The sequence below is a fragment of the Roseibium sp. TrichSKD4 genome (assembly GCF_000148725.1).
GTDB lineage: Bacteria > Pseudomonadota > Alphaproteobacteria > Rhizobiales > Stappiaceae > Roseibium.
Genome location: NZ_GL476319.1, coordinates 398,377 through 453,625 on the forward strand (window position 1 = coordinate 398,377; position 55,249 = coordinate 453,625).

General features: G+C 54.3%; 47 protein-coding genes and 1 pseudogene. 16 read left to right on the plus strand and 32 right to left on the minus strand.

The window, feature by feature from the left end; all coding sequences use genetic code 11:
• Together TRICHSKD4_RS18175 and TRICHSKD4_RS18180 are read right to left on the minus strand one after the other, a co-directional pair.
• A partial coding sequence (locus TRICHSKD4_RS18175; RefSeq protein WP_040617093.1) for a branched-chain amino acid ABC transporter permease occupies positions 1-732 on the minus strand: 732 nt, incomplete at its 3' end.
• A gap of 184 nt (positions 733-916) precedes the next feature.
• Entirely contained in the window at positions 917-1,978 is a 1,062-nt protein-coding gene (locus TRICHSKD4_RS18180; RefSeq protein ID WP_009468372.1) for an ABC transporter substrate-binding protein, read from the minus strand.
• Positions 1,979-2,571: 593 nt separating this feature from the next.
• Between TRICHSKD4_RS18180 and TRICHSKD4_RS18185 the strand changes: the two genes are divergently transcribed.
• The 3 genes from TRICHSKD4_RS18185 (at position 2,572) to TRICHSKD4_RS18195 (ending at position 5,185) form a co-directional block, all read left to right on the plus strand.
• Complete coding sequence (locus TRICHSKD4_RS18185) at positions 2,572-3,426, plus strand: SH3 domain-containing protein (protein ID WP_208993128.1); 855 nt, start codon at positions 2,572-2,574, stop codon at positions 3,424-3,426.
• Between the two features lie 86 nt (positions 3,427-3,512).
• Positions 3,513-3,881 carry a hypothetical protein gene (locus tag TRICHSKD4_RS18190; RefSeq protein WP_009468374.1) on the plus strand — a complete coding sequence of 123 codons (369 nt, stop codon included), beginning with the start codon at positions 3,513-3,515 and terminating at the stop codon, positions 3,879-3,881.
• 119 nt (positions 3,882-4,000) lie between these two features.
• On the plus strand, positions 4,001-5,185 hold the full coding sequence (locus TRICHSKD4_RS18195) for a lytic murein transglycosylase (RefSeq protein WP_009468375.1): 1,185 nt from the start codon (positions 4,001-4,003) through the stop codon (positions 5,183-5,185).
• Between the two features lie 21 nt (positions 5,186-5,206).
• Here the strand turns inward: TRICHSKD4_RS18195 and modC are convergent, their stop codons facing one another.
• The 8 genes from modC to TRICHSKD4_RS18235 all read right to left on the minus strand — a co-directional run bounded on the left by modC (position 5,207) and on the right by TRICHSKD4_RS18235 (position 14,300).
• A complete protein-coding gene (modC, locus tag TRICHSKD4_RS18200) occupies positions 5,207-6,289 on the minus strand; it encodes a molybdenum ABC transporter ATP-binding protein (RefSeq protein WP_009468376.1) in 1,083 nt (360 codons plus the stop codon).
• Positions 6,286-6,975: a molybdate ABC transporter permease subunit gene (gene modB, locus TRICHSKD4_RS18205; protein ID WP_009468377.1), complete on the minus strand. Its 690-nt coding sequence runs from the start codon at positions 6,973-6,975 to the stop codon at positions 6,286-6,288. Before modB ends, modC begins: the two co-directional genes overlap by 4 nt.
• Complete coding sequence (gene modA / locus TRICHSKD4_RS18210) at positions 6,972-7,799, minus strand: molybdate ABC transporter substrate-binding protein (protein ID WP_009468378.1); 828 nt, start codon at positions 7,797-7,799, stop codon at positions 6,972-6,974. The genes modB and modA overlap by 4 nt, the downstream gene beginning before the upstream one ends.
• A gap of 80 nt (positions 7,800-7,879) precedes the next feature.
• Positions 7,880-8,647: an SDR family NAD(P)-dependent oxidoreductase gene (locus TRICHSKD4_RS18215; RefSeq protein WP_009468380.1), complete on the minus strand. Its 768-nt coding sequence runs from the start codon at positions 8,645-8,647 to the stop codon at positions 7,880-7,882.
• Between the two features lie 129 nt (positions 8,648-8,776).
• Positions 8,777-10,129 (minus strand): adenylate/guanylate cyclase domain-containing protein, encoded by a 1,353-nt coding sequence (locus TRICHSKD4_RS18220; RefSeq protein WP_009468381.1) that lies wholly within the window; start codon positions 10,127-10,129, stop codon positions 8,777-8,779.
• 136 nt (positions 10,130-10,265) lie between these two features.
• Complete coding sequence (locus TRICHSKD4_RS18225; RefSeq protein ID WP_009468382.1) at positions 10,266-11,096, minus strand: MBL fold metallo-hydrolase; 831 nt, start codon at positions 11,094-11,096, stop codon at positions 10,266-10,268.
• Positions 11,097-11,174: 78 nt separating this feature from the next.
• Positions 11,175-11,618 carry a cyclic nucleotide-binding domain-containing protein gene (locus TRICHSKD4_RS18230; protein WP_009468383.1) on the minus strand — a complete coding sequence of 148 codons (444 nt, stop codon included), beginning with the start codon at positions 11,616-11,618 and terminating at the stop codon, positions 11,175-11,177.
• A gap of 87 nt (positions 11,619-11,705) precedes the next feature.
• Positions 11,706-14,300 (minus strand): ABC transporter ATP-binding protein, encoded by a 2,595-nt coding sequence (locus TRICHSKD4_RS18235; protein ID WP_009468384.1) that lies wholly within the window; start codon positions 14,298-14,300, stop codon positions 11,706-11,708.
• 231 nt (positions 14,301-14,531) lie between these two features.
• Here TRICHSKD4_RS18235 and TRICHSKD4_RS18240 point away from each other — a divergent pair, with 231 nt between their 5' ends.
• The 6 genes from TRICHSKD4_RS18240 to TRICHSKD4_RS18265 all read left to right on the plus strand — a co-directional run bounded on the left by TRICHSKD4_RS18240 (position 14,532) and on the right by TRICHSKD4_RS18265 (position 20,825).
• Positions 14,532-15,752: a glycosyltransferase family protein gene (locus TRICHSKD4_RS18240; protein ID WP_009468386.1), complete on the plus strand. Its 1,221-nt coding sequence runs from the start codon at positions 14,532-14,534 to the stop codon at positions 15,750-15,752.
• Between the two features lie 48 nt (positions 15,753-15,800).
• Positions 15,801-17,021 (plus strand): glycosyltransferase family 4 protein, encoded by a 1,221-nt coding sequence (locus tag TRICHSKD4_RS18245; protein WP_009468387.1) that lies wholly within the window; start codon positions 15,801-15,803, stop codon positions 17,019-17,021.
• 15 nt (positions 17,022-17,036) lie between these two features.
• Positions 17,037-18,149 (plus strand): glycosyltransferase family 4 protein, encoded by a 1,113-nt coding sequence (locus TRICHSKD4_RS18250; RefSeq protein WP_009468388.1) that lies wholly within the window; start codon positions 17,037-17,039, stop codon positions 18,147-18,149.
• 4 nt (positions 18,150-18,153) lie between these two features.
• The gene (locus tag TRICHSKD4_RS18255; protein WP_009468389.1) at positions 18,154-19,308 is read left to right on the plus strand and encodes a glycosyltransferase family protein; all 1,155 of its coding nucleotides are present in this window, start codon (positions 18,154-18,156) and stop codon (positions 19,306-19,308) included.
• Positions 19,305-20,060, plus strand: coding sequence for a polysaccharide deacetylase family protein (locus TRICHSKD4_RS18260; protein WP_009468390.1), 756 nt, complete (start codon positions 19,305-19,307; stop codon positions 20,058-20,060). Before TRICHSKD4_RS18255 ends, TRICHSKD4_RS18260 begins: the two co-directional genes overlap by 4 nt.
• Before the next feature lie 84 nt (positions 20,061-20,144).
• Positions 20,145-20,825: a hypothetical protein gene (locus tag TRICHSKD4_RS18265; RefSeq protein ID WP_040617094.1), complete on the plus strand. Its 681-nt coding sequence runs from the start codon at positions 20,145-20,147 to the stop codon at positions 20,823-20,825.
• On the opposite strand, the gene TRICHSKD4_RS18270 is transcribed toward TRICHSKD4_RS18265, so the two are convergent.
• From TRICHSKD4_RS18270 to TRICHSKD4_RS18285, 4 genes are all read right to left on the minus strand, one after another.
• The gene (locus TRICHSKD4_RS18270; protein WP_009468392.1) at positions 20,822-21,085 is read right to left on the minus strand and encodes a diguanylate cyclase domain-containing protein; all 264 of its coding nucleotides are present in this window, start codon (positions 21,083-21,085) and stop codon (positions 20,822-20,824) included. The genes TRICHSKD4_RS18265 and TRICHSKD4_RS18270 overlap by 4 nt on opposite strands.
• Positions 21,086-21,088: 3 nt before the next feature.
• Complete coding sequence (locus TRICHSKD4_RS18275) at positions 21,089-22,438, minus strand: IS5 family transposase (protein WP_009465529.1); 1,350 nt, start codon at positions 22,436-22,438, stop codon at positions 21,089-21,091.
• Between the two features lie 86 nt (positions 22,439-22,524).
• Entirely contained in the window at positions 22,525-24,099 is a 1,575-nt protein-coding gene (locus TRICHSKD4_RS18280) for a diguanylate cyclase domain-containing protein (protein WP_009468393.1), read from the minus strand.
• A gap of 247 nt (positions 24,100-24,346) precedes the next feature.
• Positions 24,347-24,847, minus strand: coding sequence for a peptide-methionine (S)-S-oxide reductase (locus TRICHSKD4_RS18285; RefSeq protein ID WP_009468394.1), 501 nt, complete (start codon positions 24,845-24,847; stop codon positions 24,347-24,349).
• Between the two features lie 353 nt (positions 24,848-25,200).
• On the opposite strand from TRICHSKD4_RS18285, the gene nthA reads away from it, so the two are divergent.
• From nthA to TRICHSKD4_RS18300, 3 genes are read left to right on the plus strand one after another with little or no spacing between them, the layout of a single operon-like run.
• Complete coding sequence (gene nthA, locus TRICHSKD4_RS18290) at positions 25,201-25,827, plus strand: nitrile hydratase subunit alpha (RefSeq protein ID WP_040617095.1); 627 nt, start codon at positions 25,201-25,203, stop codon at positions 25,825-25,827.
• Positions 25,824-26,483, plus strand: coding sequence for a nitrile hydratase subunit beta (nthB, locus tag TRICHSKD4_RS18295; RefSeq protein ID WP_040617096.1), 660 nt, complete (start codon positions 25,824-25,826; stop codon positions 26,481-26,483). Before nthA ends, nthB begins: the two co-directional genes overlap by 4 nt.
• Positions 26,470-26,826 carry a nitrile hydratase accessory protein gene (locus TRICHSKD4_RS18300; RefSeq protein WP_009468395.1) on the plus strand — a complete coding sequence of 119 codons (357 nt, stop codon included), beginning with the start codon at positions 26,470-26,472 and terminating at the stop codon, positions 26,824-26,826. Before nthB ends, TRICHSKD4_RS18300 begins: the two co-directional genes overlap by 14 nt.
• Positions 26,827-27,046: 220 nt before the next feature.
• On the opposite strand, the gene TRICHSKD4_RS18305 is transcribed toward TRICHSKD4_RS18300, so the two are convergent.
• The 8 genes and pseudogenes from TRICHSKD4_RS18305 to TRICHSKD4_RS18340 form a co-directional block, all read right to left on the minus strand.
• On the minus strand, positions 27,047-27,640 hold the full coding sequence (locus tag TRICHSKD4_RS18305) for a trans-aconitate 2-methyltransferase (protein WP_009468396.1): 594 nt from the start codon (positions 27,638-27,640) through the stop codon (positions 27,047-27,049).
• A gap of 66 nt (positions 27,641-27,706) precedes the next feature.
• A complete protein-coding gene (locus tag TRICHSKD4_RS18310; protein ID WP_009468397.1) occupies positions 27,707-28,894 on the minus strand; it encodes an ABC transporter permease in 1,188 nt (395 codons plus the stop codon).
• Positions 28,891-29,916, minus strand: a complete 1,026-nt coding sequence (locus TRICHSKD4_RS18315; protein ID WP_009468398.1) for an ABC transporter permease — start codon at positions 29,914-29,916, stop codon at positions 28,891-28,893. The genes TRICHSKD4_RS18310 and TRICHSKD4_RS18315 overlap by 4 nt, the downstream gene beginning before the upstream one ends.
• Before the next feature lie 116 nt (positions 29,917-30,032).
• The gene (locus TRICHSKD4_RS18320; RefSeq protein ID WP_009468399.1) at positions 30,033-31,922 is read right to left on the minus strand and encodes an ABC transporter substrate-binding protein; all 1,890 of its coding nucleotides are present in this window, start codon (positions 31,920-31,922) and stop codon (positions 30,033-30,035) included.
• Positions 31,919-33,805 (minus strand): ABC transporter ATP-binding protein, encoded by a 1,887-nt coding sequence (locus TRICHSKD4_RS18325; protein WP_009468400.1) that lies wholly within the window; start codon positions 33,803-33,805, stop codon positions 31,919-31,921. Before TRICHSKD4_RS18325 ends, TRICHSKD4_RS18320 begins: the two co-directional genes overlap by 4 nt.
• A gap of 168 nt (positions 33,806-33,973) precedes the next feature.
• The gene (locus TRICHSKD4_RS18330) at positions 33,974-35,872 is read right to left on the minus strand and encodes an adenylate/guanylate cyclase domain-containing protein (RefSeq protein ID WP_009468401.1); all 1,899 of its coding nucleotides are present in this window, start codon (positions 35,870-35,872) and stop codon (positions 33,974-33,976) included.
• 178 nt (positions 35,873-36,050) lie between these two features.
• Positions 36,051-37,225, minus strand: a pseudogene (locus TRICHSKD4_RS18335) (CaiB/BaiF CoA transferase family protein).
• The gene (locus TRICHSKD4_RS18340) at positions 37,131-37,745 is read right to left on the minus strand and encodes a class I SAM-dependent methyltransferase (RefSeq protein ID WP_009468404.1); all 615 of its coding nucleotides are present in this window, start codon (positions 37,743-37,745) and stop codon (positions 37,131-37,133) included. Before TRICHSKD4_RS18340 ends, TRICHSKD4_RS18335 begins: the two are co-directional and overlap by 95 nt.
• A 145-nt stretch (positions 37,746-37,890) precedes the next feature.
• Here TRICHSKD4_RS18340 and TRICHSKD4_RS18345 point away from each other — a divergent pair, with 145 nt between their 5' ends.
• Positions 37,891-38,736 (plus strand): alpha/beta hydrolase, encoded by an 846-nt coding sequence (locus tag TRICHSKD4_RS18345; protein ID WP_009468405.1) that lies wholly within the window; start codon positions 37,891-37,893, stop codon positions 38,734-38,736.
• A 9-nt stretch (positions 38,737-38,745) separates the two neighbouring features.
• Here TRICHSKD4_RS18345 and yegS read toward each other — a convergent pair whose 3' ends face one another.
• Complete coding sequence (gene yegS / locus TRICHSKD4_RS18350) at positions 38,746-39,648, minus strand: lipid kinase YegS (protein ID WP_009468406.1); 903 nt, start codon at positions 39,646-39,648, stop codon at positions 38,746-38,748.
• Positions 39,649-39,861: 213 nt separating this feature from the next.
• Here yegS and pepN point away from each other — a divergent pair, with 213 nt between their 5' ends.
• Complete coding sequence (gene pepN / locus TRICHSKD4_RS18355) at positions 39,862-42,504, plus strand: aminopeptidase N (RefSeq protein ID WP_009468407.1); 2,643 nt, start codon at positions 39,862-39,864, stop codon at positions 42,502-42,504.
• A 168-nt stretch (positions 42,505-42,672) separates the two neighbouring features.
• Positions 42,673-45,045: a PAS domain-containing sensor histidine kinase gene (locus tag TRICHSKD4_RS18360; RefSeq protein WP_009468408.1), complete on the plus strand. Its 2,373-nt coding sequence runs from the start codon at positions 42,673-42,675 to the stop codon at positions 45,043-45,045.
• Positions 45,046-45,068: 23 nt separating this feature from the next.
• Here TRICHSKD4_RS18360 and TRICHSKD4_RS18365 read toward each other — a convergent pair whose 3' ends face one another.
• The 6 genes from TRICHSKD4_RS18365 to TRICHSKD4_RS18390 all read right to left on the minus strand — a co-directional run bounded on the left by TRICHSKD4_RS18365 (position 45,069) and on the right by TRICHSKD4_RS18390 (position 52,610).
• Entirely contained in the window at positions 45,069-48,062 is a 2,994-nt protein-coding gene (locus TRICHSKD4_RS18365; RefSeq protein ID WP_009468409.1) for a bifunctional [glutamine synthetase] adenylyltransferase/[glutamine synthetase]-adenylyl-L-tyrosine phosphorylase, read from the minus strand.
• A 5-nt stretch (positions 48,063-48,067) separates the two neighbouring features.
• Positions 48,068-49,471: a HAMP domain-containing sensor histidine kinase gene (locus TRICHSKD4_RS18370; protein WP_139052200.1), complete on the minus strand. Its 1,404-nt coding sequence runs from the start codon at positions 49,469-49,471 to the stop codon at positions 48,068-48,070.
• On the minus strand, positions 49,455-50,141 hold the full coding sequence (locus tag TRICHSKD4_RS18375) for a response regulator transcription factor (protein WP_009468411.1): 687 nt from the start codon (positions 50,139-50,141) through the stop codon (positions 49,455-49,457). The genes TRICHSKD4_RS18370 and TRICHSKD4_RS18375 overlap by 17 nt, the downstream gene beginning before the upstream one ends.
• 144 nt (positions 50,142-50,285) lie before the next feature.
• Positions 50,286-51,428, minus strand: coding sequence for a Do family serine endopeptidase (locus TRICHSKD4_RS18380; RefSeq protein WP_009468412.1), 1,143 nt, complete (start codon positions 51,426-51,428; stop codon positions 50,286-50,288).
• On the minus strand, positions 51,397-51,816 hold the full coding sequence (locus TRICHSKD4_RS31750; RefSeq protein ID WP_040617097.1) for a hypothetical protein: 420 nt from the start codon (positions 51,814-51,816) through the stop codon (positions 51,397-51,399). The genes TRICHSKD4_RS18380 and TRICHSKD4_RS31750 overlap by 32 nt, the downstream gene beginning before the upstream one ends.
• 140 nt (positions 51,817-51,956) lie before the next feature.
• On the minus strand, positions 51,957-52,610 hold the full coding sequence (locus tag TRICHSKD4_RS18390; RefSeq protein ID WP_009468413.1) for a glutathione S-transferase: 654 nt from the start codon (positions 52,608-52,610) through the stop codon (positions 51,957-51,959).
• Between the two features lie 113 nt (positions 52,611-52,723).
• On the opposite strand from TRICHSKD4_RS18390, the gene TRICHSKD4_RS18395 reads away from it, so the two are divergent.
• Positions 52,724-53,107: a GFA family protein gene (locus TRICHSKD4_RS18395; protein WP_009468414.1), complete on the plus strand. Its 384-nt coding sequence runs from the start codon at positions 52,724-52,726 to the stop codon at positions 53,105-53,107.
• Between the two features lie 17 nt (positions 53,108-53,124).
• On the opposite strand, the gene TRICHSKD4_RS18400 is transcribed toward TRICHSKD4_RS18395, so the two are convergent.
• The 3 genes from TRICHSKD4_RS18400 to TRICHSKD4_RS29545 form a co-directional block, all read right to left on the minus strand.
• Entirely contained in the window at positions 53,125-54,366 is a 1,242-nt protein-coding gene (locus TRICHSKD4_RS18400) for a bifunctional alpha/beta hydrolase/OsmC family protein (protein WP_009468415.1), read from the minus strand.
• Between the two features lie 94 nt (positions 54,367-54,460).
• The gene (locus TRICHSKD4_RS18405; RefSeq protein WP_009468416.1) at positions 54,461-54,937 is read right to left on the minus strand and encodes a cytochrome c-type biogenesis protein; all 477 of its coding nucleotides are present in this window, start codon (positions 54,935-54,937) and stop codon (positions 54,461-54,463) included.
• A 4-nt stretch (positions 54,938-54,941) separates the two neighbouring features.
• Positions 54,942-55,249: cytochrome c-type biogenesis CcmF C-terminal domain-containing protein (locus TRICHSKD4_RS29545; protein ID WP_040617098.1), on the minus strand; the 308-nt coding region annotated here is incomplete at its 5' end.

The window sequence follows — 55,249 nt, forward strand, 5'->3', positions numbered from 1 at the left end:
AAAAGCCCCGCGAATAGATCCAATTCCACCGATCACAATCACCACAAAGGCGAGGATCAAGAGATTATCGCCCATGCCCGGTTCAACGGACAGGATTGGAGCGGCCATGATACCGGCAAAACCTGCCAGCATTGTTCCAAATCCAAACACGATCATGAACAAACGGCGGATATTGACGCCCAGCGCTGCGACCATGTCCGGATTTGTTGCCCCTGCCCGCACCAGCATTCCGATGCGTGTGCGTGTTACAAGAACATAGAGAAGCAAGGCAACACCGAGGCCAGAGCCAATCAGGGCGATGCGATATATCGGATACCGCAGATTATCCATGAGCTGGAAAGATCCATCGAATGCAGCCGGGATCGGCAAGGATAAGGGCGCCGCGCCCCATATCACCTTCACCGCTTCATTGAGAAAGATAATGACACCGAAGGTTGCCAACACCTGATCCAGATGGTCTCGATCATAAAGATGCCGGAAGATCAAAAACTCAAGCGCCAGCCCCGCGAGCAAAGAGACTATGAGCGCAAACAGCAACGCCAGCCAGAATGACCCGGTGAGCTGGTACCCGGCAACAGCCAGGTAGGCCCCCAGCATATATTGAACCCCATGGGCCAGGTTGATGAAGTCCATCACCCCAAAAACGAGCGTAAGTCCCGCAGCGATCAGGAACAAAAGCACACCAAGCTGAAGGCCGTTCAGTGTCTGGACAGCAAGAAGAGTTGCGCTCACAGCACAATATCCATTTTGATCATTGAGTTTAAGTTTGGACCACCGGGCAGGTCACGCCCTGCCCGGTTTTAGCCCAAAGCCAAGCAGTTAGCTTACATTCTGCACTTGCCGGCGTAAGCATCGGTCTTATCGTCAAAGACTTCTCCACCGCTCAGTGACAAACGCCCCGTCTTCGAAACTGCTTTCACAAGATAGAAGTCTGAACAGGGAACTGGTTGTTATTGAACTTGAAGTCCCCGCGCACGCTTTCGAACGGAGCAGTTTTCAAAGCTGCCATCAAGGCGTCCTTGCTTTTGTCTCCACCCGTCTTTTCCAGAGCGCCATCGATCAACCGCGCAGCATCATAGCCTTGCGCAGCATAGAGTGACGGTGCGTAGCCATACTCCGCCTTGAAATCAGCCACAAATTTGGCGTTGGCGGGGTTGTCCAGATTGGAAGCCCATTGTGCCCCGGCAAAAAGTCCAACAGCGGTATTCTGCGTTGCCGGCAGGGTTGTTTCATCCACTGTAAACGCAGACAGGAACGGGATTTCACCCTTCAAACCCGCCTGATCATATTGCTTGACCAGATTTACACCCATGCCACCCGGCATGAAGGTGAAAATTGCATCCGGCTTGGCGTCTGCAATGCGCGCCAGTTCAGCTGAGAAGTCGAGCTGGCCAAGTTTGGTGTAAATCTCGTCGGCAACTTCGCCTTCATAGTGGCGTTTGAAGCCCGCAATCGCGTCTTTGCCTGCCTGATAGTTCGGGGCCATGACAACAACTTTGCCGTAGCCTTGTTGTGTCGCATGCTTGCCCATCACCTCGTGGTTCTGGTCATTCTGCCAAGAGGTGGAGAAGAAGTATGGGCTACAGCCCTTGCCCGCAATCGGAGACGGACCGGAATTTGCGCCAACGAAAATCGTCTCCGACTGAATGACTGGCTTATAGACAGCCATCATCACGTTGGAAAACACAACGCCCGCCATCATGTCGACCTTGTCGCGCTCCAGAAGGCCCTGCACCTTTGTCAGCGCCGCATCAGGCTTCAACTCGTCATCAACGACAAGGACTTCGGTTTCCAAACCGCCCAACTTGCCATCATTTTCCTTCACTCCCAGAAGGAAACCATCACGCATATGCTGCCCCAAAACAGCGGGAGGACCGGACAAAGTTGCCAGAAAGCCGATTTTCAAGCTGTCTGCAGATGCAGCAGAAGCACCGCAAAGGATGGTAGATGCGGCTAATGCCGACAGGACTTTTTTCATAGACGTTCTCCCCTCGATGAAAGGGCCGGTTCAGTCCGACCTGAATCATTGATAACTTAACTTATAGTTGGGTCAGGGATGTAAAATCCCGCCAAAAGTATTTTAAGCATAAAATATTGAAGCTGTTAACCCCTCGAGCAACGAAACAATCTTTTAGATTTGAGCCATCAAGCCTCACATCGTTACACCCTCGTATAAATTGACAGGGATAACCCCTTCATGTTTTGACATTTCATGGGGAAGGCACAACTATTGCGCCTGCGTAAATTCGCATGCCGCATTCTTGACCTTTTTTCGGAGCAGGTATGAGAGTTACCTGCAATCGGAAATCGCAAAATGCGGTCCCATAATCGATAATTTGCGCCAAGAAGCACCTGCAAGGTTCAGTCATGTTGCTAATTCGAGAGCCAAACAACAGCCCTGCTTCCCATTTAAAATCATCACAAAACTCTGATTCTGATATTGGTTCTTCCAAAAAATTGACACCGGCCGACACAAAACTTACCCCGACACCACCCCGTAAACCTGCTGTTTTTTCTGCTCCTCCAGCTCCGGCTCGCAAACAAATTCGCTGGGCAGACGAAGCTCATGTTGTGATTGAGCCAGCAGAAAGAGCACCATCAACTAATCCCGTCGCAGCTTCAGACATTGCCAGCGGCAAAGGCCCGTTTTCAACGATCGCTCGTGGCTTGCTGACAGCCTCACTTTGTGTGGTCATCGTTGGGACCGGGATCACACTCTATCTGGCCCGACCAGATAAAAACACTGCTGCAAGCTCGTCCAATGGACCTGTCACGCAGGTGATCCGCACCAGCGCCGATATGGGCGTTCCACTTTCCGCGCAATTGGCCGCAAGCACCATCGAGCAACCAGCTCCCTCAGACCGTTTTGTTGATATCTTCAGCGTGGTGGCGAATAACACGTCCTATCTGGAAGAGCAGCTGAAGCAGGAAGCTCTGGCTCAGCTGAAGCAACTACAAACAACAGCGGCCCTGCCTCAGGCGTCCTCCGAGGTTCTGGCAATTCAAACAGCCCTGACCACCAGCTCAATCTCCGAACCTGATAGGCCCAACACCTCTCTCGGGTATGCGGACGACAACAAGTCAACCACACCAGCACAGGCAGCACTTGATGCCGTTGCGCCCAAAAAAGCTGAACCTGAGGCGATCAATCAATCAGCAGAGCGAACGGCTAAGGTCACTCCCGCAAAAGAACCAGTTCAGACCCAGCCCAAAGCAACCACTTCAACAGCTGCCAACGGCCCCAGCGGACGGATAACGTCCGCCGTTAACATGCGCCGTTCAGCCCAAAACGGCTCTACTGTTCTGGCCGTTGTGCCAACGGGCGCAAATGTAACGGTCAATTCCTGCGACAAGTGGTGGTGCTCGATCACATTTGAGAGCAAGACCGGGTATGTGGCTCGCCGATTTGTAGACCGGGCGGGATAGCCAATGGCGCGCCTGCACCGAACCTTTCCATTTGTGCTGGCGCTGCTTCTGCCAACTTCCTCTGCTCTTGCTGGCGGACGGACTGCGTGATCTACGCACCGATATGCAACAGTTACGCAAACGACAGTCTGCTTGGCGACACTGTCAGTGGCGGCATGGCAGGTGCTGTCACTGGCGGGGAATGGGAAGGCCAAAGTGGAGCCGAACGCGGTGCGCGAGTTGGCGGCGCCCTTGGCGTCCTAAACAATCTTGGTTCGCTACCCGGTGGTTGGCAGGCGCTTTACGACACGGCCTATCAGCTTTGTGTTCAAGGCAACACGACTTCCAATCAACCGATCCCGGGCGCAGGTCACATTCGCAGTCATTGCGGATCTTCAGCACGCTACAACGCCCCACTGAGAGACCCCAGAACCGGCGGCATTTCAGCAGGCTCAGCGCGCCCAGGTTGCCCCTAATCGACTTCGGGAAAGCAATTACACTTGTCCAGATGAGAAACCGATCGGGATCGGTTGACGTTGCGCGTGCAAACAAGTCAACTTGCAGTCACAAGACTGAATTGCCAATAGGGATTCTCATGCCATTGCCTTGCCGTCATTTGCTTCTTCCTGCTCTTGCTCTCACCCTGTCAATTGCCCCGGCTTTCGCTCAGCAATGCGGCGGCGATTTCCGCCAGTTCCTTGCAGGAGTGAAAAAGGAGGCCGTTGCCAAAGGTCTTTCTGCGAAAGCTGCCGACGCAACACTGTCTGGCGCTCAAATTGATCGCAAGGTTCTCGCCCGAGACCGTTCACAGGGCGTCTTCAAAATGCCCTTCATAAATTTCTCCCAGCGCGTGATCTCCGGTCACCGGATGCAGCACGGCGCGAAAAACATGAAGAAGTATTCCGGCATCTTCGCCCGCACCGAAAAGGAATATGGCGTCCCAGCCCCTGTGATCTCCGCCTTCTGGGCGCTGGAAACGGACTACGGTGCTGTCCAAGGCGACTTCAACACGGTCAATGCCTTGGCAACGCTCGCCCATGATTGCCGTCGCCCGGAACTCTTCCGCCCACAGCTGATCGCAGCCATTGAAATGGTGCAACATGGTGATCTTGATCCGCGCCGCACCACCGGCGCTTGGGCCGGGGAAATCGGCATGGTGCAAATGCTACCTGAAGACATCATCAAGTTCGGCAAGGACGGCAATGGTGATGGCCATGTCACTCTCAAAAAGAGTGCGGAAGACGCAATCCTGACTGCAGGCGCTTTCATCCAGAACCTTGGTTGGCGACGTGGTGACCCATGGCTTCAGGAAGTTAAGGTTCCCGGCAATCTTGACTGGAGCAAAACAGGTCTCAAAACATCCATGCCGGTGGCCGATTGGGCCCGCCTTGGCATCACAGCACGTTCCGGCAAACTGCGCACGGATCTGCCTGCATCACTGATCCTGCCGCAGGGACGGAAAGGCCCCGCCTTCCTCGCCTATCCGAATTTCGATATTTACCTCGAATGGAACCAGTCGTTTGTTTACACGACGACGGCGGCCTATTTTGCAACCCGCCTTGGCGGTGCACCGGTTTACAACAAGGGCAATCCGGACAAGGGCCTGAACGACGCGCAAATGAAGCAACTGCAAACCAAGCTGCGCGCCATGGGTTATGACGTTGGCAAGATCGACGGCATTTTGGGTGCTGGCACACGGGGCGCTGTCCAGGACGTTCAGAAAAAGCTCGGCCTCCCGGCAGACGCTTGGCCAACCCCAACACTATTGAACAAACTATAAAACAAACCGGTGGGTTCGCCCTCACCCACCCACATCTTCTGGTGCAATAGCCAATGTCTTGACGATGGCGTGGATAGAGACGCCTTCGGCGAGATCAAGACTATCGGCGGAACGACGGGTCACGCGGGCGAGAACGGAGCCTGCCGGGGTTTTGACCGAGACAAGCGCCCCCGGCCCCTCGCCGCTTCTGATCGTCTCAACGGTTCCCGGCAAAATATTGAGTGCAGACAGGCCCTCAGGTGCCTGACGCGACAAGATCACGTCCTGAGCCGGGATACGGACCCTCAAGCGGTGCCCCGTCGGCACCGGCACCTTGGGCAAAAGCAATCGGATACCGCCAGCATCCAGTTCAGAAAGACCATCTTCGTGGTGTGCAATCACCACAGCTTCAATCAATGCACCGGCAGCCCGCGCACCGGCAGGCAGCACCATCGGATCGCCCAAAACTTCAACCGCCGGACCTTGCTTGGCGACTTTCCCATCCTCCAAGGCCACCACGGTCGTCGCCAATCGGCCGACCTCAGTGGGGGAATGACTGACATAAAGGATTGGCACGGACACTTCGTCCCGAAGACGTTCAAAAAACGGCAAAATTTCCTGTTTGCGCTCTTCATCCAGCGAGGCCAATGGCTCGTCCGCAAGGATCAGTTTCGGGTTGGATAACAGCGCCCGACCGATCCCAACCCGCTGCTTTTCACCACCAGAAAGCTTTTGAGGCCGCCGATCCAGCAAATGGCCAATGCCCAGCATCTCGACAATCCGGTCCAGCTCGGCAGACTGTTGAGATTGGCCAACAAACCAGCGGCCATACAGAAGGTTCTGACGCACATTCAAATGCGGGAACAACCGACCTTCCTGAAAGATGTAACCAAGCCGCCGCTTATGAGGGGGAAGATTTGTACCGGCCTCGCTGTCCAACAGTACCCAATCCTCGACCGAAATCCGCCCAGCCTTTGGGCTGAGGAGTCCAGCTACCGCGTTAATGATGGTTGTCTTGCCCGAGCCAGAGCGGCCATACAGCACCGTGATTCCTGAAGGCGCTTCAAACTCGGCCTTCAAGGAAAAACTACCAAAGTCATGGGAAAGGCGAACCGACAGCGTCATACGCCACCTACCCGCTTCGCGACCCGCCGCGACAGCATCTCGGACAGGAGCAACGCGCCCATGGATACAATGACGGAGACGATCACCAGTCGCAGCGCTGAGTTTTCGCCGCCCGGAACCTGCAGAAATGCATAAATTGCAGTTGGCAGGGTCTGCGTTTGTCCTGGAATATTGGACACAAAGGTGATCGTCGCACCGAATTCACCCATAGCCTTGGCAAACGCCAGAATGCTGCCCGCCAGTACACCGGGCAAGATTAACGGCAGCGTAACGGTCAAAAACACCCAGGGCGGCGAAGCGCCAAGCGTTGCACTCGCCTGCTCCAGTTTGACGTCAACAGCCTCAATAGAAAGGCGAATAGCCCGGACCATAAGCGGAAAGGCCATGATCGCTGCCGCGAGGGCTGCACCCGTCCAGCGAAACGCAAACACGATGCCCAATTCTGCCAAGAAGCCGCCCAAGGGCGCTTTGGGAGCAAAGGTAACGAGAAGCAGATACCCTGTGACCACCGGCGGCAGAATAAGAGGCAGATGCACAATCCCGTTCAAAAGCTGACGACCGGGAAACGACCACCGCGCAAGCGCATAAGCAGTCAATACTCCAAGCGGAAGGCTGACCAGAGTTGCCCAAAAAGACACCTGCACCGACAGGTGAACCGCCTGCCATTCCGCCGGGCTCAGCATCATCCGCCCACTGCCCCAGCAACAGTCAAAAAACCATGAGCCTTGAGCAACGCTTGGGCCTCAAGGCTTTGGAGATAGGACATGAAATCCTTCGCAGCTTTGGAGCCCCGCCCATCCACCACAGCTGCGGGATACAGGATTGGAGGGTGGCTATCCTGCGGAAACCGGCCCAGAACAGTCACGTTGGGCTCAACAGCGGCATCTGTTTCATAAACAATGCCCAGTGATGCTGCTCCTAGCGCCACTAAGGCCATTGCGGATCTCACATTGTTTGATTGCGCGACCTGTCCTTGAACACCCTGCCAGAGACCGAGATGTTCTAAAGCAGCCTTGCCGTAAATCCCCGCAGGTACTGCTTCAACCAGCGCCATGGCCAGTTGTCCGCCGTCAAGCGCACCGGCAAGATCAAACTTGGATGTGATTTCGGCCGGGTTGGTGTCAGACGGTGCGCCTGCACGGATCAACGCCAGTCGATTTCCTGCAAAATTGAACCGACTGTCCGGCTCTAGATACCGACCGCTCTCCAGCTGGTCCATCCAGTCGCGATTGGCCGAGATAAAGATGTCGGCAGGTGCGCCATATTCAATCTGACGGGCGAGAGCGGACGAGCCAGCAAAGGACAAGACTATCTGGTAGCCGGTCCGTTTTTCAAACGTGCCTGCCAGATCCTCCAGAACGTTTTTCAAGCTGGCGGCCGCAAAGACCGTTACACTTTCTACCCTTGCGGTGGCAGCCATTTGCCCCAAGGCGTTGAAGCTCATCAGGAAAGCGCCAAGAAGCAGGATCAACCTGCTCCCGAAACGCCTGCCCTTCCTGATGATTTGCATGCCGATCCCGCTATGCTGACCTGAATTTTGCCAACAATTACAGCACCGACCACGAATGGCAATGGCCTAAACGAAGGGCTTTAGCGCGGTGCCATGCGGATGGCACCATCGAGACGGATGGTTTCGCCGTTAAGCATGTCATTTTCGATAATAGCGCGAACCATCTTGGCATATTCCGTTGCCTTACCAAGACGAGATGGGAACGGCACCTGAGCGCCGAGAGAATCCCGCACCTCTTGAGGCAGGCCCATCAGCATCGGCGTCTCAAAGGTGCCTGGCGCAATTGTCATGACACGAATGCCGGATTTTGAAAGGTCCCGCGCGATTGGCAGGGTCATGCCTGCGACCCCCGCCTTGGATGCAGCATAGGCCACCTGCCCAATTTGGCCGTCAAACGCGGCAACAGATGCCGTGGAGACGATAACGCCGCGACCGCCATCCTCAGTGACAGGCTCTAGCCCCGCCATTCCCGTCGACGCCATGGCAATACAGCGGAATGAACCCACAAGGTTCACATCGATCACCTTCTGAAACATGTCCATCGGATGTGGTTCACCGCGCGATGTGGTTTTGGCAACAGGAGCAATACCAGCGCAGTTCACAAGAATGCGTTCCTGACCATGGGCCTCGCGACCGACCCTGAACCCGGCTTCTACGCTGGACTGATCCGTCACGTCGACTGATACAAACAGACCGCCAATTTCCTTGGCAGTTGCCTCACCCTTTTCCGCATCCCGGTCAAACAATGTGACCTTTACCCCTTCAGCAGCCATCATGCGGGCTGTTGCAGCTCCCAATCCGGAAGCGCCTCCAGTTACAATTGCAGCTGTGTCTTGACCGATTTGCATGAATTCCTCATTGATTTAATTCTATATCATTATAATATAATGATTTTTTTAGATTGATTGACGAAAACGTCACTCCGTAGCCTAAAGGTGACGAAAAACCCTGCTTCGGTCAAGCATTTTGAATGCCGCTCAGGCCAATACCTGCAAATCCAATGGTTCGCGCAATCCCGCGACAGAACGCATTATGCGCCGCTCACCGGGTGTGCCGTCGTATCCCTGTTCAAGAGCCAAATCGAAAGTGCTCGCGTCCGTTAAAACGCAGGAGCATTCGGCTTTGTTGGCATCTTCCAATTTTGCGGCACGGTTCACAGCATCCCCAATAACGGTGAACTCCAATCGTTCACTGGACCCGACCACGCCAACGGTCACAGGCCCGGCAGACACCGCCGTGCCGATCAGGAAGTCTCTCGGCCATCCCAGTTCCCTGAACCGGAGCCCTTCGGCTGCAATTGCAGTTACCAGTTCCTGAGCAGCAGAAAGCGCATCAGAAGCATAACTGGTCGAGGGATGGACGGCACCGAAGGTTGCCAGAATCCCGTCACCAAGGAACTTGTCGATCCGGCCACCATGCCCCTTGATGATGCCAATGGCCGTTTCCTGATACGCAGCCAGAATTGCCATCACTTTATCCGGAGGCAACTGGTCGGCTGTTCGTGTGAAGCCGCGAATGTCGACATAAAGGATCGCCGCCTCTCGAACCGTCCCCTCCCCGGCTTTCAGCGAACTTTCCGCATCCGTAATGGAGGCGGCAACTTCCGGCGCGAAAAAGCGTTTCAAATCGGACGCGGCCGCGTGGTCACGAACGGAAGAGAAAAGCAACTCGCGGCCCCGAAAGAGCGCTGCAGATAATAGAATTGTCACGGTGAGAATGACGACAGTCTTGTCTAACTCGGCCCCGATCAAAACGCTGTTTTCAGTAAGATATTCCACATAGTTTCGCGTGATATGCATGCCGTCCATATCTGACAGAACAGCATAGCCGACAAGGCCCAGCCACCCGGCAACGGCCACAAGCCCAGTGGTCAAGACAAACCGGGGATCGAACCGCAAAGCCCGAAGCCCAATGAAGATGAAAACATACATCAGGGTTGGTGCCTTGAGATAAAAGGTCGGCGGTTGGTTGTATTGAATATGGAAGGAGAAAATCAGCCCAACCAATAACGCCATATCGACGCCAATGGACAGCAGGAGCAGCCATGTTGGCAGTTCAAATCGATATGACAGAACCAGTCGGACGACGGTAAAACCGAAATAAATCGCAAGAGCAACCGGTACAAAATTAAACCCATCTGCTCCTTCAGCACGCGGCGCAAGCAGATAAAGCGTTGAAAACAGGCTGACAATTCCGAGTTGAACCCATGAAATCAGGCGCTCGGACGCATTTTCACGTTCGCGGATTTCGGCGCGCACACGTTGCGGAATACCGGTTTCCGGCGGTCCTCCGCGGAGAATATAGGTAATCCATCCCGACCCATCCGACATACCTTGGCCAATGCTCCTTATCGTCGCTGCGTCCAACGCCCCGATTTTTCGCAGCGTCAAATAAGACCAAAGATCGGTGTTTTGGGTTCGCAAAACAAGGGCACTTGCCGATACGTGATCCGCCGTGATGCCGGGATCACGGTTTGAGGATCAGTCCTTCTTTTGCAACGAGCGTGCCCGGATAAACATCCGCGGCAGCTGTTCCGATTTCGTCGAGTTCATCGTCAACACGGCGCGGATCGTGATGGAAAAGCACAGGCGTTTTCACCTCTGCTTCGCGCGCCAGCTCAACGGCTTTTTGCCAAGTTGAGTGGCCCCAGCCGATATAGGTTTCATATTCCTCGTCGGTGTACATGGCATCATAAATCATGATGTCTGCCCCTTCGACGAAGCCGGGGAGCTTTGCATCTATCTCCACGTTTCCATGCTCATGGTCCGTGATGATGCAAATCACTTTACCTTGAAATTCAATGCGGTAACCACAAGCTCCGCCCGGGTGGTTGAGACGCATTGTACGCACGGTCGCATCGCCACAAACCGGCAACTCGCTACCAACCTGATAATCACAGAACGAGAGCGCTTTCAGCGATTTTGCGGCCAGAGGGAATACAGGCGGGGACATGATGCGATTGACCACGTCTGCCAGTTTCAGCTCAGGTTCTTCAAAGTGCCCCGCCCATGCATTGATCTGGGAATCGGGGTCAAAGGCTGGCCAAAAGAATGGCAACCCGCAAATGTGATCAAGATGCGTGTGGGTGAAGAGAATATCCATGTCAGCGGATTGTTTTTTCTGACACAGCTCCATTCCAAGGTTACGAGCGCCAGAGCCACAATCGACCAGCATGCGCGCATTCCCTGCCCGAATTTCCAGACAGCTGGTTTCTCCACCATAGCGAAGCGTGCCGGTGCCGGGCGTTGGAGTTGATCCACGCACACCCCAGAACCGTAGGGAAAACTCTTCAGACACTCAGGTTCCTCGCTTCCTCGAAATGGAGATACTGCCAACCCAAATCATCCGGAAAAGGCGTTGACACTCTCCAAACTTCTATTGTTGCGCCGCAGCCAAATCCCGTGTTGTTCGCTCCAGTCGAAGCGCAAGTGTTCTCATCACCTCTAGTGATATATCGGGAAACTCGGTAAGCAATTTCAAGAAGTCGTCCTTAGAAACTGTCAAGACATCCATGTCCGAAGCCGCAGTCAGGCTGGCCGTTCGGGGCACATCACAAATAATTGCGATCTCGCCAACAATGTTGTTTTCCGCCACTTGAGCGACAGTTTTTTCGCCATCCGGCGTGTTCACAAGAACGTCTGCCGTACCTTTGAGGATGATGAAGGCAGAATCTCCCGGTTCGCCCTGAATACACAGCCGCTCACCTTGCTGATACTCCGTTCGATCACTAATAAACGCCAGCAACCTCAGTTTTGTCTCGTCGATGCCCCGAAAGAGCGGCACGCGCCGCAAGGCTTCGACTTCTGTTTCCAAACTCATTCCGACCTCCCGCTCAACGCGTCATTTGTGAAACAAACAAAATGCGGTTGGCTTTTTCATCCACAAAAGCACTTTAAAACCAATCACTCAAGCCTTCCGACGAGAGGTTGACGATATGCGCCCCTGATCCATCACGGCATGCGCTTCAAATTCCGCTGCAAGCTCTTCATTGGGAACACCGAACACCAGGGTGCGTCCATCCAACAGCTCTCTCAAAGTGGCGCGAAGCTCACGGTCCTCATCATTGAGACCGGTCGCAATATCATCAAGGATGGTGATCCGGGCGTTTTTCAAAAGGCCGCGCACAAGCGCCAAGCGGCGACGTTGCCCCGCAGACAAGCGCGATCCGGCCACCCCAACATGATACCCGAACCCGGCATACATGATTGGCTCCCGCAGCCCCATTTCTTCCACCAAAGATCGGATCACCTGATCGATCCGCTGGCGGGCATCCCGGCGATCAACGCGCGCACGTCCGAACAGAAGGTTGTCTTCAATCGTAAGCGGCGGAAGATACGTCTCCGGATCAATACCGACAAAATTCTCGCTGTTGCCAACCACGCGTTGCTGGAACTGTTTGCGCGCCTCAATGACCTCAGCTTTCAATTCGTCGGTCATGATGCCCAAGCGGTGTCTGGCTGGAACCAACTTGAACGCAAGCCCGACAAGACGAGATTTATCGTTGTCACTGAGGCCCGGGCGTTGATTGCCGGATTTGGCGACCCGGACGATCCGATCAAACTCCGGCAAATCTTCCTGCGTGATAAACGAATAGGTTCCCAGCAAGCCACTATCGCCAGAGACGTTGGCAAAGAGTTCCACCATGGTTTCAGCAATCTTCAGGCCGATTTCTCGAAGCTTCAGATCAAGACCGGTCTCAGCAAGGAAGGCTTTGACTTCCGGCACATCAGGGATCTGCTCCATACCCATTTCAGGGTCTGTTGGAACGGCAAAAAACAGGTTCTCTGCCAAGGTTGCACTGGCATTGAAACTGTCGAGGTTCCAAAGCTCAACAAGATTGGCAAGGTTCGGATCATCTGCAATCCGTTTGGCCAAAGTGGAGCGCACTGACAAGATACGATCTGCAAAGGCATCATCCATCGATGGATCGAAACGCGACTGCAGGCCAAGGCGGTAGATATCGGCATCCAGCCCCACTGCGGTCAGCAATGACAGGGCTTTCTGATCCAACTCAGCAGCATTCGTGACACCAGCTGCCGGATAATCTTCCCAACTTGCTGCAATGTCGTAAGTTGGGTTTTTGGTTTCCTTGGCTTCGCTCAACCGGCGCTGATAGTCACGCAAGTCTTCACCCTGCCGCTCAATGGTTTCAAGCGGACGGTGGCGCAGGCCATAGTAAAGGTTGTCCCGAATGGTGCCTGTCCAAACGTGGATTGAACCGCCGACAAATGCGACTTCACGCCCAAGGGTTGCCTCACTCAAGCGATCCAGATTTTGCCCGCCGATTTCCACCCGCCCCGAAGATGGGCTAACCAGTCCCGCAACTAGCTGCAGAACCTCTGCCCGTCCGGAGCCGTCTCCGCCAACGACTGCAACGTTGCTGTTCTCCGGGATTTTTAAAGAAGCATCAAAAACCTCCTGCCCCGCAGCTCCGCCGGAGAAGGTGACATTCTGGAAGACAATGTCGCCCTCCAGTTTGACGGTTTCATCACCTGTCAGGCGCTCGACGGGATAGATGTCAGCTGGATCAAAATTCTCAACAACGGTCTGGTACTTGACCGAGACATCAGCTGTCATCTGATAGTAAGCCAGCAGCTCTTTCCATGGGCCGGCCAGATCTTTATAGGCCGCGATCACCGCCAGAAGCGCGCCGATACTCAAATCCCCTTCGATCACCAGGTACCCGCCAATCAGGTAGAAGAAGAACGGCGTCAGCTGGTTCATGAAGTTATTGAGAAACTTAATGAAATACTTCCGGTTAAAGATCTCGTACCGGATCTTGAAGTTCTCATAGAGCCGGTCGGACAGGTCGGCGGAATGCCACGCGGATGCATCATTTGCGTGGATTTCGGGCACGCCCGTAATACTCTCCCCGACCTTGTCCGCAATCAAACGGACATTTTTGACCCGTCGCCGGGACAGCAAGACAACTTTCCGCTGAAGCTTGGGAATAATGTATGCTTGGATTGGGTATGAGCTGATGGCGGCAAGCCCAAGCAACGGGTCTTGCATGAAGATGAAGCCGAGTTGCACAAACAGCATACCGCCCTGATAGGCGGGCAGCGCGAAGGCTTCTCCGATAAATCCGCCAACATCTTCCACTTCCGATGTGATCATCGGAATGATCTCGCCAGAGCTTATTTTGCGGAAATGAGGGAGGCGAAAACGCAACACACGTTGAAAAAGTTCAAACCGCAACCGGCGCAACATGCGCTCGCCTAAACGTCCTTTATAAACGTTGATATAAAGCTTCAGTCCGTTCGAGACGACAACAAGTCCAAGAAATGAAAAGCATAGGAAAATCAAATAGGAGATTTGATCGAATTCGAAAGACAAAATGCTCCTGGGGAAACCCTCCCCCTGCACAGCATCGTTGACGATCAGCTTCGGAAGCTCCAGCAGTATATACGTGACTGGATAGGATAATACAGTGACAAGTAAAATGAATATTTGCTGGCGCGAGCTGAACTTCCAAATAAAACTGAAGAGATTCTTTTCCATTGCGCCATCCGAAATGAATACTGCCCGCCTGACCCTCGAGTCAGATCGGGAATATTACCCATTAAGTTGGAATGTGCCAGTCACGATTCTCCCAGCAGGTTTCATAAGCCATTGACGCACACTCACAGTTTTGAAAGGGTGGGCTTCTCAACAGACACAGAAAGACGTGACAACTTGGCGTTTGGCGGTGCATAAGGCCGCACACGTGCCAGGAAATCCAAAAAGCCAAGTATGCGTTCCAAATCGCCAAAGATCCTTATTTATAGTCATGACTCCTTCGGACTGGGACATCTACGCCGCTGCCGTGCAATCGCGCATTCCCTTGTCAAAGCCTACGGCGAGCTTTCTGTTCTGATCCTCTCGGGTTCGCCGATCATTGGCAGCTTCGAGTTTCGCTCCCGCGTAGATTTCGTCCGCATTCCAGGTGTCATCAAATTGCGGGACGGCGAATACACGCCGCTTTCCTTGCACCTGGACATTGAGCATACGCTGGAAATTCGCTCGTCCATCATCGAGCACACGGCGAAGGTGTTTGAACCGGATATATTTATCGTCGACAAGGAGCCCCTGGGGCTACGCGGCGAGGTTCTTGGCACTCTGGAAGCATTGAAGCACACCAAGACCAAGCTTGTACTCGGACTTCGGGATGTCATGGACGATCCCGAAATTCTGGCACAAGAGTGGGAACGCAAAGCTGTCATGCCTGCGCTCAAGGATCTGTATGACGAGATTTGGGTTTATGGCCCTGAAGGCGTTTGCAATCCGGTTGAAGGCATAGACCTTCCCAATGGTGTTCCGGAGAAACTTCGCTATACCGGGTATTTGCGGCGACACTTGCCTGAAAACGCGGAAGGCGCAGCGTTGCCTGCTCCATTTGGGGAGCAACCCTACATTCTTGTAACACCGGGTGGCGGCGGCGATGGCGTGGAAATGGTGGACTGGGTCATGCGTGCCTACGAAGCGCACAGTCGGCCATTGTTCCCTGCCCTGATCATTCTTGGTCCCTTCATGCCGGCAGCGGCCGTCACGCAGTTTACCGAACGCGCTGAACATCTGCGCGACGTTGAAATTCTGCGCTTTACGCCTCAAATCGAACCCTACCTTGCCAGCGCCACGGCAATTGTCGGAATGGGCGGTTACAACACGTTCTGTGAGATCCTGTCCTTCGACAAGCCCACCTTGATGGTTCCGCGCATCGTTCCACGCCGCGAACAAGCCATACGGGCCGCCCGCGCTGAAGAGCGAGGTCTGTTGAAGGTTCTGCCGATCGACAAATACCCGGACCCACACTTGATGACTGAAGCGTTGGCGGAACTTCCCCATGCTCCATGCCCATCAGCAGCTGGTATCGAGAACCTCATGCTTGGTCTGGACCTCATTGGTGATCGCGTTGGCGAAATCCTTGAAGAAAACCGTGCCGAAGACCTCCCCCGCCAGATTGTCAATTTCTAAGTGAGCCGGATCGCCTGTCGAACCGCTCCTACTTAATCGAGACTTGCCATGTCCCGCATCGCCGTCGTGGTGAAAGGCTATCCTCGCCTTTCCGAAACTTTTATTGCTCAGGAAATTCTCGGGCTGGAACAACGTGGCATTCCGATCCTGATCGTAGCCTTGCGCAAGCCTTATGATCCTTACATCCATGACCTGCATCGGAAAATCTCTGCAGACGTCATGTATCTGCCGGAATATGTGAAAGATGACCCGGCCCGAGTGGCGCGAGCGAAGCGCTGGGCCGAAGAACAGCCCACTTATGAAAAAGCCAAAGCCCTGTTCGACAAGGACTTTGCTCAAGAAAGCAATGCAGGCCGACAACGACGTTGGGCACAGGGTTGCGTCTTTGCTCATGAGCTTCCTGAAGACATTTCGTGGATCCACACCCACTATTTGCACACCCCCTGCTCGGTCTCGCGGTACGCTGCACATCTGGCCGGTAAGAGTTGGTCCTTTTCCGCCCACGCCAAAGACATTTGGACCAGCGAAGAATGGGACCTGCGGACAAAGCTAGATGATGCCGCTTGGGGCGTGACTTGCACCAAAGTCAATGTCGATCATCTGAAGTCCCTCTCCCAAAACCCGGAGAAGGTCGAGCTGGTGTATCATGGCCTCGATTTTTCCGGCTTCCCGGACCCCGCCGACAATCCTCCCCGCCGAGATGGAACAGCAGATCCGGTTCGGCTGGTTTCAGTCGGGCGCGCGGTAGAAAAAAAGGGCTATGATGATCTTCTTGCAGCGCTCAAAAGCCTGCCTGAAACGCTGAACTGGCATTTCACCCATATTGGCGGCGGCGAACTGTCAGACACACTCAAGGCTCAGGCCGATGCGCTTGGGCTTGGTGAGCGGATCACCTGGCGCGGTGCCCAGCCCCGTGAGGAGGTCATCAAGACCTGTCAAATGTCCGACCTCTTCGTCCTACCATCCAAGCTGGCGAAATCCGGCGATCGCGATGGTCTGCCAAACGTTTTGATGGAAGCGCAATCGATGGGCATTTGCTGCTTGTCCACCTCGGTGTCCGCCATCCCGGAACTCATAATCTCCGGAGAAACCGGAATGCTCGTTCCGCCCGCAGACCCAAAAGCACTTGGCGCGGCCCTTCAAAAACTCATTGAAGCCCCAGAGGAACGAAACAAGATGGGCAAGTCTGCCGCGCATCACGTCCGCCATCACTTTGCCAGCGCGCCGGGTCTCGACCAACTGACCGAAAAATTCAAAAAGGTGCTCTGACAGACGGACTAGCCCATGAAAGTAGCCTTCACATCACCGATGAAACCTCTTGATCATCCGGTTCCATCCGGGGATCGGACCATGGGGCGGTTGTTTGTTCAGGCACTGAAAGCAGGTGGGCATGAGGTCGACATCGTCTCAAACTTTCGCAGCTGGACAAAAACCGCAAGTGAAGAGGTTCAGCGCGCCATTCGCGACGACGCATGGCGAGAAGCTGACCGCATTGCCGAGAGCTGGGAGCAATCCGGCAGCAAGCCCGATGTCTTTTTGACCTATCATCTTTATCACAAAGCCCCAGACTGGATTGGGCCACGATTGGCTGAGCGGTTCGACCTTCCTTACGCGATTTTAGAGGCAAGCCGCGCTCCCAAACGCCAGACCGGTGACTGGGCCTTTGGCTTTGCGGAAGCGGACAAGGCATTGCAGCGAGCTGATATGGTCGGGGCACTTCACAATGCTGATGCTGGTTGCCTTAGCCCAGTTTTGAACGACGACCACCTTTCGATCATGTTGCCGTTCATAGACACCACTCCTTTCGAAGCCGCTACAAAAACGCGGTCAGCTGAGACACCCCTCAAGCTGCTCACTGTTGGCATGATGCGGCCCGGGGACAAGACAATATCCTATGAGGTTCTAGCAGCTGCCCTGAACCGCATTGCTGATTTGCCCTGGCAGTTGACCATAATTGGCGACGGCGAAACCAGAGAGCACGTTCTCTCCCTTTTCCCGCAAGATCGGATCACCTGGCTCGGAGCCCTGCCGCCAGAAGACTTGCCCGCGCAGTATGCAGCCCACGACCTTTTCGTCTGGCCTGCCATTCGCGAGGCATTTGGCCTTGTGTTTTTGGAAGCGCAGGCAAGCGGTTTGGGCGTTATCGCAGGTGATACATTTGGGGTGCCCGATATCGTACAGAACGAAAAGTCCGGCCTTTTGTCAAAAGAAGGCGATGTCGAGACTTTCGCCCAAAACTTGAGGCGTGCGATTGAAAACCCGGACCTCTGCCGTGCACTGGGCAAATCAGCTCTTGACCATGTAAACGCCAATCATACGTTGAAAGCTGGCGCAGACAGACTGACCCGCTTTCTAACTGCCGCCATTGCCAACCATTCTCGCCGGACACCTTCCTAAACCCATGCCCTTCAACGTTTTCATTCATGTGCAGCACCTTCTGGGAACCGGGCATGCAGTGCGCGCGGCCAGCATTGGCAAGGCCTTGATGGCAAAGGGCGCAAAAGTGACATTGGCGACCGGCAACACATTACCGCCGACACTCGACACCGGCGATCTGACCATCGTCAATTTGCCGGCAGTGCGCAGCCCGGATGCTAGCTTCAAGCGCCTTGTCACTTTAGACAATGAAGATTTTGACGAAGCTTGGAAAAAGACCCGCGTTGAATCAACACTTGAAGCCTTTCAGAGCGATCGGTTCGACCTCCTCCTGACGGAAACTTATCCATTTGGACGTCGGCACTTCGAGTTTGAATTGAGCGAATTGCTCAAAGCTGCCAAGACCTGCTCCCATCCACCGATGATCGCAACGTCAATCCGCGATATTCTGGTTCGTAAGCAAGAACTCTGGAAAGAGGAATGGATGGCCGATCAGGCCCTTACCTTCTACGACCGCATTCTCATTCATTCCGATCCGGATTTCGTGCAACTGGCAGACAGTTTTCCATTCGCGGACAAGGTGGAGCATTTGGTTCGTTATACCGGCTATGTCGGCGGTGGGGATCGTCCCGAACCGCCGGATGGTGTGGGTGTCGACGAAGTGATTATTTCTTGCGGTGGTGGCGCGGTTGCAGATGCGCTGCTGTCTGCAGCGCTCGAAGCGCGCCCTCTTTCCCGGCGCGCAGAAGACACCCTTTGGCGCATTCTTGTGGGCCACGATGTGTCCGATAACGCCTTTGAAATTCTGAAAAAAAGCGCTTCCAGCGGCGTGATCGTCGAACGCGCACGAAAGGATTTTCCAGGCCTGTTGAAACGTGCGCGATTGTCCGTCAGTCAGGCCGGCTACAACACCGTTCTCGATATTCTGAAAGCGGGGATTCCGGCTGTTTTTGTTCCCTTTGCGCAAATCAACGAAACGGAACAAGCCCAACGAGCTGAAGCGCTCGCCGCCCACGGTCGTGCTGTTGTAACAGCTGAAAAAGACCTGACGCCGGAGCGATTGGCAGCAAGTATTGATGATGCCCTTGCCCTGCCCCGTTCAAACCACCAGGTTCAGCTGGGCGGCGCGAAACAAAGCGCTGAAATCCTGATCAACGACCTGAAAGAGCGCGCAGCATGAATGCGGACCTCACCCGGTTTCGACGAGACTTGACTGACCATCTTGACTGGTTTGCCGAGCGCGGCAAGAAGGTTCGCTTCTGGTGGCGTGATGATGATGCGATTGAGCCGACGGACGACCTCGACCGCCTGCTGTTGATCGCCAACACCCATAAGGTGGACGTGGCTCTTGCCGTCATCCCGAAGAATGCGACAGAAGCATTGGCCACCCACCTTGCAAATGAACCTCACGCTGTGGTGCTGCAACACGGCTGGCAGCACAAGAACTTTCAACGCAAGGATCTTGGCGAAAAGGCAGCCGAACTCGGCACGCGCCGAGACCCGGACGAGCTTTTGGGCCAGCTGGCACAAGGGCGTGATCGTCTAAAATCGCTGTTTGGCGATAAGTTTATCCCTGCAATGGTTCCGCCATGGAACCGGATCGCGCCCGAAATCTCTCGCCGCCTGCCCTCCATTGGCCTCACAGGCCTTTCCACCTTTACATGGCACAATTTTCCTCGGGCTGGACAGGTGCAGTCTCATGTTGACATGATCAAATGGAAAAAAGACAGGCGCTTTATCGGCTGGGAGAGCGCCCGCCTGCGCCTCGAACTCCAATTGTGTCGGCGCCGGACAAATCCATCAGAGCCACTCGGCATCCTGTCCCATCACCTTTCCCATGACGAAGGATGCTTCGAGTTCCTTCAAGAACTCCTCACCATTGCAGCTCATCACGACGGCGCTAAGTGGCCCCGAATAGAAAACCTATTCTAAATTTTAACCACCAAACCACTAATAACGTTAGGTCATTTTAAAATCGCAATTGGACCAAACCAATTGCATTTTGAGGTTAGCCTAATGAAGTTTGACCCATACAAAGCAATAGAAATCAAGGTCTCACCAACCGCACATTTCTTCAGACTAATTATTGAAACCTTTTTTATGTTGTTCTTTATTTTTGCAATTAAAGTTGTAATTGAAAGCCCATTTAGCATACTAACTATACCAGCTGTAATTCTCTCCTTTATCATGTCGTTATATTTCCTATTTCTTTTGCCATTGCGCATTAAGTCTCTCCGCACAAAGGCGCCTGCTATTTTAATCGGCCCGGAAGGGTTTCTGGACACCAGGGTAATCAATAAGCCCATTAGATGGAATGAAATCGAAAGTATCAAAATCTTCAGCTTCGCCAGAGTTTACCTGATTGCTATATCAACTAACGAAAAACGAAATTTGAATCATAATTTCTTGAACTTGTACAAGCCATTCCTGAAATTAAAAGAACCCAATCTCCTATTATACCCGATCGGAGGATTATCTATTAGACTAGAAGAATTCGATGAACATATATCAACTTACGAATACTACTGGAACAATCCTACGATCAAAGAGAATACAGGTTTAGGCAAAACGTTTTTTGAGCTGCATGCTCGGCATACAAGCGAACAGCCCGATACCACTTGGGAGACACACGGCAACTTCGGCCAAAACGATAACAAAGATACAGGCAATCATGAAAAGCGGCGAAAACAGGATTAAACCGCCTCGATTTGCTTCAAGTCTGAAGCATAGGCAAAACGGTTTTTGCCGCCGGACTTGGCAAGATACATAGCCGAATCTGCGCTTTTCAAAAGCGATGAGACCTTCTTGCCGTCGTTCGGATAGCTTGCAATGCCTATGCTCACGCCGAGGCTGACCGGAAGACCGTCACGGCCAAATGGCGTATCCAGCGCGCCGATGATGGCACGGGCTTTGCGGACAACACTGTCATCATCCTTTACATGGTCCGCCCTGAACAACGTCTAAGCCATTGATGTTGCGCGTGGCCGAAGCAATACGCAAATATTCGATTTGACCGGTTTGGGGATGGGGTTTGTGATCCAGAGCAGCAAAATGATCAGTGCATTGAGGATCAGACGCAGGTTATGACCGGCTGCGGCCAGCAGGGCGTTGATGGCATCGCCATTTTTGCCATTGAGGAAGTTCCGGTCAAGTCGTCCATCTGTTTTCATGTGGCCGATGGTGGCCTCGATCGCTGATCGTCGTTTCAGCTCACGCTTCATCTGTGCCGTCAGCCCGCGCTTCTGGCCGGAGATCATGACCTTGGCGTCGCCCTCATAATCATGCCCCCGATAGCCACGGTCCACATAGACACGCTCAGCTTTGGTGCCGCAGACTTTCTCAGCCTGACTGATGGTGTCATTCAAGGTGTGCCCATCATAGGGATTGCCCTCAAAAGCCCTCGCCGCAAGAACCAATCCTTCCCGATTGGTCGTGGCAATGCCAACCTTGGCCCCGAACTCGTAAGGTGTTCGCGCCTTGCCCTTGGCAATACAGGCCACTTCCGGCGCATGCATGGAATAAATCTTGTTTTTGTCCTTGGGGGTCTGGGCCAGAAGCCGCTCCACCAGTCCCAGCAGACGGGAGAACCGGTGCTCAAGACCTTCGTTGCCTGCGATCTTGCGGGAGATGTCGCGATAGACCCGGCCCAGATAGGTCTTCAGCTTTTTGAGTTCCCGGCGCATCCGCTTGAACTGTTTGGCATGGGCATAACGGCCCGCCATCAAGGCCGCCTTTTTGGCAACTCTGGTATGGCTGCGACGCAAGATGATGCCGGCCCTCTTGGCCTGGCGCACCAGAAGCTGCAAGGCCTTGTGATAAAGACGGCTATCGGTGGGATGGGCAATGGCTTTGGGTTGAACGGTCGTATCAACCAAGACCCGCTCAAGGCTGCTCTTCTTGATCGTCCCGCTCTCAATCGCAACACCTACCGTAGCAGAAAGAAGCTTTTCCATTCCCTCAGGACCAATCCGTTTGCGCCAGCGGGTCATGGTTGAGGGATCAATGGGGAATTGGTGCTGGAAAAACTCAAAACCGCAGAAAGACTGCCAGTAGGGGTTTTCAACCCAACGCTCAACCGTCTCTTCATCGGAAAGATCGTACATGTGCTTGAGAAAGTGCAGCCCGGCCATCAGACGCGTTGGTTTGGCCGGTCGTCCCAAGGGGCGATAATGCCTGCCGAACTCCGCATCAAATTCATCCCAAGGCATCAGACCAGACAGCCGCACCAACGAATGGTTCATATCGATGATTGCGGCCAGGCGTTCCTTGAACAGATCGCCACACCGTTTGTTGCGTTTTGAAGGTCTCATGAGAATATGCCAGAAAATGCGTGCTTCGGATCAACTAACCGGCATATTCACACATCCAAAACCCAATGGGTATCCATACTCTTCAATCAGTTAAGGGGTTTTTCAGCGCGAACTACATGATGAAGCACCACAAGAAATTCGTCTCCGCCAAGACGCGCGAGAAAATCCCCTTCATCCAGACAGATACGGAAGCGCTTGGAGATCGTTTTGAGCACCTCGTCGCCAAAATCGTGGCCCAATTGGTCATTCACCGCCTTGAAGCCGTCCAGATCGCAAAAGAGAATGGAAACGGATGTCCGCGGGTTTGATTGCGCGTCCTCGACCAAGGCCTCAAGATGCTCCAGCGCAGCCTTTCGGTTTGGAAGCTCCGTTAGGGCGTCATGATTGGCCATATGAGAGAGCTGTTGTCTCAACAATTCCCGGTCAGTTGCAAATTCCTTAAGGCTAATTAGCGCTGCCGCCATAAGGCCGACCTCATCTTTTCGGTCTGAAACGGAGACATTCGTGTTCAAATCATTTGCAGCCAACCGCTGCATTGTGCCTACCATCGACAGGATGGGTGATGAGAGGTCCGTTGCCAATATATTACCAAGCACCGCGATCAACACGCCAAGAGCAATCCCAATCACGACCAGATACCGACTTAGCTGACTAACCGGCTTCACAACTTCCGCTTCATCGACCTCGGCCAGAACAGCCCAACGCACGCCCATGATATCCAAGGGTTTGTAAGCTGAATAAACCGGGATATTCCGATAATCGTCCGTGACTTGAACGCCCTCTTCCCCAGAAAGGGCAAGCCGGACCGACGCCGTATCGACGGAGCGAGTCAAGATGCTGTTGGCGAAAAAGCGCGAGTCGCTGCGCATGGTCTTGTCAGCACCAACCAGATAGGTCTCCCCTGTCTCTCCCATTCCCGCTGTGACCTGCATGATGGAATTGATCATTTCAATCGAAATTTGAAACGCCAGCACGCCCAGAAGCTCGTGATTATCATCAAACACAGCCTTTGCAATAAAACCGGCAGGCGCGTCATTGCTCGGTGCATAAGGATGGAAATCAGAGAAGACCGGTTGCCGCTTGTTTTTGTTTTGAACCGCCAGTTCGAAAGCGTGAGCAAGTGCGGAAGACTTATTCGAAGTTAAAACATTGGTTGCAAAGTCATTTTCCTTCAGCGCAGTGTAGATGATATTGCCATCAGGATTGATGAAAAAGATGTCGTAGAAATTTGCTGTCACAATCAGTGTATTGAAGGTTGGATGATACTTCTCATGCAACGCACTGTAGTAAGAGCCGTCCGGCGCTACCAGATACTTGAATTTCTGCCCGTCATGATACGGGTTCTTCAGGATGTATTTCTCTTGAAGATAGGCTTCCTTTTCGCCGTCGATCTGCTCCCATGCCGTATTCAGCTCGGCAAACGAGTTACGGATCAAAGGGCTTTGTGTATGAAAAACCAGTTCGTTTTCAATGGTTTCAAAATATCGCGATAACGCATGCTCTCGCGATTCCAACAGCGCATAGAGTTTCGATTTCGCCTCGTCATGGAGCGCAGATGTTGCTTGCAGATAGGCCACGATCCCCGTCACGAGTGCCGCCAGCAAGGCGAAGCAAATCATCACCAACGGAAACTTCAATGTGATCCTGACATCTCTCAGCATCGGCTCAACACACTCCCCCGCGCGCTGTCCAAAGTGACGACAGCGCCAAACAACTGTATTCCAACACGATTGTCGCCCTCACCACGACAAGAGTACGGTAGAAACAATCGAAATACAGCTTTTACGAGTATAAATAACACATATTTTCGAAAATCCAGAATAAAAGGACGCAGAACTCAAGATTTTACTAAAAATGGTAAATATTTAAAATTCTACTCTAGGTTATTTTACGCAAAGAACGCGCTCTTCACTTGCTGCTGCCTTGCAAAAATCCGCGGTAATTTCGCTTTAAAAGAGCAAGCTTCGGATCGATATAGGTCTGACAAAACGGACGCTCTGCGTTCTTCAAATGGTAGTTTTGAAACCGCTCCTCAGAAGCGCGAAAGCCGCGATAGTCCAGAACCTGCGTGACCAACGGCTCGTCAAACTCCGCTTGAAGCCTCAAAAGAATCCGCTGCACCTCAGACGACTGATTCTCATCAAAGACATAGACTGCACTGCGATACTTGCCGCGCATCTTGTGGTTGGACGTGGAGGCATGCGTGCGAAGGTGAATCTCGGTCAGAACCTCCAGCGGAATGATCCCGGGGTCGAACGTCACGCCAACAGCTTCCGACCAACTGTCATGCGGCGGATCGGACATCATGAACCCCTGATCGACCTGGCTCACACCAGTAAGCGCCTGAAACACAGCTTCCGTGCACCAGTGACACCCGCCGCCAAATCCGATTTTCTGAAGGTCTTTCATCGCCTTACCCCATGCGCTGAGGCTCTAGATTTGTGATCAGCACAACAGTTCGACAAGGGCAGCGTGAAACAACTCTTCATCACCAGGAGTTGACAGGTGAAATGGTTCCGAATTGCAACACATGGCAATCATTCTCCTTCCCACAGGTCCGGCATCAAATGCGGGACGGCACCTTACCAAACCATCACACTGCCGCTGTCCCGGCCACCGAGCCGAGACTTTCTCTGCCCGCTTGCCGTCCCGGCCTTCGCGCCGGAACCCCACCTAAGGGATTGATACGAAATTCTATTTGGATCGTCGACAAATCACCTTAAGATCCCACCTCGAGATTTTTTGTCATTTCAGGACCGCCCATGTCCCACGATCATGACCACGATCATTCCGAGCTTTCGGACATCGAATTGCGTGTCCGAGCGCTTGAGACGCTGCTGACAGACAAGGGCTATATCGATCCACCCGCTCTGGACGAACTGATAGAGACCTACGAGACCCGGATTGGACCGAAGAATGGCGCACGCGTGGTGGCCCGTTCGTGGATTAATCCGGAGTATCGCAAGCGCCTCCTGAGTGATGCGACCGCAGCAATTGCCGAATTCGGTTTCACAGGCCGTCAGGGCGAGCACATGGTGGCGGTGGAAAATACACCCGAGACCCACAACATGGTCGTTTGCACCTTATGCTCCTGTTATCCGTGGACCGTTCTGGGCCTTCCTCCTGTCTGGTACAAATCCGCCCCTTACCGCTCCCGCGCCGTACGCGATCCGCGCGGCGTTCTTGCCGAGTTTGGCGTCACCTTGCCGAAAGAGACCCAAATCAAGGTCTGGGATTCAACGGCGGAAGTCCGCTATCTGGTTATCCCCATGCGCCCAGTGGGCACTGACGGCTGGAGTGAGGACAAGCTTGCCGAGCTTGTGGTGCGCGACAGCATGATCGGCACCGCCCTCGCTCTCGATCCCGCCAAACTGGAGACTGCCGCATGAATGGCGCACAGGACCTCGGCGGCCAGATGGGTTTTGGCCCCATTGAAATCGAAGAAAACGAGCCGAACTTTCATGCCGAATGGGAAGAGCGTGCCTTTGCCCTCACCCTTGCCATGGGTATGACCGGCAGCTGGAACATTGATACCTCCCGCCATGCCCGCGAGACGTTGCATCCCGTCGATTATCTCTCTTCTAGCTATTACGAAATCTGGACCAAGGGTCTGGAAAAGCTACTGCTGAACGCGGGGCTGGTTTCAGCGGAAGAACTGAAGGCCCGAGCAGCGCTTGGCCCGGCAGCTCCGGTCAAGCGGATCGCCAAGGCGCAGGACGTTGCCACGATCCTCGCCAAGGGTGGGCCTGCTGACCGACCAGAAACGCAGGCCGCACGTTACAAGGTGGGCGACAAGGTGCGCACCAAACGCATGCACCCGGAAGGCCACACCCGTCTGCCGCGCTATGCCCGCAACTGCATTGGCGTAATCGAGGCCGTTCACGGCGTTCATGTCTTCCCGGACAGCAATGCTGCCGGAAAGGGCGAAGCACCGACCTGGCTTTATAATGTCACCTTCAAGGGAAAGGACGTCTGGGGCGAGGACAGCGACCCGACCCTGACCCTCCAGATTGACTTGTGGGAGCCCTATCTTGACCCCGCCTGACCTTCTCGCCGCCCTGCCCGCCATTCCGAAAGATGAAGGCGGACCGGTTTTTGCCGCTCCGTGGGAAGCCCGCGTTTTTGCCATGACCCTGAAGGCTCATGACGCAGGCCTCTTCAGCTGGAACGAATGGGCGGAAACCCTTGGCACCGAACTACACAAGGATGATGATCTGCCTTTGGGCACAACCGCCCCCGGCTACTACGACCATTGGCTCGCTGCATTTGAAAAACTGCTGACCGCAAAGGGCATCGCTGCAGGATCGGCCCTCTCAGACCTCAAGCAGGCTTGGGACAATGCGGCCAAATCCACGCCGCACGGCGAACCAATAGAGTTGACACGATAAGTTCGAAGTCGCTTCACCGCCGTCCCGGATTTGATCAGGAAGCATCTAAGTTGCTGCAGGAAGTCCCGGCTCATAGGCCGGGACGGCATCTCAGGTGCAACGATACTTCCGGAAAAGCTCAAGCCTGTGGGGGCCCTGTCCCGGACCTGATCCGGGACCTTCCCAACGGCTGCATAAGGCCCCGGCGCAAAGGCCGGGACGGCAGAACAAAACTCTGAGATCAGCGAACCGGCTTGACAAGCCGCATGCGCCAGGTGACGTTCTTCTTGTCCGAGGTCAGGCGATAATCGTCGAGGACGTCCCACTTTGCCTCATCGTCCGTCGCACCCCAAAGCTTGGCAATCAGCTTGTTGGCTCCGGAAGTCGGCTTGTTCGGTGCATACATCGAAAACGCGATGACCCCGTCTTCCTTCAAGAACGGCACATAGCGGGCAACAACCGCGCCGGGATCTTCGGCAAAATGCAGCACTTCGTTGAAGACGATGGCCGAAAAGGTTTCGCCTTCATTCGGCGTGAAGGTGTGCATATCCCCAGCCCGCAAGGACGCAATCTCTGGATCAACATTGGCGATTTTCAGAGAAGCCGGGGATAGGTCGACACCGACATAGCGCTTCAACCCCATCGGTGCGAGGCGCTCATACAAAAGCCCTTCACCACACCCGATATCCAGAACCTCGGCATTGCTTTCTGTCAGATTGAGCCACATGCCGATAATGCCATAACGCCCGCTTTCTGGCAGCGAGCGCAAGAACGCCCAGCGCCCGGCTTCATATTCTTCATCCCACCCTGCAGCGGTGCTGGCATTTTTCGACATAAGGTACTCCAACCTGCAATAACCGCCTGCGGAGGAACGCAGGCGGGAGAAAATCTTGATAACAGATCACTTATAGGGATCGGCAGCGTCGCGCAAACCGTCGCCAAGGAAGTTGAACGCCAGAACCACAATAATGATCGGGATAACCGGTGCCATGAGCCAAGGATAGACCGTCACCACCGAGATATTCTGCGCTTCATTGAGCAAAACACCCCAGGAAACGGACGGGCGGCGAAGCCCGAGGTTCAGGAACGACAGCGCCGTTTCCCCCAAAATCATGGAGGGAATGGACAGCGTGGCAGACGCGATCACGTGACTGGAGAAGCCTGGAAGCAGATGGCGGGTAATCACCCGCTTTGGCTTTGCCCCCATCAAAACGGCAGCCTTCGCGTATTCTTCTTCGCGCAAGGACAACAGCTTGGAGCGCACGGCGCGGGCCAGTCCTGGCCAGTCCAGCAACCCGAGAATGATCGTCAAGCCGAAATAAATCCAAACCGGGCTCCACGTCACCGGCAAGGCAGCAGAAAGCGCCATCCAGAGCGGCAACTCGGGCAGCGAGCGCATGATCTCGATCACACGCTGGATCAGGTTATCGGCAATACCGCCGAAATACCCAGCAATCCCACCAAAAAAGAGCCCCAGAACGATAGAAATCGTCACCCCGACGAGGCCAACGGTGAGTGAGAGACGCGCTCCATAGACCAGACCTGAGAACATGTCCCGCCCGAGCCTGTCAGTGCCGAGCAGAAACAGCGTTCCGCCTTCCGCCGGGCAGAACAAATGAAAGCTCCCGTCCCAAAGGCCCCAGAATTGGTACTCATCGCCAAAACAGAAATACCGGATCGGTTGAACATCGGTTCGGTCTTCAGAAAAGACCCACTTCATGCTGTTCAGATCGACCTCAGATTTCATGCCATAGACAAATGGGCCGACGAACTGCCCCTCGTGGAAGAGATGCACACTTTGCGGGGGCGCATAAAGGTGTTGGCTGTCGCGCGTGTTGGCCGTGTAAGGAGCGATTACTTCTGCAAACGGCACACACAAGTAAAACAGGATGAGAACCACTCCCGACCAGACCGCAAGCTTGTGGCGTTTGAACTTCCACCACATGATCTGCCATTGAGAGGCCTGATAGAAGCGCTCCTGCTCCGGTGAGAGCTCTTCTGTTGTTGCCGGGTTAAACGGCGTCGGGTCTACATAATGCTCGACCTCATGCGCCGCTGCTTCGGGCTTTTTATCCAGATGATCGGTCATTGGGATGCCCTCCCCCCGAGACGAATTCGTGGGTCAAGCACCGCGAGCAAGAGGTCTGAAATCAACATGCCAATCAGGGTCAAAATGGCCACAAACAGAAGTATGAACCCGGACAAGAACTGGTCCTGGCTTTGAAGCGCTGACAAGAGCACAGGCCCAACCGTTGGAAGGTTGAGCACTACAGATACAATCACCGAGCCCGACACCATGGATGGGATGAGATTGCCAATATCGGCGATGAACGGGTTCAACGCCATGCGCAGCGGATATTTCACCAGCAACTGGCCTTCCCGCAAACCTTTGGCTCGCCCCGTCGTCACATATTGCTTGTGCAGCTCGTCAAGCAGGTTGGCGCGCAGCCGCCGGATCATAGCCGCTGTGCCGGATGTTCCAATCACAATGGTCGGAACGATCAAGTGCGCCAAAACCGAGAGTGCTTTATCCACGCTCCATGGTTGGTCAATGTACTCAGGCGCCATAAGACCGCCGACAGACAGGCCGAACCAGCGATTGAACAGATAAAGCAAGATCAAACCGAGCAGGAAGTTTGGTGTTGCCAACCCGATATAGCCAAGGAAAGTAAACCCGTAGTCCCCCCAGGAATATTGGCGGGTCGCAGAGTAAATCCCGATTGGAAAGGACAGCACGTAGACGAACAATATGGTGGCAAAATTCAGAAAAACGGTCAGTGGCAGCGTTGGGCCGACAACTTCAGCAACCGGCTTGTCGAACTCAAACGACCACCCCCAATTGCCCTGAAGCAGGCCGTCAAATCCGTGCGGCCCCGGCCAGGCCCCGATCCAGATAAGGTAGCGCTCAAAAAACGGTCGATCCAACGCGAATTCCTTACGAAGGAACTCCAACTTGGCAACAGAGGATTGTTCACCAGAAGACTTCAGCGCAGCAATCTGGTTGGTAATGTAATCGCCCGCTGGCAATTCGATAATAAAGAATGTCAGGAAACTGATCACGAACAAGGTCGGGATCATCAGCAATATTCGCCGGAAAATGTAAAACAGCACCCGTTTTGCCCCTGTCGCGTTCCGCGCAACCAGACCCTTTGCCTGGCCCCCATTATTATCTCATTTCAATTGGCGAAGCGGAGAAGCTCCGCTGCACCATTTTCGTTTTCGGCTGATTATTGATCAGCGAGGAAGAACTCGTCCATGCGGTGAACGCCGAACTGCGCGCCCGGATCCCAGCCATAGAAAGTATCTGTCGGCACGTTTTTCACGCCATTGACCACCACCGGCTGACGAACCGCCGACACCAGGCCGATCTGGATCGTTTCCTCAGCATGGATTTCCAGGGTTTCGGTCCAGATGTCTTCCCGCTCCTTTTTAGATCGGGAAGAAAGCCAAGCCTCATAGAGTTCAGTTAGACGGATTGCGGGCTCCCAATCGGGCTTTTCGCCGCCCTCTCCGTTGGTCTCATAATAGTCACCCCACGCAAACCAGTTGAGGCGCTCGCCCAAAACCGGAGCGTAATCAACTGGCGGCATTTCGGACGTCGGAATGCCATTTTCAAACCCGGTCCAGACGGACATGACCAGATCCCCGGTGATCGCACGTTCCCTCAAAATGTCCCGCTGGCTCGGTTTGACGAACAGCTTGATGCCGATCTCCTTCCAGGTCTCGGCCACCAGTTCAAGAGCATCTGCCTGGGTCTGGCTTTCACCTGCTGTTTCAATGATGATTTCAAGCGGCCGCCCATCTGGCAGCATCCGCACACCGTCTCCTCGGCGCTCAGTCAAGCCAAGCTCGTCCAGCAGGGCATTGGCCTTGTCCGGATCATACTCAGCCCACTTGGTCACATATTCAGGCATGAACAGCGGACTTGCTGACAGCACTGTGTCATTGCCAGCCCGGCCCAACCCGAAATACAGCACCCGGTTGACCATTTGCCGGTCGATGCCGAGCGACAGGGCATGGCGGAACCGCTTGTCACGGTTGAGCTCCCGCCAGACCGGATCTTTGACTGTGAGGTTCGGCAGGATCGAGATTTCCGATCCCTTGGTGTTGAGCCAGAGGTTTGTTGTGTACCCCTGCTGCGCTTCTCCTTGCTTCAACACCGTAATGTCAGCAAAGGACAGGTTGCGGGCCTGAAGGTGAGTTTCGCCTGCCTGCGTCTTGGCTGGGATCAACTTGCCATCTGCAACCGTCATGATGATTTGATCGATATAGGGCAGTTGCTGACCTGCCTTATCAACGCGGTGGTAATAGGGGTTGCGGTGCAACTTGAACCGGCGGTCGCTGTCATCAGCCTTGCGTATCCAAGGCTGAAGGCTTGGCAGCTCCACATTCCGCGCGTTGTACAAATCATCTTTTTTGTTGTGAAGCGGCGCCCAGCTGCGTGCCTTCACCTTGGCGGCCTGTTCTGTGATGAAGTCCGGATCGCCATATTTTTCGTGGAACTGCTTCAGATAATGTGCCGGACGATAGATGAACGGCGGGCGCGACTTCGCAAGTTCTGGCAGAAACAGCGGGTTCGGATCATCCCACGTGTAACGAACGGTAGTCTCGTCCAGAACTTCAAATTTTGGAGGTTTACCATTGGCCAAAAGAAACGGTGGCAAGCCTACCGGTGTCAGGCTTTCATTGGACGCAACATCCTCAAAATAGTACCGAAGGTCCTCCGCGCCAAACGGATGGCCGTCAGACCATTTATGGCCAGCGCGCGTCTTCAGCGTGAAGATGCGCCCATCTTCTATTTCCACGCCTTCCAGAATATCTGGAACCAACTCCAGTTTTTCATTGTAACCAACAAGGCGCGCATACCCCCAAACATTGATCAATCGCACATCCTTGGAACGGCCAATCAAGGTGCTCAACGTACCACCCGGTTTGCCGATTTCGCGACCGGAGGCCGTAAGATCCACGATTAAAGGTTCAGACGGTACGCGTTCCGCAACCGGGGGCAGCGAACTGTCCAGCCCCGGTGTTTCCTTCAACTCCAAAGCCGAGGCGGACATCAATCCAAGCGAGGTTGCAAAAACGCCTGCAAACCCCAGGCTTTTCCAAAACGTCATGCTGCTGTTCCCTCCAGTGCCCGGGCCTCTTGAAGGCCCGGTGCACAGACAAAATGTTCAGGTTCCATCTCGATCAGTGTTGGAGCAACGCCAGCTTCCAGACGGAACGGTTCGGGCCAGGATGCGGGTTCAGATGCCCGGTTTTCATCCAGCGCCGCAAAATCAAGCGGTGTGTTCAGATCAGGTTCGGGCACGGCAGACAACAGCGCCTGCGTATAGGGGTGAAGCGGGTTTGACACGATCTCCCGCGTCTCTCCAATTTCCACCACGCGCCCGCGGCACATCACAGCTATGCGATCAGCGATATAGTCCACCACAGCCAGATTGTGGCTGACAAACAGATAGGTCAGGTTCAAATCGCGTTTGAGATCCTGCAACAGATTGAGGATCTGCGCTTGCACCGACACATCCAATGCAGATGTCGGCTCATCACATAATAAGAACTCCGGATTGAGCGCCAGCGCCCGCGCAATGCCGATTCGTTGACGTTGGCCGCCCGAAAACGAATGCGGGTAGCGCCGCAAAAAACGTGCGTCGAGCCCAACAAGTGACATCAGGCTTCGTGCGCGATCCGCTCGTTCAGAAGGCGTTCCAATCCCGTGGATTTCCAGCGGCTCGATCAGCACATCATTGATGGTCATGCGCGGATTGAGCGAGGAAAAGGGATCCTGAAAGATCAACTGAACGCGCCGACGATAATCCATCAGATCATCGCCGGTGAGGTCGGCAATATCTCGAAGGCCATCACCGTGATTGTAACAGACAGCCCCCTCGTCGATTTCCATGGCCCGCAAAATCGCCTTGGCTGCTGTTGTCTTGCCCGAGCCAGATTCCCCAACCAGTCCAAGGCACTCCCCGCGCCGGATGGTCAGGTTCACCTGGTCCAGAGCGGTGACAAACGACTTGCTGCTGGAAAATAGCCCACTTTTGCGCAAACCGAACCGCTTGGTGATGTTTTTCACGTCGACCAGCGGCTCACCAGGCGCGACCTTGCACTCCGTGCGACCTTGCTTCAGATCGTCCGCTTTCACCTCAATCGGGCGGATCGGGGCAAGCCGCTCGTCCTTATCCATGTGAAAGCTGGGCACCGCATTTAGCAGCGCTTTCAGATAATCATGCTTCGGGTTGGAGAAGAGCTGCTGAGCAGTCCCGCGCTCCATAATCCGCCCGTGATAGATCACCACAACTTCGTCGGCCATATTTGCAACCACCCCGAAATCATGGGTGATCATCAAAACTGACATCTTAAGTTCAGACTGCACTTCCTTGATAAGTTTCAGGATTTCCGCCTGGATAGTCACATCAAGGGCAGTGGTTGGTTCATCTGCAATCAAGAGCGCGGGATGGCAAATCATTGCCATTGCGATCATGGCACGCTGACGAAGCCCGCCGGACAGCTCGAATGGATAGGCATCCAGCGCGCGTTTGGGATCAGGAAAACGCACCAGACGAAGCATTTCCTGCGTGAGTTCACGCGCTTCCGGACCTCCCACATTGCGATGAAGTAGCACGGCTTCACCTATCTGATCGCCGATCGTATGCAATGGTGACAGCGATGTCATAGGTTCTTGAAAGATAATCGACACACGGTTGCCACGGAGCTGACGCATCCGCGCTCCCTTGCGATCAAGGCTACCAATGTCGACAGGGTCTATCTCACCAGAGGGATCACTCAGGACAACTTGGCCAGACGAGATAACAGCCGATGGCGGCAACAGCCCCATGATTGTTTGAGAAATAACCGTTTTTCCGGAGCCGGATTCACCGACCAAGGCCACCGTTTTGTTTTCGGGAACGGCGAAAGTGACGTCATCTACAGCCCGGACTTTGCCCTCGGCCGTATGAAAATCGACAGATAGTCCCTCAACTGAGAGAACATTCACGTTATCGTCCCTCCCTGCTTCCGCATAGTGCACACTAAGCCTCTAGCGCGCAGGAAAGACAACCATATTTACAGTCATCACTGCAATGCGGACTTCGTAAAAGTTTCAATAGGCTTTGAGAATAGTATGATTATGAGCCAGCCTATGGTTCAAAAACGGCGTGAGTTGTCATTCAGCGGCGGGCAAATTCGCTTTTACTGCAACAGAATCAGAAGCTTCTACACTCTCTGATTGCCCGTCAGGATCAATCGCCCAAACGTCCAGCGTCTCTGCCTTCCCACGTAACTTTACGGTTCCAACCGCCTCGCAACGCTCAGTTGACGGCAATTGCTCGACCGTGTTTGCACTAGCCAGAATAACAACTTCCTTATCCGCCCCATAGTCTTTGCCCAGCGCTTGAAGGCGGTCTGCTGTGTTCACAGTGTCCCCTACGACCGTGTAGTTCCAACGATCCAAAGCTCCCACATTACCCACAACAGCCGTACCGGTGTGAACGCCAATGCGCATGTGAACTTCCGCTCCGCCAGAGGTCCTCGCTTCAGCATTACGCTCTTTCAAAACACACGCTATGCGCCGGGCCGCGCGAATGGCCGCTTGTGCATGGTCTAGCCGCGCATCCGGCGCGCCCCAAAACGCCAACATGCCATCGCCAATGAACTTGTCGACTGTCCCGCCCTCTTCCTCGACAGCCTCAACGAGAATGGCAAAATGATTGTTGAGTTTTTCAGCCGTTTCAGAAGCCGACATATTTTCGGAAATCGCAGTAAAACCAACGATATCTGTAAAGAGAACCGTCAATTCCGCTTCGCGGGCCTCAGCTGCGTCCTGTGCGCCCAACCTCATGAGTTTGGTAAAGAGCGAGCGTGGCACATATGTGTTCATTGCCTTGAGGCCCTCAACCATCGCATTGAAGGCCAAGGCCACCTGATCAAGTTCCGCAACCCGGCTGCGCGGCAGAGGTTCAACATCCTCCAGCGCCAACGTTCCGACCCGCGCTGATTGCCGCGCCAGATCACGCAAGGGACGCGCAACACGCCGCCCAATCCACACGGCCACCAGAACTGCGATAATCAGCGCGATAAAGCCTACAAATGCTGAGCCGGACAAGCGTTCCACTTCCCGGGAAATAGAGGTGCCTCGCACATACTGACCAATGATCCAGGGCTGATTGCTATAGCCTGGAATAACGGCCCGGATCATGATGAATTCATTATTCAGAACATCGACCATTGAGACCTTGATGCCTTGACGAGCGGCCTGCCGAAATTCGGGCAAGACCACCTCATTATCACTTCCAATTGTCTCCAGAACCGGATCGCCGAAGCGGGATCGGCGCATTGGCAATGAGCCAGCAGGTTTTTGTCCGGTTTGAAGCCATTCGAGATCGGAATGCATCACAACCTGATCGCCATCGGCAATAATGAAGGTGGTCATGTCGACACCCTCGTCGAGATTGGCCACCGCTCTGGCCACATCATCCAGAGAGGCCGCCGACGTCAGGGTTCCGTACAAGACCCCATCACGTACCAAAGGCACGGACACATTGGCAAACAACCCGTATTCGTTCTGGATCAACTTTCCCCAGGTCGGTCCATCTTGAGGCCTGAGTTTTGGTAGCTGAACCACATCCTTGCTGGCCTTGGGCATATCGCCAGCGAAGGATTCCACCGTTCCGTCCGGATTGCGGTAAGCCCCGAACTCGCGTCCGTCCTGTTGGCTGACGACAACCACCGTCAAAGCTGGATTAGCTGCAACAATATGAACGAGTGTGCGAACAGTTTCATCCAGTGTTTCAAATCCCATCTCCCCGTTGTCGAAATAGGGCTTGAGATTGACCACCGAAACAGAAAGGGATTTGAAATGGTTGCGAAGCTGCTCTTCCATGGAGCGGGTGATCAGGATCGCCTTGTCATTCAAGAGAGAAAAAGTGTTCTTGAAATTGGCCATGACCGACAGGCCAAGTACCAAAGCAAGAGAAAGCGCGACAAAAGCACCAAAGCCGAGACCGATAAGCCGCGTGAGCGGCACATGCATCCGGCGTTCCTTTCGGCGCAATTTCCAGATCATTCTATCTATCCCGAGCAGGCCCGCCCCTTGCGAGCTTAGGCAAAATCACAACGCGCTTCTTACCCGTAACCATGGGCCAAATATGGCAACGCAACACATAGCCCGCAATCTACCAGTGAAATTAAGCCAATCAGCGAGGAAAATGTAACCGTTTGTCAGAGCGAGGCAATGGCCGCTGTTAGCGCCCCTCCTCCGCCAACTCCGCTAATATTTCGTCCGTATGCTCGCCTAGTCGAGGCGCGGCGCGTTCCAACTTCAACTCACTCTCGGCAAAACTGATGGGAGTGCGAATGGTTGTCATCTCCCCATTCCGTGTTCCGGGAGCAGGAAGCGTCACTGAAGGTCTCGATGGGCAACTTGCGGATCGTTGAAAACATCCTCGACCGAATTGATTGGACCCGCAGGCACACCCTTGCCTTCAAGCTGCACCAGAAGATCATCCCGCTTAAAAGCGGCAATCAAAGGTGCGATTAGGCCAATCAATAGTTCGCGGTTGCCAACACGGGCCTTGTTGGTCGCAAATCGTGGATCGTTCGCAAGCTCCGCAGCACCCAGAACATCACAAAGTTTGGCGAATTGCCCGTCATTGCCGACAGCAATGATCAGATGGCCGTCACTTACCGAAAAAACCTGATAGGGCACGATGTTTGGATGCGCATTTCCCAAGCGTTTGGGTGATTTTCCAGACACAATAAAATTCTGCGCCTGATTGGCCAGAACACCAACTTGGGCATCAAGCAAGGCCATGTCGACATGCTCACCATGCCCGGTTCTATCTCTACGGTGAAGAGCCGACAAAACGCCGATAACGCCATAAAGGCCCGTAAAAATATCGGCGAAAGCCACTCCGATTTTCTGCGGTTCGCCTTGCGGGTCTCCCGTCAGGTCCATGATGCCGCCCATGCCCTGGATCATGAAATCATATCCGGCCCGGTGCGCATAAGGCCCAGACTGACCAAACCCGGTCACAGAACAATAGATCAATTTCGGATTGACGGCCTTGAGGCTCTCGTAATCAAGACCGTATTTCTCCAAACCGCCAACCTTGAAGTTTTCGATCAGGATATCGGACCGAGCAACAAGTTTGCGGACGGTCTCCTGCCCTTCACTGGTTCGAAAGTCGACGGCAATGGACCTTTTCCCGCGGTTGCAGGAATGAAAATAGGCAGCGTCAAGCGGTTCGCCTTCTTCATCTTCAACGAAGGGTGGTCCCCACCCCCGAGTATCATCACCGGAAGGGCTTTCTACCTTGACGACATCAGCCCCAAGATCGGCGAGCGTCTGCCCGATCCATGGCCCCGCCAAGATCCGCGCCAACTCGACGACCTTCACTCCCTCCAGCGGCGCTGTCATCTTCCAAGCTCTCGTTTACGGCTTTCTCTACCGATACCTTTTGATAGATATAATACCGGCCCGGACGAATCCCATCCGGCATCGGAAACTCGTTAAACCCATCAAGCTGAAGGGGCAAGCCGGACAGGACATAGCCGTCAGCTGCAAGATGCTTGTTGATCAATGGAGACAGCCAGCTGGATGTGGCCAAGTCGGTGGTTTGGTCGCCCGACCCCAAATCAGCATGAATAAACGCTGCCTTTGTTTTTATCCGGGGGCCACAGAACGCCAGCGTTTCACGGATCTCACCAAATATCATATGCTCGCTGTCGGGAATGCAGCTTGGATGGCAGGCAAGATCGCGATCAAAAACGTAAATGTCTCGTTCCGGCAATATTTCCCGCAAATGGGAGTAGGTACGTCCATTGCCAAGACCAAGTTCAAGAACACACCCGTCCAAACCGGATATGCGGTCTGCGACAGTTTCAAGAAGTTGTTTTTGCGCTGTCAAACGGCGGATAAAACTGTCGAGACGGCTCATAATTCAAACTCGATTTTGGTTGAAATTGAGCCACTAGATAACCGCCAAGGTTGCCGAGGTCAAAGAAGAATCAAAAATATAAATCATAACCATTGGAAATTCCTATTAATAAACTGACACACTGCACAGGCGGGAGGGCGCTAAGATGCTAGAGGTTAAGACAAATTTGGAGGCGCAGTACGACAACCGTGCCCAAGTGCCGGAACATCCTGCGATTTTTGAGCGCTGGCAGAAATCCGCAGAGGAATTCAGAGAAGATTGCCTCAAACGAGGCCGTGCCATTTTGGACATTCCCTACGGCCCATCAGATCGGCACACATATGATTTCTTCAAAGCGGAAGAAAACACATTGCCTGCCCCTCGCCTGGCCCTGTTTGTCCACGGGGGGTATTGGCGTGCACTGGACAAATCCTACTTTTCCCATCTTGCCCGCTCCCTCACATCCCGCGGTTTTGACGTAGGCGCCATCAACTACCGCCTTTGCCCTACTGTTGCGATCAGCGACGTCATTGACGACGTGAGATCCGTCGCAGAGCACCTGTTCAAGGCATATGGCAAGAAATTGCTTCCTTACGGCCATTCAGCGGGAGGGCATTTGGTCTCTGCACTCATGGCAACCGATTGGGCAGAACGAAGCCTGCCGAGTGACCTGATCACATCAGGCATGATCCTCTCCGGAATCTACGATTTGACACCGCTGCTATCGATCAGCGTCAATCAAGACCTTCATTTAACCGAGCAAAGCGCGCAGGCCGCTTCGACCCGTTTCTGGCCAAATGTTCACATCAAAAATCTGGCTGTTGTTGCAGGCGGAAACGAAAGCCCAGCTTTCATCGGCCAAAGCACTTGTCTCTATGAGGATTGGAAAGAGAAAGCGGAAACCGCCACACTGAATATCGTTGAAGGAGCCAATCACTTCACGATTGTTGATCCGCTGGCTGACCCAAACAGCGAAATGTCGCGAAAACTAGCTGCTTTGGCTGCACTTTGACGATAGGCATTAAACGACCAGTTTCAGGCGTCCGGGTTCAACCCGAACGTCAAATCTGTCGCCTGCCACTGGCTCTCCATCCAGATTGAACTGAATGGGCGTTTCTGCTTCGATGGAAAATTGAGCCCCTTGAGCGTTGATCACCTGATCGCGCAAGGAGGTAAGCCCCTGCTTTACGAGGTGTTCAAGAACTGTGCTTACCTCATCCCGTTTTGGTGAGGGGATGATGGTCAGATCTAATAGGCCGTCGTCAATGCGAGCATCCGGACACAATTCAATCCCTCCACCTGCTTGGCGCCCGTTTCCAATGGCCATGGCCAAGAACTCTCCCTCCCAAGACATGTTCTCGCCGCGGACCTTGGCTTTAAAGCCAACAAGCTCCGAAAAGCGCTGAAGACCGGTGAAAAGATAGGCCGCCCCTCCAATCAGGGACTTCAATTTAGGGTCTGTTTCTACTGTCACCTTAGCGCCGAACCCACCAGTCGCCATGTTCACAAATACCCGGTTATTCAACCTGCCAATATCCACTGGCCGGGCATCCTTGGAGACTGCCGCCTTCGGGCTGGCCAGAATATCCGCCGGGTTCATCCCTGCCCCTCGGGCAAAGTCATTGGCAATCCCTAGGGGCAGAATACCCATGTTGAACGGAACCTCTTCATCCGCACCGAGGTTTTCAATGAGAGCTGCAACAACTTCATTGATGGTCCCGTCACCGCCCGCTGCAACCAGAACATCAATGTCGGATCGATCCTGCAGTGCTTCCCGGATAATCCGTTCAACATCCCCAGCTTCATAAGTGACGCGTACAGAAACCGTGTGGCCTTCTGCCCGAACAGAGCCTATGGCCTGGCGAACATCATCGCGGCTTGCCGATTTCCCATTCAAAACGATCCGAAGGCACAAACCACCCATAGAAAACACCACCAAAATACAAGAAATAGAAAACCACGCTTAGACTGAACAAGTTCAGCCTCGCATGTCTTGGTGGGTCAGTCCACTGCGGGAAACGGTCTCGATTTCCTCCGAACCGGTGCTTGCCGGGGTTTCCATTCGTGTCCAAAGCCCTTATTTGCGTGGGTGAATCGCGAAACGTTGCGCCACGCGCAGCGCCTGAAGGAGAATTTCATGCGCCCGGAAGCACCGGTCACCATCCGATTGGAAGATTATCAGCCCGCGCCCTACCGGATAGAGACGGTTTTTCTGTATTTCCGACTGATGCCAACGGCAACCACCGTTGACGCGCATTTGGTCATCACTCCGGCAATTGGAACACCTGCAGGCACACCACTGGTTCTGGATGGCGATGAACTCGATCTGACAGGCCTACTCCTGAATGACCTGCCCCTTTCCCCTGACGACATTTCCGTCAGCTCTAATCAGCTGGAATTAAAATCGCCTCCCGCCGAGAAGTTTGACCTCAAAATACAGACCCGCATCAATCCGGACGGGAACTCCAAACTGGAGGGCCTGTACCGCTCAAGCGGAACTTACTGCACCCAATGTGAAGCAGAAGGCTTCCGGCGCATAACCTATTTCCTTGATCGCCCAGATGTTTTGGCCGTTTACACAACCCGCGTTGAAGCCCGCAAATCTGAAGCACCAACGCTTCTTGCAAACGGCAATCCGGTCGAAGCAGGTGTTGTTGAAGGCACGGATCGCCATTATGCGATCTGGCACGACCCGCACCCGAAGCCATCTTATTTGTTTGCGCTTGTTGCCGGTGATCTGGCCAAGGTTTCCGACCAGTTCGTCACTCAGTCAGGTCGCAAGGTTGACCTCAACATCTATGTCGAGCACGGCCGCGAAACATCTTGCGACTGGGCAATGGACTCCCTGAAACGCTCCATGAAGTGGGATGAAGATACGTTCGGCCTGGAATATGATCTGGATGTGTTCAACATCGTTGCCGTTTCGGACTTCAACATGGGCGCGATGGAGAACAAGGGCCTCAATATCTTCAACGATAAATATGTGCTGGCTGACCCGAAGACCGCAACAGATCAGGATTATGCAAACATCGAAGCGGTGATCGCACACGAGTATTTTCATAACTGGACCGGCAACCGCATTACATGCCGGGACTGGTTCCAACTGTGCCTGAAAGAAGGTCTGACAGTTTTCCGGGATCAGGAATTTTCTTCAGATATGCGTTCGCGTGCTGTTAAACGCATCAGCGATGTGAAGCTTCTGAAAGCGCATCAATTTCCAGAGGATGCAGGCCCACTCGCCCATCCCGTTCGCCCACGCGAATATCAGGAAATCAATAACTTCTACACTGCCACGGTCTACGAGAAAGGTGCCGAACTCATTCGTGTTCTCACGACACTGTTGGGTGCAGAAGGCTTCAAGAAGGGTCTGAACCTTTACTTCCAACGTCATGACGGCGACGCAACAACCATCGAAGCCTTCCTCGCGTGCTTTGAGAACGCCACCGACAAGGACCTCTCCCGCTTTGCGAAGTGGTATGATCAGGCCGGAACACCTGAAGTCGCCATTGAGACACAATATGATGCGGCAGATGCGAAATTTTCCATCCATCTGTCCCAAAGCATCCGCGAACTTGCCAGCCAACCGGAGGCTGAACCAGTTTCTATTCCCTTGCGCTTTGGCTTGCTGAGCAAAGAAGGGCAGCCCCTTGTCCCATCATCCGCATCTGGCATGATGATCAGCGGCGACATTTTGGTTCTGGACAAAACGGAGGGGACAGTCACGTTCAAGGGGCTATCGGAGGCCCCTGTATTGTCGATCCTGCGGGATTTCTCCAGTCCAGTGCAACTGAAGTTCGACCAAAGCGCTGAAGAACTGCTGTTTCTGGCGAGCCATGACGCCGACCCGTTTAACCGCTGGCAATCGCTCCAGACTTTGGCCATTCGCGAACTCCTGCGCCTGACAAAAGCATCGCGAACCGGCGCGAAGATGGTAGCGGATACTGCGCTGGTGGCAGCCTATGGCCAGGCTTTGGCTTTCGCTGAAAAAGACCCGGCCTTCTGCGCACAAGCGCTGACTTTGCCGAGCGAGCAGGATATCGCCCGCGAGCAAGCGCAAGATGTAGACCCGGACGCCATATTTGCCGCTCGCAAAACCTTGATGCGCGCCGTAGCTGACGCGTATCGGGAGCAATTCGTCGACGTCATGAAGCTGCGGCCAACAGGGGCATTTTCCCCGGAAGCCGAAGCTGCGGGACGCCGCACCATTGCAAACCGCGCGTTAGTCTATTTCGCCCATTCCGGCGCTGACACTGTGGCAAAAACAATTGCAGATAAATTCCGGTCAGCCGACAACATGACGGATGTGATGGCCGCCCTCACCTTGCTGGTAAATCTCAACATGCCAGCACGGTCGGAAGCACTCGGTATATTCCGCGACCAATACAAGACAGCCTCCCTTGCTATGGACAAATGGTTCCAGGTTCAGGCAACCGATCCGAACAATGATTGCCTGGCCAACCTCAAGAGCCTTATGACCGACCCGCTCTATGACGCGGGCAACCCGAACCGCATTCGCGCTTTGGTGCACTCCTTCGCAGCTGGCAACCCAACACAGTTTGCACGAAAGGATGGTCGAGGTTTTGACTTCGTCGCCGACGTTATCACCAAGATTGACAGTCGAAATCCACAAGTGGCTTCACGGCTACTCACAAGTTTCCGATCGTGGCGTTCTCTTGAAGAATCACGCTCTCAAAAGGCAAAACAGGCACTTTTACGTATATCGGACGTCTCTAACCTGTCCCGTGACTGCCGCGAAATCGTGGACAAGACACTAAAATGACCAAGACTACTTACATTCGTTAACAACAAGAGCCAAAACAGCCTGACGCGTTAACCATTTTTTTCTCCACGACATCTGGACAAAACGCGCCCCTTCGATTCAAATGAAAGTGATTCGGGGGCGCGAAGGCCTCGTGTGTTGAACCACCAGAAAGTCGGGAAGCTTCCGATGGCGCGGGCATTTGCCGGCAGCGCGTCCGCGCGACGTGCTGACCAGACTTCAAAATCCGGAAGCGGCAAGCAAACACTTGCTGGACATCTGGAATTGCTGGCAGCACCAGCCTATCGACGGCTTTTGAGGTCTGAAACATTGCTGCGCAGACTTGTTCCCATCCTGTGCCTGATTTTCATCGGAACGCTGGCAAGCTACCGGGCAGCCGAGCTGATGAACGACCATCAGCGTGTGGATGAAACAGTCCGCCACGAATTGGAACTGACCGCCACCATCATCTCAAAACATCTCGCCAGCGCAGAAAAAGACCTCCCAGAACAAGGACAGCAATCCGCCATTCAACGTGTTCTTGCCGAGAGCTTGCCAACCGGCGCGACCAGCGATGGCAGAGTTATTCTGGTAACGGATGAGAACGCTCGCATTATCGCAAGCGCCCCTCTTCGGCCCAACCTAAACGGTCAACCCATCAGCGATATTTTCGGCGCATCCCAACCGCTTACGGTTTTCGGCGCCCGCGCTGGCATCATGGAAGTCGCTCTCGACATTTTCGGAAATGGCGAGATGGAAGATACCTATTCCACCATCCATCACCTTGATGGAGAACTTGGAATGGTCGCTATCATCCAGCCAACTAACAGTGTTTATGCTGAATGGCGGAGCGATGTATCTGCAAACGTAACGTTATTTGTCGGTACAGCATCCATCCTTCTGGTGTTGATTTATGCCTTTTATGCTCAAGCCAATCGGGCGGAACAGGCGGACGAGATTTACGCAGCCACCCGGACCCGGATTGATACAGCCCTTAATCATGGGCGCTGCGGGCTGTTTGACTGGGATTTGTCACGCGGACGCATTTTTTGGTCGTCTTCGCTCTATGAAATGCTGGGGCACAAACCCAAAGACTCCCTATTGAGTTTTGCAGAAGTCGCCGACCTCACCCACCCGGACGATGTTGATCTTTACGAACTCGCGACAGAGCTGCTGGAAGCCGGCGGCGGGATTGTCGACAAAATGTTCCGCATGCGCCACGCAAACGGCTCTTGGGTCTGGCTCCGCGCACGCGGTGAAATTCAAAGTGAACCCGGCCGAAGCGAACCGCACCTAATCGGCATCTGCATCGACGTCACCGAGCAACATCGCCTGGAAGAACAAAGCCGAACAGCCGATCTTCGCCTGCGCGACGCCATTGAGACAATTTCCGAAGCCTTCGTTCTGTGGAACAAGAACAACGAACTGGTCATCTGCAATTCCAACTATCAGGAACTGCACGGTCTACCGACCCATGCCGTTACGCCCGGAACGCCATACAAGGATGTGATGGCCGCTGCCGAAAACACCCAAGTAGCCCCGCAGCCGGTCAAAATCAGCCAACGCGTTGATGCCCCTGAAGGCAGCTACGAAGCCCAGCTGGATGATGGACGCTGGCTACAAATCTCCGAGCGCCGCACCAAGGACGGTGGTTTCGTATCAGTCGGCACTGACATCACCGCGCTGAAACGCCACGAAGAACAGCTAATTGACCGCGAAAAAGAACTGAACGCGACGGTTGATGATCTGACCCGCTCCCGCAAGACCCTTCAATTGCAGGCAAAACAGCTAGAAGAACTTGCCGACAAATACTCTGAAGAGCGGAACCGCGCAGAAAACGCTAACAAAGCGAAATCCGAGTTCCTTGCAAACATCTCACACGAACTCAGAACACCGTTAAACGCGATTATTGGCTTCTCGGACATCATGAACAAAGAGATGTTCGGGCCTCTGGGAACAGAAAAATACTCTGACTATTGTCATGACATTCACAACTCCGGCACATACCTTCTGAATGTGATCAATGACATCCTCGACATGTCCAAGATCGAGGCCGGGCGGATGTCCATCGAGACCGAAGACCTTTCCGCCAAAGAGGCCGCAGAAGATGCAGCTCGGATCATGTCGACCGCCGCGCGTGAAAAGCACATCGACGTCACCTGCACTGTGGAAGATGGCATTCAGGTTCGCGCAGACCGCAGGGCGCTCAAACAAATCCTTCTCAACCTGCTCGCCAATGCCGTAAAGTTCACCCCCGAGCATGGCACGGTCAGCCTCAAGGCTCATCAAGAGAAAAACCGTATATGCTTTGAGATCTCTGATACAGGGATTGGCATTGCAGACAAGGACATTGCGCGTCTCGCCCAACCTTTCGTTCAAGTCGAAAACCAGTTCACGAAAACACACCAAGGCTCTGGACTTGGCTTGGCCATCGCAAGGTCGTTGATTGAAATCCACGGTGGTAAGCTGGAAATCTCCTCCGAGCTTGGAGAAGGGACACACGTTCGCTTCCTGTTGCCTTCCAGCGACCCAAGCGCGGAAGTTCAGCCGGAACTGCTCTAACTGATCCAGCACATTTGAAACGCCTACTTGGCCTCTACGACCGCGACCTCGCCAACAATTCTCTCGAACGCTGCTCGAACTGATGTTTGCGTCTCCGCAAGGTCCAGCTCCAGCCGTTGGAAGTCAGGCGCACCGCCAGCCTTGATCAACAAATCCAGTACGCCGCGCGGCGCTTCGCCAGCCACAAACTTCCCGGAAAGGACCATCCGCAAAACCTGCGTGAGCCTCTGATAAAGCAAGAGCGCGTTGTTCAGAAGATCCGCATCATCAGGTGCAAGAACATTGGCCACTCTGAGCTTTGACAGAGCCTGTTCGGTTCCTTGGGCGAAGATATCTGCGTCATCTGTTGCATGCGCCAGCTGCAGAAACTGGGCGATGAACTCGATATCAACCAGCCCCCCTGCGACCTGTTTCAGTTCCCAGATGTCCTTTGTGCCCTTTTCCTTCTCGATCCGTGCTCGCATGGTCCGCACATCATCGGCAAGCTTTGTCCGCTCTCGCGTTTGGGCCAGCGTTTCTGAGAGGTGTGCATTGATCTTCGCCTTGAAAGCGTCTGATGTGGACGCAATTACGCGGGCCCGCGTCAAAGCCATGTGCTCCCATGTCCAAGCCTCGGATTTTTGATAGGCGACGAACCCGTTCAGATGAGTGGCCAATGGCCCGGCATTGCCGGATGGACGGAGGCGGAAGTCGACCTCATAAAGGCTGCCTTCAGCAGTTGGGGCGGACAGCGCAGTGACAAGCCTTTGAGTGAGACGCGTATAATATTGGCTCACGGCCATCGGACGCTGCCCATCCGACTGGGTTGCCCCTTCCGGCGGCTCATAAAGCAGAATGAGATCAAGGTCGGACGAGGCCGTCATTTCTCGCCCGCCAAGTTTGCCCATGGCGAGCACTGCGATTTCTCCACCTTCGATCCGGCCATGTGTCTCCGCAACATGATCGATCACGCGCGGTAGAAGGCGATCAACGACCACCTCGGCCAAACGGGCCATGGCAAAGCCAACCTTATCCGCCGATAAAGTGTCAGAGAGAAGCCGGAGGCCGATCAGAAACTGCTGCTCCTGAGCAAAGATGCGCGCGCGATCCAGCGCCTCTTCATAAAACCGCGCTTGGGCCAGTGTGCGGTCCAGACCGACACGAAACTCGTCGACGCTCGGCATGGCCCCGAAAAAGGCTGGATCAAGCACACTATCAAGAACATGAACCCGGCGAGACACCGTTTCAGCCAGTCGCGGGGCCGCCCCCATGACGGTTGCCAACAGATGCAAGAGTTGCGGATTGGAGCGCAGCAAGGCAAACAGCTGCACCCCAGCGGGCAGTTTGGTCAGGAAATTATCAAACGCCCTAAGGGCAACATCTGCATTGTCCGTATCCGCCAGAGCCTTGATCAAGACAGGATGCAGCTCCGTCAAGCGCTCCCGCGCCTTGGTGGAACGAACTGCCGGATATCGTCCAAAATGCCATGACTTGACGATGCTCGCCGCGTCAGCTGGTTGCTTGAAACCAAGTCGTGACAAGGTCTCCAGCGTATCTGGATCATGATCATCACCGGTGAAAACAAGATTGCCCAACTCGGACGACAAGGCCGGTTCATCCTCAAAGAGATCGGCGTAATGCCCCTGAACCGTCTGCAATTGCTTCAGAAATGCGGCTTCGAACCCCTCAAGGGTGTCAAACCCCATCAGCCAGGCAATGCGGTTCAACCCCTCCCCTTCCTTGGGCAAAAGCTGGGTCTGCTCGTCATTCAGCATCTGGATACGGTGTTCAACCGCACGCAAGAAGATATAGGCCTCGGTTAGCTCGTCGCGCGCGTCATCCTTGATCCAGTTCGCTTCCGTGAGCTTGGCGAGCATGTCGAGTGTTCGACGTCCGCGCAGGTCAGGGTTCCGCCCACCGGCAATCAGCTGCTGGGTCTGCACAAAGAACTCCACCTCACGGATGCCCCCACGGCCCAATTTGACATTGTGACCTGCAACGGCAATCGCCCCGTGGCCTTTGTGGAGGTGGATTTGCCGCTTGATCGACTGCACATCGGCAATCGCCGCGAAATCCAGATACTTGCGCCACACGAAGGGAACAATCTCTCGCAGGAAATCTGCTCCCGCTTCAAGATCAGCTGCGCAGGGACGGGCTTTGATTAAGGCTGCACGTTCCCAGTTTTGGCCCAGCGCTTCATAATAGGAAAGCGCTGCCGGAACGGACATGGCCAGCGGTGTTGCGCCGGGGTCCGGGCGCAGTCTCAAATCGGTGCGAAACACATAGCCGTCCGCTGTCCGATCCTGCATGATTTTGACCAAGCGCCGGGTCAAACGCACGAATTCCACTGGAGCCTCAGCGGATCCTGCCATGGGCGCTTTTTGCGGATCATAAAGAATGATCAGATCAATATCGGAAGAGTAATTCAGCTCCAGCGCGCCATGCTTGCCCATTGCGAGCACAACAAGTCCTGAATCCTTGCCCGGATTATCTGGATCAACAGGCGCAAACTTACCCTTGTTGCTCAGGTCAGTGAGGCAAAAGCGGATCGCTGCATCAAGCGACGCGTCGGCGAACAGTGACAGCCCGGCTGTCACACCATCAAGGTGGATCGCCCCGCCAATATCCGCAAGCCCGAGGGTCAAAGCAAGATCCTGCTTCAAGAGACGCAGGTCTCGCATAATATCCGCCTCGGTCTCTGCTCGCAGCGCCTTCGTCCGCTCCAGGATTTCCTCGATGCGCGTTTCCGGGCTTGAGGTTAAAATCGCATTCAGACGGCCGACATCAGAAACCGCCAACTCCCGCAAATATGGAGAGTTGCCGATCACGCCGAGCAAAAAATCAGAGACGTTTGACTTGCCGCCTAAAAGGTCGACGAGACCGGCAGCTTCACGGTCTTCTGACGCCAGCTTGACGACATCATCCAGAAACAACTGGGCATGGTCCCGGTCTTTGCATCGCGGCACCGTGACGAGGCGTTCAAACAAGGAGCCCACATCAGAGTGTTTTGTTCCTGCTGCGGCTGCTTGTCCTGTCATGTCGCCTAATCCTTGCTGGCCGTCCCAATTGGAAGATCAATAGATGCTTTTAAACCGGGTTGCGCATCGTGCAAGGTCAGTTGTCCGCCGTGAAGGCCTGCAACGGCGTGAACAAGGCTCAGACCGAGGCCATAGCCCGGTTCCGTTCGGCTTTCCTCGAGACGGACAAATCGGCCTCTTACCCGCTCCCGTTGATCGGATGGAATGCCCGTTCCGTGATCGCGAACAGACAGAACAATCCGGTCAGCCACTTTCTCTGCCATGACTTCAATTTTGACAGCGCCAGTATCGTTCCGGCCATATTTCATCGCATTTTCAATAAGATTGACCAGAACCTGAGAGATCAGATCACTGTTGCCCTTCACCCACAATTGCGGGGCCGTGGCAACTGTCAGTGTGCCGCCCTCATCATCCACCACGGGTTCGTAGAGTTCAGCAATCTTGTCAACAACATCGGACAGGTCCACGTCATCCATGCCAGCTTCCGGGGTCATCGCCTCAATTCGGGCAATGCGAAGCAGTGCGTCGAAAATCCGGATCAGATTTTCAGAATCTTCGAGTGTTGCCTCCAAGGCTTCTCTGTAAGCCTCTTCGCTACCCGCATCACGCAAGGCCGTCTCCACCCGCCCTCGCAAGCGCGTCAGCGGGGTTTTCAGGTCATGAGCGATGTTGTCGGTCACATCTTTCATGCCGCGCATAAGCAGTTCAATACGCTCCAGCATGTCATTGAGATTGACGGCCAGACGATCAAACTCGTCATTGTTGCCTTCAACCGGCAAGCGGCGGGACAAGTCGCCATGCATGATGGTTTTGCTGGTGGCCGAAATCCCGTCAATGCGTTTCATGATCCGTCGGTTGACAAAGAACCATGTGATAACCGCCATCAAGACAACCGCACCAATCCAGACCCGGCGCGCTTCTTCAAGGATATGAACAAAATGCCGCCGTTCACCCAGATCACGTCCGACCAGAAGACGGTAGCCACCGCGCAGGTCAAAGGTTCGTATCAAGGCTTCGCGGCGGATTTCCTCGCCATCAATGTTCCGGCGGGCATATTCCACCCGGCGCACATCTGCTGAACTTTCCTCCAGCACGATCCGCGGCATGCGGGCAATGTTGCCTGCGATGATATTGCCAGCAAAATCCGTCAGCAAATAAAGGCTGGCATCCGGCCGGCGAGCACGGCTGTCGATCGCTGCCACAAGTGCCCGCACGCCGCCGCGCGCATATTCTTCCGGCAAACCCGTAATCTCCGCGTCCAGCGTCTGCGTGACCTGCGTCAGCATCAACTGGTTGGTGTTCCGAGAAATGTAAATCAGCATGAAAGCTGACAAGGCCGTAAAGACGGCCAGATACACAAGCGCCAGTTTGAAGGCTGTGGTGCGGGCGATCCTAGCGAGTCTGTTCACGGATCGAATACCCGGCACCGCGAATGGTCTGAAGCAAGGGTTTGTCAAAATCCTTGTCGATCTTTGCCCTCAAACGGGAAATATGCACGTCAATCACATTGGTCTGCGGGTCAAAGTGATATTCCCAGACGTTCTCCAAAAGCATGGTTCGGGTCACCACCTGCCCGGCATGCTGCATGAGGTATTCCAGCAAACGGAACTCGCGAGGCTGCAAGGGAATTTCCACATCGCCGCGCCGACAGGAATGCGCCAACCGGTCGAGAACAAGATCTCCCACCTGATAGGTTGTTTCCAGATCACCAGATGCTTTCGGGCGACGGGCCAGTGCCTCTACCCGCGCCTGAAGCTCGGTAAAGGCGTAAGGCTTTGGCAGATAATCATCGCCGCCGGCTTTCAAGCCCTTCACCCGGTCATCCACTTGCCCAAGTGCCGACAAGATCAACACTGGCGTGTGGTCTCCCGCACTGCGAAGGCTTTCAATCACCGACAAACCATCGCGCTTGGGAAGCATGCGATCTACGATCAAAACATCATAACTGCCCGCCATGGCCTGCTCGAGACCGGCTTCCCCATCTTCGGCACGATCTGCGCTGTGGCCAAGCTCATCGAGGCCCTTTGCCAAATAAGCGGCGGCTTCGGCGTCATCTTCAATGATCAACAATTTCAACATACGTGACGGTTCCAGTCGTGAGTCGCTTCAAAAAGCATAAACAATTAAAACGAGCAGCGGCGACCATTTTACCGGTCGCCGCCACCAGCCGCAACAAGGAGAGTTAGGGGCAGAGGGGCTTCCCCTTGTCGGGCAATCTCGTCGTCAGGCCGCGTTCATCGGCAAGGCAACAAAGCGGGTGTTCTGATTGCTCTCCACCCGGAAGAGAACAGCCTTGCGACCTTCGTTCTCCGCCTTGGAGAGGGCTTCAACCACATCGGCTGGTGATTTCACCGGTGTCCCGGCAACTTCCAGAATACGATCACCGCGACGAAGGCGTTTTTCTGCAGCAGGACCACCGGCTTTTACGTCAGAAACGATCACACCTTCGCTCTTTTCGCCGGACGGGTCAGTTGCAGACAGGACAAGGCCGAGATCTTCCAGCGTTGTTTCGGTCGGAGTGACTTTCACGGCCGCCGCCACAGAGGCTGGTTCCTTCAAGCTGCCGAGTTTGACGGCGACGTCCTGCTCACGGCCATCACGCCAGACCGTAATGTCGACCAAGGTGTCAGGATCAAAACCTGCGATGACTTTCGACAAATCGCGTGGGCCTTTGATCTCATTGCCTTCGACGGCAAGGATAGTATCCCCGGAGCGAAGGCCTGCCGCTTCAGCTGGGCTATCCGGCTGCACTTCAGAAACAATCGCACCTCGGGCTTCGTCAAGATCAAGGCTCTCGGCGATATCTTCGCTCACGCCCTGAATTTGAACGCCAAGCCAGCCACGTGTGACCTTGCCACCATCCTGTAAGTCCATCAGGACATCTGTTGCCGTGGACGCTGGAATAGCAAAGGCGATACCCACATTGCCTCCGGACGGAGAGAAAATTGCCGCATTCACGCCAATGACTTCACCGTTCATGTTAAAGGCCGGTCCACCCGAGTTCCCCCGGTTTACAGGCGCGTCAATCTGAATGAAGTCATCGTAGGGGCCTGCTCCGATATCACGTCCGCGAGCCGATACAATCCCGGCTGTAACCGAGCCACCAAGACCGAAAGGATTGCCAATCGCCACGACCCATTCTCCAACATGCGGAGCGTCATCAGCGAATTTCACATAGGTGAACTCTTCATCCGTATCGATCTTCAGGAGGGCCAAGTCGGTCCGCGCATCCGCACCAATCAATCGTGCCTCATATTCCTTGCCGTCGTGACCGATGACCGTGAACTCGGTGCCTTTATCGATGACATGGTGGTTTGTCACCACATACCCGTCATCAGAAATGAAGAAGCCGGAACCTTGCGACAATCCGTATGGGCGTGGCTGACGCTCGCGCGGCTTTCATCACCTCGGCCACCAAACTCGCGGAAAAACGCTGAAGTGGATGATCTTTTGGCACATCGCCAAAGAAATCACCAAAACCGCCCTGCCCGTCAAAATTCATCATGCGAGGTGTCGCTGCCTGTTTGACCCGAACGCTGACAACTGCAGGCTGAACAGCCTTCACAACATCAGAAAAATCTGCAGGCGCGTTCCGCTCAACGCGAACCGGATCAGCAAGAGCCAGCTGGTTTGGCACAACGGTTTGAACCGTCATCAGGCCTGCAGCGCCCAAGGCCATGACACCCGCCAGCAAGCGGGTGCGGCGTGACATCCAGATGGAACGGTTGGTCGGCAGATCTTGGCTATTGTGCATGGTATCCTATCCTCAAGTGACTGCTTGGAGCTGAGATCATTCGCGGGGAGAGCGATGTCTCGTGTCACTTTCAAAGATAGGAACGCCAACCTTACAGCCGCCTGTCGCTGAGATTAAGGATCGGTAAGGTTGGGACGTTTTCAGCTTTTCCCGAAGAAAACCGGGGCATTGCCGGCTTCCCATTTGTCGAATTTTGGCATCATGGCCGAAAATTCATATAATTTTTCGAACCGAACAAGCCATGTAATCAGGTGTTCCCATGGCTCCGATTCGAACCAATCCCGCCCGGAATTGGCAAACTGTCGTACGAAGGGAAGGATCGCGTAATCGGCAAGGCTGGCTCTGGCACCAAAAAGCCAACCAGAGCTGGACAATTGCGCATCAAGTTTGCGCAGGAACCGGGAAGCCCCTTCCCGCTCCTCCAGCTTATTTGCCCCTTCATAACGGGTATCATACTTGTAGCGGTCGAGATGCCGCTTAAATGGGCCATCGTTTTCCGCAATAAGCTCCATCATTGCTGTGCGGCTCCCCTCTTCTGGCTCCAGCCATTTGTTTGGGTCATTTTGCTCAAGCGCCCAGACCATGATGTCGAGGCTTTCATCAATAACGGTTCCATCCGACAGCACCAGACACGGCACTGTCGTAGAGGGCGAGACAGCCAAAAACTCGGGAGCCTTGTCCTTCAAAACGATTTCCCGCAGTTCCACGACCGGGCCGCAGGCCAGAAGCGCCAATCGGGCACGCATGGCATAGGGACAACGGCGGAAGGAATAGAGGATTGGTGTATCGGTCATGGCACAGCAAAGGTTGGTGTTAGAGTATGTAGACGAATTGGAGATGCATTTCGCCGCTCGCCTGAGACATACTCAACACAGTATTCACTTAAAGCTAAAGCGAGATTGCCCAGATGGTCAAAGGTCGATGCGATTGCGGTCAGGTTTCATTCGAGATCGATACCGTTCGTGACACAGTCACAGTGTGTCATTGCAGCAAGTGCCGCCGATTAAGCGGGCATGTCTGGGCCAGCACTCACGGGCAGTTTGAGAAATTGAAGTTCACCAACTCGGCCGGGCTGAAGTGGTACATTTCATCCGACTTCGCAAAGCGTGGCTTTTGCCAAGACTGTGGGGCAAATCTCTTCTATCGCCAAAACGATGAGGCCGGGATCGGCATTGCGGCCGGGTGCCTCGACGCGCCCACAGGTCTCAAGCTGGGAAAACACATCTTTGTCAAGGACAAGGGAGACTATTACCTCATCCCTGACGAAGAAATACAGATCGAGCGTTATTAGAGCAGGTCAACCAAGCCTCATGGCTTTTCTTTGGTCACGACGGCCGAGCCAGCTTCCAGGGTTTTGTGAACCGGGCACTTGTCCGCGATCTCCAGAATGCGGGCGCGTGTCTCCGCATCCACATCACCGTCATAGGAGATCAGACGTTCAAACCGGTCGATCCGTCCACCTTTTTCCTTGGCTTCGTCCGAGCACTCATCGCAATCGCTCGCATGTACCTTTGCATGCAGCACCGTTGTTGAAATGTTGCTGATCGGCAGGTTCTTGCGATCCGCGTAAAGCCGAAGCGTCATGGTAGTACAGGCGCCAAGGGCCGTGGACAGGAAGTCGTAAGGGGTTGGTCCGCTGTCAAAGCCGCCATAGCTCACCGGCTCATCGGCGATTAAGCGATGACTGCCAACAGCGACGGTTGATTGGAATTTGCCGAGGCCGGTTTCGCGGACTTCCACGCCCTCCAGACCTTCAGGAGGCTGTTCACTCAAGGTCGACGTTTCAACATCGAGATAACCGCTGGCCCAGGATGCAATCACGCGTGCAGCATAAGCAGCATCTTCCTCACGGCTCAACAGGTGATCAGCCTTATCAAGCGAGACAAAGCTCTTCGGGTGTTTGGCGGCCATAAAAATGTTCGACGCGTTTTCAATACCAACTGTTGTGTCCAGCGGCGCGTGCAAAACAAGCAAGGCTTTGCCAAGAGCGCTCACACGATCACGCACCCTTTGTGTCTCAAGGTCGTCAACGAACTCACGGCGGATCGTGAACGGACGGCCGGCAAGGCTGACTTCACTGACGCCTTTCTCGCGGATCTCATCCAGCTTGGCACCGAAATTGTGAACCACATGATCTGCATCAGACGGCGCACCGATTGTTGCAACGGCCCGCACTTCGGGAATATCACCAGCAGCGGCCAGAACTGCAGCCCCACCGAGCGAATGGCCGATCAAGAGCTGCGGACCCTCGAAGTTATCACGCAGATATTGAACAGCCTTGTTCAGGTCTTCGACGTTGGACGAAAAATCGGTTGATGAAAAGTCGCCGCCGCTGCCACCGAGGCCGGTAAAATCAAACCGCAAAACGGCGATGCCTTCAGCGCTTAATGCGCCCGCAATATGCCGTGCAGCAGCGATGTCTTTCGAGCAGGTAAAACAATGTGCAAACAGCGCATAAGCTCGGACCTGCCCCGCGGGCATATCCAGCCGAGCCGCCAGTTTCGCGCCCCGAGCGCCGTCAAATTCCACCTTGATTGGACGTTGTGCCATTGTTGCTTCTCCCAGCCGTATTTCTCTTTTCTTCGAAAGACATAGGTGAAGCCATCAGGCATGCAAATCACGAGAATGTTTACTCTGCGTGAATTCAATCACCCTTTGAGTTTAACAACGCCTCAAGGCGCTTCTTTTCCTCGTCGCTCAGGCGAGGTGCCGCAACCGGATCCACGGTCATCATTTTGCGGCGGCGGATTGCCATTGCGATCCCAATCACGCCCGCGATCAGCGCGATTGGAGCCGCCGCCCACAAAATCAGTGTGTGGGTTCCAAGGCGCGGCTTGAGAAGCACAAACTCCCCGTAGCGGTCCACGAGGTAGTCAATAACCTCATCGTCGCTGTCGCCTGCGACAAGGCGCTCGCGCACCAATACCCGCAGATCTTTTGCCAGTGGCGCATCGCTGTCATCGATTGATTGGTTTTGACACACCATGCAGCGCAGATTGGCCGACAAACCACGCGCCCGCTCTTCCAGCACCGGATCATCGAGGATCTCATCCGGGGCAATTGCAAAGGCAGGAGCAAAGCTCACCAGAAAAGCCAGACAAAAAGCGCTTAGAAGCCGCATATTCTCACTCCGCCGGTGTTGCATTGGGAACAGGCCCGCGTTTCGCAGCCGGTTTCGGGGCTCCGACTCGCAACCGACGATCAGCCATGGAGAAGACTGCGCCTAGCGCCATGAACAGTGTTCCAATCCAGATCAGGGTAATCAGCGGCTTGTAGTAGACCCGCACATCAATCGACGTGCCTTCGCGCGGCTCGCCAAGGGACAGATAGATCTGGGAGAAGCCGATCGTGTAGATGCCAGCTTCTGTCGTCGGCATCTGACGGGCTGTGTAAAGCCGCTTGGACGGCTCCAGTTCCGTGACAACAACACCGC

Coding starts and splice junctions, on each gene's coding strand:
- TRICHSKD4_RS18180 (WP_009468372.1), bottom strand. CDS start 1,978: ATGAAAAAAGTCCTGTCGGCATTAGCCGCATCTACCATCCTTTGCGGT.
- TRICHSKD4_RS18195 (WP_009468375.1), top strand. CDS start 4,001: ATGCCATTGCCTTGCCGTCATTTGCTTCTTCCTGCTCTTGCTCTCACC.
- modC (WP_009468376.1), bottom strand. CDS start 6,289: ATGACGCTGTCGGTTCGCCTTTCCCATGACTTTGGTAGTTTTTCCTTG.
- modB (WP_009468377.1), bottom strand. CDS start 6,975: ATGATGCTGAGCCCGGCGGAATGGCAGGCGGTTCACCTGTCGGTGCAG.
- modA (WP_009468378.1), bottom strand. CDS start 7,799: ATGCAAATCATCAGGAAGGGCAGGCGTTTCGGGAGCAGGTTGATCCTG.
- TRICHSKD4_RS18215 (WP_009468380.1), bottom strand. CDS start 8,647: ATGCAAATCGGTCAAGACACAGCTGCAATTGTAACTGGAGGCGCTTCC.
- TRICHSKD4_RS18220 (WP_009468381.1), bottom strand. CDS start 10,129: ATGTCGGATGGGTCGGGATGGATTACCTATATTCTCCGCGGAGGACCG.
- TRICHSKD4_RS18230 (WP_009468383.1), bottom strand. CDS start 11,618: ATGAGTTTGGAAACAGAAGTCGAAGCCTTGCGGCGCGTGCCGCTCTTT.
- TRICHSKD4_RS18235 (WP_009468384.1), bottom strand. CDS start 14,300: ATGGAAAAGAATCTCTTCAGTTTTATTTGGAAGTTCAGCTCGCGCCAG.
- TRICHSKD4_RS18240 (WP_009468386.1), top strand. CDS start 14,532: ATGCGTTCCAAATCGCCAAAGATCCTTATTTATAGTCATGACTCCTTC.
- TRICHSKD4_RS18245 (WP_009468387.1), top strand. CDS start 15,801: ATGTCCCGCATCGCCGTCGTGGTGAAAGGCTATCCTCGCCTTTCCGAA.
- TRICHSKD4_RS18250 (WP_009468388.1), top strand. CDS start 17,037: ATGAAAGTAGCCTTCACATCACCGATGAAACCTCTTGATCATCCGGTT.
- TRICHSKD4_RS18255 (WP_009468389.1), top strand. CDS start 18,154: ATGCCCTTCAACGTTTTCATTCATGTGCAGCACCTTCTGGGAACCGGG.
- TRICHSKD4_RS18260 (WP_009468390.1), top strand. CDS start 19,305: ATGAATGCGGACCTCACCCGGTTTCGACGAGACTTGACTGACCATCTT.
- TRICHSKD4_RS18265 (WP_040617094.1), top strand. CDS start 20,145: ATGAAGTTTGACCCATACAAAGCAATAGAAATCAAGGTCTCACCAACC.
- TRICHSKD4_RS18275 (WP_009465529.1), bottom strand. CDS start 22,438: ATGAGACCTTCAAAACGCAACAAACGGTGTGGCGATCTGTTCAAGGAA.
- TRICHSKD4_RS18280 (WP_009468393.1), bottom strand. CDS start 24,099: ATGCTGAGAGATGTCAGGATCACATTGAAGTTTCCGTTGGTGATGATT.
- TRICHSKD4_RS18285 (WP_009468394.1), bottom strand. CDS start 24,847: ATGAAAGACCTTCAGAAAATCGGATTTGGCGGCGGGTGTCACTGGTGC.
- nthA (WP_040617095.1), top strand. CDS start 25,201: ATGTCCCACGATCATGACCACGATCATTCCGAGCTTTCGGACATCGAA.
- nthB (WP_040617096.1), top strand. CDS start 25,824: ATGAATGGCGCACAGGACCTCGGCGGCCAGATGGGTTTTGGCCCCATT.
- TRICHSKD4_RS18305 (WP_009468396.1), bottom strand. CDS start 27,640: ATGTCGAAAAATGCCAGCACCGCTGCAGGGTGGGATGAAGAATATGAA.
- TRICHSKD4_RS18310 (WP_009468397.1), bottom strand. CDS start 28,894: ATGACCGATCATCTGGATAAAAAGCCCGAAGCAGCGGCGCATGAGGTC.
- TRICHSKD4_RS18320 (WP_009468399.1), bottom strand. CDS start 31,922: ATGACGTTTTGGAAAAGCCTGGGGTTTGCAGGCGTTTTTGCAACCTCG.
- TRICHSKD4_RS18330 (WP_009468401.1), bottom strand. CDS start 35,872: ATGATCTGGAAATTGCGCCGAAAGGAACGCCGGATGCATGTGCCGCTC.
- TRICHSKD4_RS18340 (WP_009468404.1), bottom strand. CDS start 37,745: ATGAGCCGTCTCGACAGTTTTATCCGCCGTTTGACAGCGCAAAAACAA.
- TRICHSKD4_RS18345 (WP_009468405.1), top strand. CDS start 37,891: ATGCTAGAGGTTAAGACAAATTTGGAGGCGCAGTACGACAACCGTGCC.
- yegS (WP_009468406.1), bottom strand. CDS start 39,648: ATGGGTGGTTTGTGCCTTCGGATCGTTTTGAATGGGAAATCGGCAAGC.
- pepN (WP_009468407.1), top strand. CDS start 39,862: ATGCGCCCGGAAGCACCGGTCACCATCCGATTGGAAGATTATCAGCCC.
- TRICHSKD4_RS18360 (WP_009468408.1), top strand. CDS start 42,673: ATGGCGCGGGCATTTGCCGGCAGCGCGTCCGCGCGACGTGCTGACCAG.
- TRICHSKD4_RS18365 (WP_009468409.1), bottom strand. CDS start 48,062: ATGACAGGACAAGCAGCCGCAGCAGGAACAAAACACTCTGATGTGGGC.
- TRICHSKD4_RS18375 (WP_009468411.1), bottom strand. CDS start 50,141: ATGTTGAAATTGTTGATCATTGAAGATGACGCCGAAGCCGCCGCTTAT.
- TRICHSKD4_RS31750 (WP_040617097.1), bottom strand. CDS start 51,816: ATGCACAATAGCCAAGATCTGCCGACCAACCGTTCCATCTGGATGTCA.
- TRICHSKD4_RS18390 (WP_009468413.1), bottom strand. CDS start 52,610: ATGACCGATACACCAATCCTCTATTCCTTCCGCCGTTGTCCCTATGCC.
- TRICHSKD4_RS18395 (WP_009468414.1), top strand. CDS start 52,724: ATGGTCAAAGGTCGATGCGATTGCGGTCAGGTTTCATTCGAGATCGAT.
- TRICHSKD4_RS18400 (WP_009468415.1), bottom strand. CDS start 54,366: ATGGCACAACGTCCAATCAAGGTGGAATTTGACGGCGCTCGGGGCGCG.
- TRICHSKD4_RS18405 (WP_009468416.1), bottom strand. CDS start 54,937: ATGCGGCTTCTAAGCGCTTTTTGTCTGGCTTTTCTGGTGAGCTTTGCT.